A 52,312-nucleotide genomic window follows, 5' to 3' on the forward strand; every position below is an offset into this window, starting at 1 on the left:
AGTGAGCGTTTGGTTCGCTTGTCGGATAGTTCATGGCGAATTTCAGGGGCCAGGCCGAGCGCCCAACCAAGCGATCCGTCGGGAAAGTCGCTTCTGCGGCAATCAGCAAAGCCGCAATGCGCCGGTTTCCTTACGAGAGCTCCTGTCTGGTTTAGAAAGCTACCGGTTCACGCGGGATTGAAAACGCACGCCCCGATGCACCCGACACCCCCGCACACGCCCTGCTCAGACCAGCTGCCACCGCATACGCAAGCATCATGCAGCCCCCACGGCCCTACCCCAGCGACCTGTCCGACGCCCGGTGGGAACTCATCCGGCCCACCCTCGAAGCCTGGCGTCAGGCCCGCAACGGCATCCGCAAACCCACCCACGACCTGCGCGCCCTGATGAACGCCATCCTCTACGTCGACCGCACCGGCATCCCCTGGCGCTACCTGCCCCACGACTTCCCGCCCCACCAGACCGTCTACGGCTACTTCGCCCACTGGGAAGCCGACGGTATCTTCGACCAGCTCACCGGCCTCTTACGCGGCAAAGTCCGCCAGGCCGAAGGCCGCTCAAGCGAACCCAGCGCCTGCCTGATCGACAGCCAGAGCATCAAAACCTCCGCCACCGTCCACCTGACCAGCCAAGGCGTCGACCCGGCCAAGAAAATCATCGGACGCAAACGGCACATCGTCACCGACACACTCGGCCTCCTCCTGGCCGTCGCCGTCACCGCCGCCAGCGTCCACGACTCCGCCGCCGGCACCCAGCTCCTCACCGACATCGCCGCACGCCACCCCACCATCACCAAAGCCTGGGCCGACAACGGCTACAAGACGAAAGCCGTCGAACACGCAGCCCACCTCGGCATCGACCTCGAAATCGTCCAACGCGACCCCACCGCCCGCGGCTTCCACGTCCAGCCCCGCCGCTGGGTCATCGAACGCACCCTCGGCTGGCTCATGCACCACCGCCGCCGCCTCGCCCGCGACTACGAAACCCACCCCCACCGATCAGCCGCCATGATCCAACTGGCCGCCATCAACCTCATGACCCGCCGCCTCACCCACGAAGCCACCCCCAACTGGCGCGACACCTAAGCAAAATGAAACAGACAACCGAGAGCCAAACGCTCACTAAGCTGCCGGTGACGTAGACCGTGTATCGAGGAGTCGCAGACGTGGTGGGTGACGACGACATCTCCGGGTGAGATCCGGATCTGACGGCCACCGGACGCGCTGAAGAAGCGCCGCCGAAGTGGCCCGTTCGTCGTACCCCTCTTCCCCATGTCTGCCCGGGGCGGAGCTGTCTTCGCCCCCAGCCCTCTCGAGGTCGCTTCCATGTCCGACGCCGCCATCGTCTGCTCGAACCTGTCGTTCGCCTGGCCCGACGACACCCCTGTCTTCCACGACCTGTCCTTCACCGTGACCACCGGCAGCACGGGACTGGTGGCCCCCAACGGCTCCGGCAAGAGCACTCTGCTCAAGCTGATCGCCGGCGAACTGCGGCCCGCCACCGGCTCGGTGTCCGTCAGGGGCACGCTCGGTCATCTGCCGCAGAGCCTCCCCCTGACCGGTGACCTCACCGTCGCCGAGGTGCTCGGCGTCGCCGCGGTGATCCGCGCCCTGGACGCCGTCGAGTCCGGCGACGTGAGCGAGGAGCACTTCACCACCATCGGCGACGACTGGGACATCGAGGAGCGCACCCGCGCCCAGCTCGACCGTCTCGGTCTGGCCGGACTCGCCCTGGACCGCAGCCTGAGCACGCTCAGCGGCGGCCAGGTCGTCTCGCTCGGCCTCGCCGCACAACTGCTCAAGCGCCCCGACGTCCTGCTGCTCGACGAGCCGACCAACAACCTCGACCGGGACGCCCGGCACAGGCTGTACGACGTGCTGGCGGACTTCAACGGCCTACTGCTGCTGGTCGCTCACGACCGCGCCCTGCTCGACCGCATGGACGGCATCGCCGAGCTCGGCAGCACCCGACTGCGCTTCTACGGCGGCAACTTCACCGCCTACGAGGAGGCGGTGCGTGCCGAGCAGGAGGTCGCCGAGAAGAACGTCCGCAACGCCGAGCAGGAGCTGAAGCGGGAGAAGCGGGAGCTGCAGCAGGCCCGCGAACGCGCCGAGCGCCGCGCGAGCAACGCCGCCCGCAACCTCAAGAACGCCGGGCTGCCCCGCATCTTCGCCGGCAACATGAAGCGCGGCGCGCAGGAGTCCGCGGGCCGGGCGGGGCAGACGCACGCGTCCCGGGTCGGCGAGGCCGAGGCTCGCCTCGACGAGGCCGGGCGCGCGCTGCGCGAGGAGCAGCGCATCGTCCTGGACCTGCCCGACACGCAGGTACCCGCCGGACGCAACCTCTTCCTCGGCGAGGGCATGCAGGTCCGGCACGGCGGAAAGGCCGTGTTCACCGGGGGCGGCGTCGACCTCTGGGTGCGCGGGCCCGAGCGCATCGCGCTGACCGGGCCCAACGGTGCCGGCAAGACCACCCTGTTGCGGCTGATCACCGGCGAACTCGTCCCGGACAGCGGGCGGATCAAGCGTGGCGATGGCCGCATCGCCTGTCTTTCGCAGCGCCTTGACCTGCTGGACCTGGACCGCACCGTGGCGGAGAACTTCGCCGCGTTCGCGCCCGAGCGGCCCGAGGCGGAGCGCATGAACCTGCTCGCGCGCTTCCTGTTCCGCGGCCCCCGGGCACACCTGCCCGTCGGTGTGCTCTCCGGCGGCGAACGGCTGCGTGCCACCCTGGCCTGCGTCCTGTGCGCCGAACCGGCCCCGCAGCTGCTGCTGCTCGACGAGCCGACCAACAACCTCGACCTGGTCAGCGCGGGCCAGCTGGAGAGTGCGCTCAACTCGTACCGGGGCGCGTTCATGACGGTCAGCCACGACGAGCGGTTCCTCGCCGGGATCGGGGTGAACCGCTGGCTGCGGCTGGCCGACGGAACGCTCGAGGAGACGGGAGCCCCCGCGGTGTGAGCCGCCGGCGTGTGCAGCGGCCCGCGTCCGAGGCCCCGTGCCCGGCGGGCGCACCACCGATCACGTTGGACGGTTCCCTGTGCCCCAGCCCGCTCTGCTCGCCCATGACCTCGTCCGCGACCTGGGCGGCCGCCGCGTCCTCGACGGCGTTTCCCTGACCGCGTCCCCCGGCCACCGCATCGGCCTGATCGGGGAGAACGGCGCCGGCAAGTCCACCCTGCTGCGGGTGCTGGCCGGCCTGGACGAACCCGACGCCGGGAGCGTCTCGCGCCCGGCCGACCTCGGCTTCCTGCACCAGGAGATGCCGTACGACACCGGGTCGACCATCGCCGCGGTGCTGGACGAGGCACTGCGCGAGGCTCGCGAGGACCTCGCGCAGCTCGAACGGCTCAGTGAGGAACTGGCCCGCCTCCCCGAGGACGACCCCGGCCACCCGGACCTGCTCGACGCGTACGGCAGGCGGCTGGAGCAGACCCAGGACCGGGAGTCCTGGGACGCCGACCGCCGGGCGGCCCTGGTGCTGGACGGGCTGGGTCTCGGCGCGCTGGCCCACGACCGGACGCTCGGCTCGCTGTCCGGCGGGCAGCGCGGCCGGCTGGCCCTGGCGGCGCTGCTCGTGCGACGTCCGCCGGCGCTGCTGCTCGACGAGCCGACCAACCACCTCGACGACGGCGCCGCCGCCTTCCTGGAGGAACAGTTGCGCGGCCTGCCCGGGGTCGTGGTCGCCGCCAGCCACGACCGGGCCTTCCTCGACGCCGTGTGCACCGACCTGATCGACCTCGATCCGGCGGTGGACGGACCGGTCCGCCACGGCGGCAACTACAGCGCCTACGTGAGCGAGAAGCGCGCCGAGCGGGAGCGCTGGGAGCGCCGGTACGCCGAGGAGCAGGAGGAACTGGAAAGGCTGCGGCACACGGCGGGGGTGACCGCGCGCCGGGTCGCACCGGACCGGGGGCCGCGCGACAACGAGAAGATGGGCTACGGCCACCGGGCGGGCCGCGTGCAGAGCCAGGTCTCCCGCCGGGTGCGCGACGCGAGCCGGCGGCTCGACGAGCTGGAGCGCACCCGGGTCGCCGCACCGCCGACCCCGCTGCGCTTCGCGGCGCCGCAGCCGGCCGCGCGGACGCAGGACGGCCCGGAACCCTTGGTGTCCCTGCACGACGTACGGGTGCCGGGGCGGCTCGCGCTGTCCGGCCTGGAGGTGTCGGCGACCGAGCGGCTGCTGGTCACCGGCGGCAACGGGGCGGGCAAGTCGACCCTGCTCGCGGTGCTCGCCGGACGTCTCGCGGCCGAGGGCGAGGTGCGCAGGCGGCGCGGGCTGACGGTGGGGCTGCTCACGCAGGACACCGTGTTCGACCGGCCCGACCGCACGGTCCGGGACACCTACGCGCTGGTGCTGGGGCCGGAACGGGCCGAGAGGGTGCCGCTGGTCCGCCTCGGTCTGCTGGCCGAGGCGGACCTGGACAAGTCGGTCGGGCAGCTGTCGGTGGGGCAGCGCCGTCGGCTGGCACTGGCGCTGCTGATGGCGCGGCCGCCCCAGCTGCTGCTGCTCGACGAGCCCACGAACCACCTCTCGCCGCGCCTGTGCGACGAGTTGGAGGCGGCGCTGGGCAGCGGCCCGGGCGCGATCGTGGTCGCGAGCCACGACCGCTGGCTGCGCCGCCGGTGGCAGGGCCGTCAGCTGCGGCTGGAGCCGTGAGAGGGCGCAGCCGGAGGGGGACGGGACGCCGGTCCCCCGGGGTGGGCCGCGGCTGACACCGGCTGCGGCAGCGACGAGCCTTGCGCCTCCCCACAGTCACCTGTCAAGATGGTGATGTGAATCTTGACCATGTCTTCGTGTGCGGGCATCCGGCGCTCGACTTCGCGGCCACGCTGCGCGCCCGGCGCTCGACCCGGTTCGAGATGTTCGCGACGCCGGACCGGCTCACCGCCTGGTACCTGGAGTCCGGGCTCGTGGACACGATCATGCCCGGCGAGGAGGACGACGTCCGGGAGGCGATCGCGGTACGCGAGGCCGTCTACCGGCTCGTCACCAACCGCCGTCTCGGCGAGGACTTCGACCGGGAGGCCCTCGCGGTGCTCAACGCCGCCGCGCGCCAGGTCCCGGCGACGCCGCAGCTCACCCTGGCGGGCCGGCACACCGACGCGACACCCGGGCAGGCCCTGGCCACCGTCGCCCGGCAGGCCGTCGAACTGCTCAGCGGCCCGGACGTCCCGCTGCTCAAGGAGTGCGGCAACCCCGAGTGCACGCGCGTCTACATCGACCGCTCCCGGGGCATGCGGCGGCAGTGGTGCGGCATGGAGTCCTGCGGCAACAAGATCAAGGCGGCGGCCTACCGCGCCCGCAAGAAGACGGCGCCCGTCGCGGCCGGGAGCTGACCCGGCGGCGACCTGTGCGCCCGTCCGGCGAGCCCATGTGTCCGGGCACATCCGCAGGTGGTCCTCGATGTGGGCGCCTTGCGCCACCACCGCCCACGAGCGGTACCGAGGTTGCGCGGACCCGTCCCGGCTGCCGGAGCAGGCACAGGACGAGCCCGCCGCCGTCCAGGCGATGTGCCCCGGCCGGCGCGTTGAGGGCCGGTTACAGGCCCAGGTCGAGGGCGAGGCACGAGTAGTACTTCCATGAGCCCTCGGCGTCGTACGAGGCATCGCCCCTGCCCGGCGCGCCCTGAACCTCTTCGGTCATGTCCTCGAGGCGAACGCGCTCGGGGAGCCTGCCATAGCGTGCGCGCCGCGCCACTGCCGCGGCGGTGTCCGCCGCGAGTTCCTTGTTCATGACCCGTGCTCCATTTCGTCGATCGTCTTCTGGGTCACCGATCAGCACGGTGACGGATGAGAGGGTGTGCACACATGTGTCGCCGGATGGATCGGCGGGCGTCAGATGGTGACGGTCTTGTACTCGGTGTAGGTGCCGAGGCCCACCGCGCCGTACTCGCGGCCGATGCCGCTGGCCTTGAAGCCGCCGAACGGGCCGTCGAAGGCGCAGCATCAGAGGCGGTCGGCGTCGACGACGGCCTGCGCGAAGGTGGTCGGCGCCTCCTGCGGCAGGTTGTGGCCGATGTTCGCGATGGTGCGGTGGTCGTAGGGGCCGGTGAAGTGGTCGCGGTAGGCGGAGCCGTCACCGGCCGGGGTGAAGGGATCGAGGGCCGGGTCGAGGGTGATCGTGGGAACGTGGACCGGCGGCTGGGCGGCCAGCTGCGCCTCGTAGCGGCTGTAGCGGCGGTCCCCCTCGATCAGGCCGATGCGCCAGCGGTAGTTGTACAGGACGATGGCCGCGTAGTCGGGGTTCCTGAAGGCCTGGGCGGTGCGCTGGAAGGTGGCCTCGTCGAAGTCCCAGCCGGGTGAGACGAGCGTCCACACGTAGCGGCACAGGGCGATGCGTTCGTCGACGTTCTCCATCGCCTTCTTGCCGCGCTCGGTGGCGAAGTACCACTGGTACCACCAGTTGTGCTCGACGACCGCGGCGGCGGGCTCCTGCTGCGCCTTGACGTTGGTGACGAGGTAACCGCCGGTCGAGACAAGGGCCTTGACGCGCTCGGGCCACAGGGCCGCGATGATGTCGGCGGTGCGCGAGCCCCAGTCGAACCCGGCGAGCACCGCCTTCTCGATCTTGAGGGCGTCCATCAGGGCGACGATGTCGAGTGCGACGGCGGACTGCTCGGCGGTGCGGGGGGTGCGACGGGACAGGAAACGCGTGCTGCCGTGGCCGCGCAGATAGGGAACGATGACGCGGTACCCCAGGTCGGCGAGGAGCGGGGCGACGTCGACGTAGCTGTGGATGTCGTAGGGCCAGCCGTGCAGGCACAGCACGACCGGGCCGTGGGCGGGCCCGGCCTCGGCGTAACCGATGTCGAGGACGCCCGCCTTGACGTGCTTGAGCGTGCGGAACGCGGTGTGGGTGCCGGGGGTGACGGCGGGCACGGTGAGGGCGGGTGTGCCGCCCCGTGTACGCGAGGCCGTCGCGCCGCCCGCGGCGGACGCGGTGGTCTGCGGGCCGGTCAGCGAGACCGCGGCCGCGCCGGCGCCCAGGCCGACCGCCTTGGTGAACGTACGCCTGTTGATCATGAGAAACCCCTCCGTCGCGTGCTTCCGCTGGTCGCGTGTTTCCGGTGACCGGCCCCGCGGCCGGGAGATCTCCCGCTCGCACCCTCGGATGCGATGGCCGCCGCGGCTTGTGCTGCGACGACCCTCACACACGACGGCGTCACCTGTCAAACCGGTGACGACCGAAGTCACCTTGATCCGCACCCCGGTGAGTGCTCAAGGTGTTCCGGACTCAGCCGACACCCCAGGGAATGCAGGCTGCCCCCAACGGCTGTTTCCGCCCCCGGAGTTGCATGCCGCAGCTACACGCACACCGTCACCACCTTGACGGGTGACATGACGAAGCATCATGATGCCATCACCGTCTCAACCGGTGACGCACAGATCGGGCGCTCCCCGGACCTGAGACCAGACGAAACCTCGACCCGGACAGGGAGCCCCAGCCATGGCAGTCACCTACACCGCCCATGTCGACGTCGACGGAGAAGGCCGCAACGGCGGTCACGTCCGCTCCCTCGACGGCCTCCTGGAGACCCGGCTCGCCATCCCCAAGGAGCTCGGCGGCGCGGGCGACGCGACCAACCCGGAGCAGTTGCTGGCCGCCGGCTGGGCCGCCTGCTTCCTCGGCGCCCTGCGCCGCGCCGCCGCCACCCGCAAGATCCGGCTCACCAGCACGACCATCACCGCCGAGATCACGCTCACCCACGGCGACGACGGCGAGTTCTCCCTCTCCGCGGTCCTCAGCCCCGTCCTCGGCGGTGTGGATCAGGCGACCGCCGAGGAACTCGCGTACGCCGCCCACCAGATCTGCCCGTACTCCAAGGCCACGCGGGACAACATCCCCGTCACGCTCAACGCCTCCGGCGCCGCGGCCTGACCGGCCCCCTGACCGCGGGTCCCGTGCCTCTCCCCCTCCGGCGCGGGACCCGCCCCACTCACTCCGGACGGGAACGGACGAGGACATGCTCCCGATGACCCGAACCGCCCACCGCCCCACCAACCCGCCCCGGCACAACGGCAACGCATCCCCCGATTCCGGGGCCGCCGGGGAACTGCCCACGCTCACTGGCCGTGAATGGCCCACAGACACACGGGTCTGGAGCTGGGCGGTGACCGTTGTGCTGTTCGGGTACGGTCCGGCGGTTTCGAGCTTCGCCCGAGGGTGCAGGAACCCCCTTTTTTGACCGCCGACACGGCCTTCCAGGTTCGCCTTCGCCGTACTTGTGACGATCCCCCCGGGGCATTAGCCGCTACGGCGATCCAGGGTCGAAAGGGATCATGGCCTCTTCGCGGTGCACGTACGCTCGGGATGCGCGCGGCCGACCCGGGGGCGCGCCGGGCCTGTGCCCGAGGCGTTGGACGAAGGGATCGTTCCGCTGTGACGCGTGCTCATGAGGAAGAAGTCCTGGCCCGAATCGCCAAGGGGCTTGTCTACACCGAGTCGGAAGCGGCGTTCCAGGGCCCTCGGCGCCGCACCGAGCAGATCTTCGAGTACAACCACACACCACCGGGCGAAACGGAGAAGCGTCGGTCGCTGCTCGTCGCGATCTTCGGCTCGGTCGGTGAACGCACGGTGCTGCTGCCGCCGTTCCACGCCGGGTTCGGCAGTAACGTCCACATCGGCGACGACTTCTTCGGGAACGTGAACCTCACGTTCGTCGACGACGTGGACATCCGCATAGGCAACGGTGTCATGATCGCGCCCAGCGTGACACTGACCACGACGGGACACCCGGTGCATCCCTCACGACGCGCTGACTTCGGACGGTTCTCGGAACCGATCGTGATCGAGGACAAGGTGTGGATCGGCAGCAACGCGGTGGTCCTGCCCGGCGTTCGCATCGGATACGGGTCGGTCATCGGCGCCGGCAGCGTCGTCAGTCGCAGCATTCCCCCGATGACCGTCGCGGTCGGAACCCCTTGCCGGGTGGTCCGCCCCATCACGGACGAGGAGCTCAACACACGTACCGCCGGGCATTAGCGCTGGCGGCGGAGCTCCAGGACCACCGGCACCGTCGGTCGGGACGGAAAGGCACCTTGGACCTGACGGCCGGTCGGCAAGACCGGTCACCAGGCGGTGCCGACGGGCTCCCCACACCGCATCCGGACGTCCTGGTCAGGCAGCGATGCCTGGCTCTGATTTTCGGAGCGGCTCAACGCAGTCCTACGATCTTGACATGCGTGACAGAAACCCAGCAGCCGAGGAACTGCAGACCGCCCGGTTGTTGCTGCGGCGCCCAACCAAAGCCGATGTCGAAGCGATCTTCGCCATCCACCGCGATCCTGAGACGTGTTCCCACAATCCTTCCGACGCGCTCGGCCGGTTCGAGGAGGCTGAGGCCCTCTGTCAACGCTGGGACGACCAGTGGCAGCGGTACGGATACGGGTACTGGGTCGTCCGGCGTCATGGCTCTGCTCAGCAGCTCGGATTCTGCGGAATCAAGCCCATGGAATTGCACGGGGTACGAGTCCTGAACCTTTTCTACCGTTTTGCCACGTCGGCCTGGGGTCAAGGATTCGCTGGTGAAGCCGCAGCTGCGGTCACCACCTGGGCAGCCCATCAGCTGCCCGACCTCCCGCTGATCGCTCGTGTTCGACCAGCGAACGTTCCCTCCCAGCGCGTGGCGACACGCGCCGGGCTCAGCAGAGCGCCGCACCTCGACACAGAGGGGTACGACGGTTTCGACTGGATCTACGTCGCCCAACCGGCGAACTGGACCACGATCGGACCCGATCCTGAAGTAGGACTGCGAGACGCGAACGAAGCCCGCTAAGAGAGCGTTGGCACCGCTGCACGCCAAGAGCTCGGTCCCGGTGGCGTCGAAGTACAGAGTGAACAACGAGAGCCGGTCTGCTGCGACGATGATCCCAGTACGCAGTTGCTGGCCGCGGTGCCGCGCGAGGATCTCAACGGTCTCGTCGAGGCCGAAGGTCCGTCAGGCGGCGCTTCAACGTGGCGCTCGACCAGATGTGCCCCGCCCGCCAGTGTTGACACCGGCCAGCAGCGGGTGGCAAACCGGTTCGTTACGACGGTACGAGGGACGATCGCCATGACAAGGCAGCAGATCTTGTTCATCCAGGGCGGCGGCGCGGGAGCGCACGACGAATGGGACGACAAGTTGGTCGACAGCCTGAGGCGAGAGCTCGGGGACGAGCACGACGTCCGCTACCCGCGTATGCCCGACGAGGGCGACCCGAGTTACGCCCGGTGGAGCCCGGCGATCCGGCATGAGATGGCGGACCTTGAGGATGGCGCGGTCGTGGCCGGCCATTCGGTGGGCGGGACGATCCTCATCCACGCCGAGGAGCGGGAACGGCCGCCGAGTGCGCGTACGGCCCGTTCCATCACTGGGGGGACTTGTCGTCGCGTCGGCCCGCCAGCCGCAGTGTCGCAAGTGCCGCCATTCCCGCCATGATGCCGAAGGTGAGGGCGGCCGGGACGCCTTCGCCGAGTGGTGAGAACAGGTACACAGGGCCCCACACGGTGACCGTGTCGTCGATCGCCATGTGCAGCACCTGGCTCGCCAGCAGCCCCAGCACGGTTGCGCAGACCGCGCCTGCCGCCATCGCCGGCACCGTGGTCCGGGTGAGCAGCCCGGGCAGCAGCCGCAGCGCCCACCACACCACGGCCAGCATCAGCACGTCGGCGGCTCGGTACAGCAGCCAGTCGCCGAGCGGTGTGGTCGACGGGCCCGTCCAGGCGCCGAGCAGCAGCCACTGGCGCAGCAGGTCGCCCGGCTCGGACAGCAGCCCTCTGCCGCCGAACGAGGTCTGGATCCACGCCGCCACCGACTGGTACGAAAGGATCACCAGCGACAGCGCGATCACCGCGGTCCCTGCGCTCGCGGCCAGGCGGGCGGCGCGCGGCGGCACACTGTGCCGGGGAAGCGGGTCCTCACCCTTGGCGGTGATACGGGCCACGAGCACCGTGAGCGGGGCGGTCAACAGCGCTGCGAAGACCACGACCGGCCCGCTCGACGCGATCACCCCCGCCAGCTGCGGCAGGACCCGGTAGCTGCCGTGCCCCCGGGATGCGATCAGCCAGGGCGCGGATACCGTCACGGCCAGCGTTCCGGCCACCGGGCCCCAGGCCCACAGCGCGAGCAGCGTGGCCGGCGTACGGCCCTGTGTCGGCGGAATCCTGCGGACCAGAAGCAGCGCGCCGGCGACGAAGAACACGAAAACCGCCACGAATCTGATCTGCATCGCCGTGCTGTACAGACCGGCGTACTGGGTACCGCCGCTCAGGGCCCCGTCCCCGCCCGTGCTCGCCGGCCCGTCGGACAGCAGCGCCATCGGGGGGTCGTACGACCAGGGTGCGAGCCATCGCCGGAGTTCGCCCGCTGACTGCACGTCGAACACGCTCGTGGTACCGCGGAGTTGCAGTGCCTGCACGCTCGCCCCCGCCCACCACAGCAACAGTGTGATCAGCAGGCCTCCGACCAGTGCCGGTATCACCGCTCGCCGATATGTCATTGCCTTCCCCGCCCTGGCCCCGTGTTCGTGAGTGTTTCGATCAGCCGAAGAGTAGAGGGTGATGATCGATCGCGGCACGGCCGGCCGCAGGCGGACCGTGCCCTGTCGCACGTCTTTCAGACGTGTCGGGATCCGCATGAGGAAGGCGAGTGGGACGCGGCGGAGGCGGCGAGAAGCGTCGCGGCGGCGAGGCTGCCCCAGAGGGCGGCCGGGCCGTGGGGTGCGAGAGTGGTGATGACCGCCGGGGAGACAGCGAGGCCGAGGCCCGTGGAGAGCTCGAAGCGGGCGAGTGCACGTCCCAGGACATGGGCCGGGGCGAGGTGGGTGACGAGCGCGGTGGCGCTGCCGGCGTAGATGATCTCGCCGATGGTGCAGAGTACGGACACCGCGGCGACGGCGGGGGCAGCCCAGCCGTGTCCCAGTGAGGTGGCCACGAGGAAGCCGAGGTAGGACGCGGCGAGTACCACGCCGGCCAGAGCCAGCACGGTCTGCCGGGAGAAGCGGCGGGACATCAGGACGGTGACCGGGACCTGCAGGGTGACCACCAGCACCGTGTTGGCCACGAAGATGGCTGCCGACCACACCGGGGACGCGTGCACCTGTGTCACCAGGACCAGAGGCAGGGCGATCTCGGGGACGTTGAGGCAGAAGACGTAGACCACGTTGGCGGCCAGCAGCGCGCGCATCCGGGGCGCGGGCCCGTCGTCCCCGTCCTCGACCGGGGTGGCGGCCGGATGCGCGCGCAGCTGGACCGACCACGCCAGGGCCGCCGCAGTGAGATAGGCGAGCCCGGTGACGACTGCGAGCGCCTGCAACGCGGTGGTGCCGCCCGCCAGGCAGGCGGTGGCGATGAGCGCGCCCACGCCCAGCCCCGCGTTGCGCAGGGCGCGGCCTCCCGCGAGAGCGGCGTCGCGGTCGCGGCCGTGGGCGACCGTGGCCACGAGAGCCGCGTGGGCGGCCGGCCATGCCTGGTTGCCGATGCCGAGGAGGAGCGCCGCCGTCGCGAACAGCCAGACGTGCCCCGCCGGGGTGGCCAGCAGCAGCGCCACGCCCAGCACCCGCACCAGCATCGACGCTGCCACGACCGTGCTGCGTGCGCCCCGGTCCAGCCAGCGGCCCACCGCGGGCATGCACCCCAGGCCCGCGACGACGCCGACCGTCATGGCGATGCCGGTGACCGGCGCGGACAGCCTGAGCACCGTCACGCCGTAGAGCAGCAGAAAGGGCCGCAGCAGGCCGGTGCCGAGCGCGTCGACGGCCAGGGCGACGGCATAGCGGGGGCCTCCGGAGGCACGGACGAGGGCGCGGGGCCGGCTCTTGGTGGTGGTTGCCATGGCGTCAAACGGTGCGTTCGGCCGCCGGGCCGGTCACGTCGGTTGACGGACACCGTCAACCGACGCCGTCGCCGGCCGTCCGGTCGGTGATGATGCGGGGATGACGTTGAGGATCGACATCAGCGGCCTGCCGTCCGAGCAACTGCGGTTCGCCGCCTCTCCGCTGGCCGAGCTGACCGCGATGCTGCACGTGCTGGCCGAACCCGGGCACCATCCGCAGTTCGCCGGCTGGGCCGGGGACGTCTGGGCCGGGCTGCGGCCGGAGCTGGCCGAGCGGCTCAGGGAGGCGGAGTTCCTCTGGCGTTCCTCGCAGGCCGACTTCCTGATCCCCGCCCGGCCTCGGCCGACCCTCGCCGAGGAGTTGGACGACGTGGACCGGATCGACGACGAGACGTATGTGACCGCCGCGCTGGTCACCACGTGCGGCAGCAACCGGGTCCACTTCGCGGCGTCGTCGCCGCTCACCGACGCGGCGGCGCGCGAGCGGGCCCTGGACGTGGCCCAGGCCCGCGGCGCGCTGCAAGAGGCCTTCGCGGAACGGCTGCTCGCGGACCCGGCCGCTGTGCGGGCGCGGGTGCGCCAGACGCTCGAACAGTGCGCCGAGGCCTTCTTCGACGCCGCCTGGGCGGGCGTCGCGGTGCGGCTCGCCACCGACCTGCGTGTGAAGAACGACCTGCTGAAGCGCCAGGGCATCGGGGCGGCACTCGCGTCGGTCTCCGGCGCGGTCACCCTGGCACCGGACGGCGACTGCATCGTCGTGGACAAGGTGCAGGACAAGGCGACCGCCGCCCACGGCTCCGGGGTCACCTTCATCCCCAGTGTCTTCGGCCGTCCGCACCTGGTGGCGGTGCACGCGCCCGGGTGGCAGCCGGTGGTGCAGTACCCCGTGGCCGAGCCGAGTCCGTCGGAGCCGGTGTCGCTGGAGACGGTCACCCTGCGGCTGGAGGCCCTCGCCCATCCGGTACGGCTGCGGCTGCTGCGCACCCTGGCCCGCGGCCCGCACACCACCAGTGAGCTGGCCCACGCCTGGGAACTCTCCCGCCCCGAGGTCTCCCGCCACCTCGCCGTCCTACGCCGCGCGGGCCTGCTCACGGCCCGGCGGGACGGTCGCTACGTCCGCCACACCCTCAATCTGCCCGATCTGACGGCACTGGGCGCCGACCTGCTGGCGGCGGTGCTGCGCTGAGTGGCTCCGGTCTGCGAGAACGCGGGCGACCGCCGCCTTCGCGGCGCCGCCCTCACGAGCGCTTCGGCGGTCGGATCCACCCCAGGGACCGTTCGACGGCGCGCTGCCAGCATTCGTACTCGCACTCCCGCCGTTCGGCTTCCATGTCCGGCAGCCACTGGGCGGCCCGGTGCCAGTTGCGGCGCAGGACCTCCAGATCCGGCCAGTAGCCGGCCGCGAGACCGGCGGCGTAGGCCGCGCCCAGCGACACCGTCTCGGCGACCAGGGGCCGGACCACGGGAACGTCGAGCACATCGGCCAGGATCTGCATCAGCAGGTGGTCGGACGTCATGCCTCCGTCCACCTTGAGTTGCTCCAGAACGAACGGGGAGTCGGCGTTCATGGCGTCGACGACCTCGCGTGTCTGCCAGCCGGTGGCCTCCAGCGCGGCCCGGGCCAGATGGCCCTTCGTGATGTACGACGTGAGGCCGACGATGACGCCCCGTGCGTCGCTGCGCCAGTGCGGTGCGAACAGACCGGAGAACGCGGGGACGATGTAGCAGCCGCCGTTGTCCTCGACGGTGCGCGCCAGCGTCTCGATCTCGGGTGCGCTGTTGATCAGGCCGAGACGGTCGCGGAACCACTGGACCAGCGAGCCGGTGACGGCGATCGGGCCTTCCAGGGCGTAGACCGCCTGCTGGTCCGCGATCTTGTACGCGACGGTCGTGAGGAGCCCGTGGCGCGAGCGGACGACGTCGGTGCCGGTGTTCATCATCAGGAAGCTGCCGGTCCCGTAGGTGCATTTCGCCTCGCCGGGCGAGAAGCAGGTCTGTCCGAACAGGGCCGCCTGCTGGTCGCCGAGGGCGGCCGTGAGGGGAACGCCCGGGAGCACCGTGCGGGCCTCGCCGTAGCTCGCGGACGAGGGCCGGATCTCCGGCAGCATCGGGCGCGGCACGCCGAAGAAGTCCATCAGCCCTTCGTCCCAGGTCAGCGTCCGGAAGTCGATGAGCATGGTGCGGCTGGCGTTGGTGGCGTCGGTGATGTGCAGGCCGCCGTCCGTACCGCCGGTGAGGTTCCAGATCAGCCAGCTCTCCATGGTGCCGAACAACACCTCGCCGTCCCTGGCGCGCCGCTCCAGCCCGTCGACGTGGTCGAACAGCCAGCGGATACGGGGCGCGGAGAAGTAGGTCGAAGGGGGGAGGCAGCAGCGTTCGAGGAAGAACTCGTCTCCGGGCTGTTTCCTCAGGTCCTCGACGAGCGGGGCGGTGCGGGTGTCCTGCCAGACGATCGCCCTGCCGAGCGGGACGCCGGTGCGCCGGTCCCAGATCACCGTCGTCTCGCGCTGGTTGGCGATCCCGATGGCGGAGATCTGCTGCGCGTCGATCCGGGCGTTCGACAGTGCCTCGGGTACGACGCGTTGGAGATTGCGCCAGATCTCGACGGCGTCGTGCTCGACCCAGCCGGGACAGGGGAAGTACTGCTGGTGCTCCCGTTGGGCGACCGACGTCAGCCGCCCGGCGTGGTCGAACAGGATGCATCGTGTGGAGGTGGTGCCCTGGTCGATGGACATCACATACCGCTCAACCATGATCGGACCTGCCTTCCGATGGGCCGCGGAGGTGCTGGGACCTACCAGCGGGCCGCGCCCAGGTCTCTGGAGATCGCGCGTGCCGCCTCCCGCAGCACGGTGATCAGGGCCGACTGGGGCCGGCCTTTGGTGTCACAGATCCGTTCGACGGGGCCGGACACTCCGATCGCGCCCACGACGAGACCGCCGTGCCCCCGGATCGGCGCGGCGATTCCGGCTTCGCCCATGCTCAGCTCCTGGACTTCGGCGCCCCAGCCGAACTCTCGTATCCTGCCGAGGGCCCGGTTGAGCTGCTGCGGCTGAACCAGGGTGTGCCGGGTGTACGCCTCCAGTCCGGCCTCCAGCAAGGGGTCGACGGGCGTGGCCCCGAAGGCCAGCAGGACCTTGCCGAGCGAGGAGGCGTGCAGCGGCAGCAGTGCGCCCACGTCCAGGGTCTGGAGGGTGTCGTCCGGCCGGAAGACGTGGTGGATGACGAGCACCTTGCCCTCCAGGGGGGTGCCCAGGCGGACGGCTTCCCCGCTGCGGCCGGCCAGGGCGTCGGCCCAGTTGATGGAGCGGGAGCGCAGCTCGTTGACGTCGAGGTAACTGGTGCCCAGGTGCAGCAGAGCCGCCCCGAGCTGGTATTTCCCGGTCGCCGCGTCCTGCTCCACGAAGTCCACGTGTTGCAGGGTGCGCAGAATGCCGTGGGCGGTGCCCTTGGCCAGCCCCAGCGAGGACGCCACCTCCCCCAGCCCCAGCCGACGAGAGCCGCCGGCGAGCAGACGCAAGATCGCCGCTGCCCGTTCTATGGACTGGACTGGGCTGGCTACCACGAAGCGATAGTAGTCCGAAAATCTCCCCTTTTGGACTGCCGTTCGGTAATGCCGACCGCCATTCGTTGACTGGCCCCATTTCCCTCCATAGCGTGCCATGACGCCCGGCCTGTACGCGACCACGCTTCCCAGGAGGAGGACACATGGCAGCAGCGCAGCTCGACGCCGCGCCTCGCGCGGAAGTCGAACACATCTTTCCGCTCCCCCACATCCCGGGGGCCGTTCCGGCGGTGCGCCGGCGCGTGCGCGCAGCCCTCGCCGACTGGGACCTGACCGCAGACGTCGCCGAAGACGTGCTGCTGATCGCCTCGGAACTGCTCACCAACGCGATCGTCCACGCCCTGCCCCCGGCGACGCTGACGCTCTCGCGGAGTGAGGGGGACCGGTGCAGAGCCGTCCGCGTCGAAGTCACCGACAGGGGGCCCGCGACCCCGGCGGGACTGTCGGCCCATGCTGTCGACCCGGACGAGCACGGCCGGGGCCTCGGCATCGTCACCGCCCTGTCCGCTCGGTGCGGCATACGAGTGACCGCCGACGGGACCAGTCGGTGGGCCGAGGTGCGGTTCGGCCGGGGCTGAGGTCGGTCACCCTCAGGGACGGCGTGAGCCGGGCGAGTCACGCGGGCATCCCGACCAGGTCTCTCCGTGCCCTCCTGCGCGGGGACGGTCCCGGCCGCCGGGGGGACGACCGGGGCATCACTGTCATCGAGGACGCACTCGGCAACCCGGGGTCGCGCGGGTCCGGACGAGGTTCTCGGCAGTTCCCGGGCCGTCGTGCAGCGCCGCGCACAGGGCGTAGGCGCTCTGGGGTCGCGCCTACGCGGGGGGACGTTGCCGATGCGGGACAGGCAGGGCTTCGGGACCTGTGGGACGGTGTGCATACGGGTGCGCGGGCGCGGCCCTCACGCCCATCCGTTCCAGGAGGCCGGTCATGGGCGAAATGATCAGCACCGATGTCGGTGAGTTCTGGGTCGAGCGCCGAGGTGAAGGACCCGACGTCCTGCTCATCGCTGGTCTGAGCGACCCCGCCGAAGTCTGGCAGGCACAGCTCGACGGCCTCGCCGACCGCTACCGGCTCACCGCCTATGACAACCGCGGCGCCGGGCGTACACCGCTGCCCGAGGGCGCCCTGTCGGTGCCAGGGATGGCCGAGGACGCGGCCGCGGTGCTGGGCGCACTGGGCATCCCGGCCGCCCATGTCGCGGGTTTCTCAGGGGGCAGCCGCATCGCCCAGGAGCTGGCGCTCAAGGATCCCGGTCTCGTCCGCAGCCTCGTCCTCATGAGCACGTGGGCCCGTCCCGACGCCTACTTCCGGTCGGTGACCGGGTTCTGGCACTGGATGGCCGAGCGCGCCCCGAGCGAGCGCGCCATGCTGGAGGCGTTCCTGCTGTGGATCTACACACCCCGGGCGCACGCCGACGGCACGGTCGACCGGATCATCGAGGAGACGCTGGCCTTTCCGCATCCGCAGTCCGTCGAGGCCTTCCAGCGCCAGCTCGCCCCGTTCCGCACCCACGACACGCTCGACCGCCTGGGGGAGATCACCGCGCCGACCCTGGTCCTGGCCGGTGAACTGGACATGGTCGCACCGCCACGCCTCGGCCGCGAGGTCGCCGAGCGGATCCCGGATGCCAGGTTCGAAATCCTGCCCGGCGAGGCCCACCAGCCGTTCCAGGAGGTCCCCGACCTGTTCAACACACGGGTCGACGCCTTCTGGCGGCAGGTCGCGCGTCACTGAGAGGCATCGAGCCCAAGGCTCTTGCGGGTGTTCGGTGCAACTGATGAACACCCGGCTTGCGAGGGACCGGAATTGGTGGCCTCAGGGCCACCCGCAACGGCCCCGTGCGCGGCCTCGGCGGGCCCTCGGCCGCAATCCCACCGCGGCTCGAACACCAGGAGCCGACCATGTTCGGGCAGGCGCTCACACGCCCCTCCAAGCCTTCGCAAAACCGGCTCTGACCTGGTGTTTTTCGGTGATTCGCCTAGGGTGGGGAGGTCTGCGCGACATTACTCGGAGGGGGACTTCATGAGTGAGAAAGCTGTCCAGTACGACGCCACCCACATCCAGGTCCTGGAGGGGAGGGAAGCCATCCGGAAGCGGCCCGGGATGTACGTCGGCTCGACCGGCGAACGCGGCCTGCACCAGCTGGTGTTCGAGGTCACCGACCGGGCGGTGGACGAGGTCCTGGCCGGCCGCGCCGGCTCCGTCGACGTCACCCTCACGCCCGACGGTGGCGTGCGTGTCACGGACGACGGTCCGGGCGTCCCGGTCGAGGCTGCCGGGGACACCGGCAGTCCCGGTCTCGAAGCACTGCTGACCCGTACGTGCGCAGGGGCGGAACCCGGCGGCCGCCACACCACGGCCGTGCGCATCGTCGCCCTCGGGCCCGCCGTCACCAACGCCCTGTCGAGCCGACTGACGGCCGAGGTCCGGCGCTACGGAGTGCGCTGGGTCCAGGAGTACACACGCGGCGTCGCGGTCACACCGCCGACGGCCGCGGGGCCGGCGACCGGAAGCGGGACCACCATCGCCTTCCAGCCCGACGCCGGCATTTTCGAGACGACGGAGGTCTCGTACGCCGTACTGGCACAGCACTTCAGGGAACTCGCCTTCCTGAACCGCGGCCTGGACGTCACGCTGACCGACGAGCGCCCACCGGGCGAGCCGCGGTCGGAACGCTTCCGGTTCCCGGGCGGGGCAGCGGACTTCGTCGCCTTCCTCGACGCGGAGGCAGGGACTCCCCTGCACCGAGACGTCATCTGCTTCGAACGGACGGACCCGCGGATGGAGGGGACCATGGAGGTGGCCCTGCGCTGGTGCGACTCCCCCGAGGAGCGGATCCGCGGCTTCGCCAACAGCCGGGCCACTCTGGAGGGCGGCACGCATGAGGCGGGATTCCGTGCGGGGGTGACCGCCGCGGTCAACGCGTACGCGCGACAGCGGCGGCTGCTGACGGCGGCGGACCCTGATCTCACCATCGACCGCATCGGCGAGGGCCTGACAGCGGTCGTGTCGGTGAAGCTGGACTGTCCCGAGTTCCAGGGCGCCACCCGAGGCAGGCTGAGTGGCGCCGTGATACACGACTGCGTCGCGACGGCCGTCCAGGAACACCTCGGCGCGTGGCTCGAGGAACAGGAGGACGCGGCCGGGGCCGTGATCGGCCGGATCCTCCAGGGCGCCCGCCGGAGCTGAGCAGCAGCCCACCCTCGTGCGTTGCCGTCCCGGGCGAGAGCCGGGGCATCCTGCCGCTCGCCCGGGAGCGGCGGCCTGCCGTCTCCCGGTAGGGCAGTGGCGGGGGCCCGGCGATCGGCTCACCCGGCGGCGGTGGCGAACGCCACGCGCCGGCCGGCCCGGCAGGCCGGAAGGCGAGAGCGATGGTCAGGGCCGGCCACCTGCCGCCGGTCGTGCGTCCGATCACGACCGGCGGCCGACAACGGCGGCCTCAGGGCCGTACCGTCGGCCGGTCGCAGGGCGGACGACCGCGACTGGCTGTGCCCTTGCGTCACGGCGTTCCTCACCCGACCCGGATGCCCACGATGCACGTGTCGTCGTCGGTGTCCGACTTGCTGTACGTCAGCAGGCGGTCCAGCTGCTGGTCGAGTGTGCTGGGGGCCGTGCGGGCGGTGGTCAGCAGATGGGTCAGGGACTCCTCCACCGACCGGTCGCGGCGCTCGATCAGGCCGTCCGTGTACATCAACAGGGTGTCCTCGGCGGCCAGTTGGATCTCGGTCTCCTCGTACACGGCCTCGGGCACCGCTCCGAGGAGCATTCCCTTGACCAAGGGCAGGGGCGCCGCCTCCGCGTCCCGGACGAGCACAGGCGGCAGGTGGCCCGCCCTGGCCCAGCGCAGCGTCCGCCGGACCGGGTCGTACAGACCGCACACCGCCGTCGCGGTGACGGCGCCCGTCAGATGGTGCGCCACGATGTTGAGCCACGACAGCAGCTGGCCCGGGCCGGCGCCGGTCACCGCCAGGCCGCGCAGCGCGTTGCGCAGGACGACCATGCTGGTGGCGGCCTCGATGCCGTGGCCGGCCACGTCTCCCACGCACAGCAGCACGAGCCGGGACGGCAGGACGACGGCGTCGTACCAGTCGCCGCCGACCAACTGCTCGGTCTCCGCGGGCCGGTAGCGGACGGCCACCTGGAGACCGGGCACCTGCAACGGCGCCTGAGTCGGGGGCATGATGGCGTGCTGCAACTGCAGCGTCAGCCGGTTGCGTTCGGTGGCCTGCTGCTCGGTGTGCGCCAGTTGGTCGCGCGTGGCGGCGAGTGCCACCTCGGTCCAGTGCTGGGCCGAGATGTCCTGGCAGGCGCCGCGGATCCGGAGGAGCCGATCGTCGGTGTCGAGCACGGGTTCGGCGACGATCCGGATGTGGCGGGTCACCCCGTCCGGCCGCTGCAGCCGGAAGGCCGCGGCCGCCGGCCGCCGCTGGTGCAGCAGCGTGCGCAGGAAGCGACGGATGGAGACGCCGTCGTCCGGGTGTGCATGGGCGGGCAGTTCTTCCAGGGGCACCGGGGTGCTCGACTGCGGGCGCCCGTAGAGGTCGAACAGCTGCCCGTTCCAGGTGATCTCACCGGTCAGCACGTTCTCCTCGAAGCCGCCGATGCGGCCGAGACGCTGGGCGTGCTGCAGCAGGCTCGCCAGTCGCGCCGTCTCGTCCTCGATGCGCCAGATGAGGAGTACGGCGCTGCCGTGCCGGCTGATGCTGATGTCGGCGACCGCCGAGAGGGGGACCTGGTCGACGAGGGCGGTGAGGTTCATCCGGTGGGTCCTGAAGGGCTCTCCGGTGGCGTACACGCGCTCGATGCGCTGGAACAACTCGCTGTCCCCGGCGGCCATCGGGTAGGCCGCGAGAAGCAGCGCACCGTTGACGACCGCCCGCGGCCGGCCGGCCGGGTCCAGGAAACGGCTGTTCACGTGCTGGATGCGGAAGTCCACCAGGTGCCCGGCGCCGTCCAGGTGCGGCACCAGGACCAGGGCGGGATCGTGCAGCCCGTCGGCCAGGTCCATCAACTCCGCGGCGTCCGGCAGGACGCGCGGCTCCTGGCCCCCGCCGTGCAGCGACGTGTACGTCTCGAGCGTGTGGGCGCACAGCTCGGCCAGGGCCTCGACCTGGCGGAGGATCTGCGGGGGCTGCGGCCCCAGGGGGGTCGGCCAGGCGATCTCCAGCACGCCGTGGATGCGCCCTCCGGTGCCGGCGGGCAGGGCGGCCCTGCCACCGTCCGGATGGTGGTGCAGTCCGATGCTGGGCAGTCCCGTCTCCCTGAGGGCGGTGATCCACTGCCCTTCGCGCTCGGTGAGGCCCCGCCGGGCCACCGTCACCACGTCCGGTGGGACGTAACGCCAGCGCGCGGCCTCGGCCGGTGAGAAACCGGCGCTGCCCGCCAGGGTGAGCGAGCCGTCGGCACCCGCGGCCCAGATGGCCACGGCCACCGCGCCGAGGGGACGCAGCGCCTGCTCCAGCAGGGCGTCGGCGACGGCCTGGGTGTCGTCCGCGGCCAGCACGCCGCTCTCGGCCGCGCGCAGGCGTATGGCGGCCGACTCGGCCTCCGCTTCGTCGGCGGCCCTGGTCGCGGCGAGGAACGCGTCCGTCACCTCGGACATCCGGTCCCGGGCGGCCTGGTTGATGACGTCGACGGCGAGTTCCAGGGGCGTGACCTGGGCCTGCTCGGCCAGCTCGGCGAGTTGCCGGGCGGCCTGGGCGGGCCCGCACTTCAGCCGTTCGACCAGGATGCCCTTGGCGAGCTCGATCAGGGCACGCCCTTCGGCCTCCGCCTGGGCGGCCCGCACCTCCCGGCTGAGACGTTCCACGGTGGCCGCGAGTCTGCCCACCGGAGAGGCGGGCGAGACGCCCGAGAGGTCCGCGTGCGGCCCGTCGGGAGTCACCGACAGGGCATCGGCCGTCGACGACAGCCCGTCGGGATCCACCGATGGGGAGGAGGACGCCGGGTCAGCGGCGGATTCGAGCTTCGGCTCACCGCCCTGACCCGGTTCGCTCGGATGCTCGGACATGCTCACTGTGTGGATGCTCCTCGGCTGGAGAGCCCTGGGGCGCGGAAGGACAGGCGCTGCGGGGCGCCCGGCCCGCCGGTGTGCGGGACGGGCGCCGGCGTACTCATGCGGGCAGCCAGCGCCGGACGCAGGCGATGAGGTCGCGCGTGTCGACGGGCTTGGTGACGTAGTCGCTGGCGCCCGAGGCGAGGCTCTTCTCCCGGTCGCCGGGCATCGCCTTCGCCGTGACGGCGATGATGGGCAGTTCGGCGTACTGCGGCATCCTGCGGATCTCGGCCGTCGCGGTGTAGCCGTCCATCTCCGGCATCATCACGTCCATCAGCACGAGCGCGACGTCCGGGTTGTTCAGCAGCGTCTCGATGCCCTTGCGCCCGTTCTCGGCGTGCAGGACACGGAAGCCGTGGAGCTCCAGGATCCCGCTGAGCGCGAAGAGGTTGCGCGCGTCGTCGTCGACGACGAGGACGGTGCGGCCCGCCGCCTCGTCGACGAGGGGCGGCGTCGGGTGCTGCGGTTCCTCGGGCCGGACGAGGGACAGCACGTCCCCGGGTTCCTCGGCGGACAGGTGCAGGGCGATGCGCTCGCGCAGTTCGTCGAGACTGGACAGGAACTCCAGCGCCCCGCCCGCCGAGCGGGACCGCAGTGCCTCGTCGAGGGACACATCCGTGGGGTGGCTGCTGTGCACCAGCACCGGCACGCTGGCCAGCGCCGAGTCGCCCCCCAGGGCCCGGAGGAACCGGGACGCCTCGCCGTCGGGCATGCCCAGTTCCAGGACGACGCAGTGGCACGGTTCGGCCGCGAGGGCGCCGGCCGCCTCCTGCGCACCGACGGCGGTGATGATGTCGACCGCGGGCCGCTGCCCACCGTCGTCGCGGCCGTGTGTCAGGTCCGCGACGACGCTCTCCGCGACGAGGGTCAGCAGACCCCGGGGCCGCTCCTCCACGACGAGCAGCCGCCGGGGCCGCGGTCCGGGCCCGATCCGGGGCACCGGCACCGGGTGGGACGCCCCTTCGGGCAGGGGCTCGGCCGAGGCCCGGTCCGGAGTCCTGCCGTGGCTGAGCACCTCCTCGAAGTCGGGGCGGGCCACGGGCAGGAAGAGCGTGAACGTACTGCCCTGTCCGGGCGTGCTGTCCACCGTCACGGCGCCTCCGAGCAACTGGGCGATCTCCCGCGTGATGGACAGACCGAGACCGGTGCCGCCGTACTTCCGGCTCGTCGTGCCGTCCGCCTGCTGGAAGGCGCCGAAGATCGTCTCCAGGTGCTGCTCCGGGATGCCGATGCCGGTGTCCTTCACGCGGAAGGCCACCACGGCGCCGCCCCGGATCACACCCTCCGGCACCTCGCCGTCCGCCGCGGGCTCGATGCCGAGCTCCACGCCGCCCTGCTCGGTGAACTTCACGGCGTTCGACAGGAGGTTGCGCAGCACCTGGCGCAGCCGGGAGTCGTCCGTGAGCAGGTCCGCGGGTGCGCCGGCAGCGGTCGTCACCGTGAACTCCAGGCTCTTCTGCGTCGTCATCGGCCGGAAGGTGGCCTCGACGTACTCGATGAGCTGCCGCAGCGTCACCCGCTCGGGCGTGACGTCCATCTTCCCCGCCTCGACCTTCGACAGGTCGAGGATGTCGTTGATCAGCTGCAGCAGGTCCGAGCCGGCGGAGTGGATGATCTGCGCGTACTCGACCTGCTTGGGCGTGAGGTTGCGCGACGGGTTCTGGGCCAGCAACTGGGCGAGGATGAGCAGGCTGTTGAGCGGGGTGCGCAGCTCGTGGCTCATGTTCGCCAGGAACTCCGACTTGTACTTGGAGGCCAGCGACAGCTGCTGGGCACGGGTCTCCAGTTCCTGCCGCGCCTGCTCGATCTGCAGGTTCTTCGCCTCGATGTCCCGGTTCTGGGTCGCCAGCAGCGAGGCCTTCTCCTCCAGTTCCGCGTTGGAGCGCTGGAGTTCCTCCTGCTGCACCTGCAACTCCGTGGAACGGGCCTGGAGTTCGGCCGTCAGGCGCTGCGACTCGACCAGGAGCTCGTCGGTACGGGCGTTGGCCACGATGGTGTTGAGGTTGACGCCGATGGTCTCCATCAGCTGCGTGAGGAAGTCCCGGTGGATCTCGGTGAAGGCTGCGACCGACGCCAGCTCCATGACGCCGAGGACCTGGCCCTCGACCACGATGGGCAGCAGCACGAGCGCGGTCGGCACCACCTGGCCGAGCCCCGAGGAGATGGTCACGTAGCCGGGCGGCAGCTCGTCCACCGTGATGGTGCGCCGACTGCGTGCGGCCTGGCCGACCAGGGTGCGGCCGAAGGCGATGCGGGTGGGCCGGCTGCTGTCCTCCGGATAGCCGTAGGAGCCGACGAGGCGCAGTTCGGGACCGTCGTCGCCGTCCTCGGCCAGGTAGAAGGCGCCGTACTGTGCCGACACCAGGGGGACCAGCTCGTCCATGATGAGCTCGGCGACCACGGGCAGGTCGCGCTGGCCCTGCATCAGGCCGGAGATCCGGGCGAGGTTGGTCTTGAGCCAGTCCTGCTCCTGGTTGGCGCGGGTGGTCTCGCGCAGGGACTCCACCATGGAGTTGATGTTGTCCTTGAGCTCGGCGACCTCGCCGGACGCCTCCACGGTGATCGAACGCGTCAGATCGCCCTCGGCGACGGCGCTCGCGACCTCGGCGATCGCGCGGACCTGCCGGGTGAGGTTTCCCGCCAGCTCGTTCACGTTCTCCGTCAGGCGCTTCCAGGTGCCCGAGACGCCCTCCACCTCGGCCTGTCCGCCGAGGCGTCCCTCGGTGCCGACCTCACGGGCGACCCGGGTGACCTCGTCGGCGAACGCCGACAACTGGTCGACCATCGTGTTGATCGTCGTCTTCAGTTCGAGGATCTCACCGCGGGCGTCCACGTCGATCTTCTTCGACAGGTCACCCTTGGCCACCGCGGTCGTCACCAGCGCGATGTTGCGCACCTGACCGGTGAGGTTGTTGGCCATCGAGTTGACGTTGTCGGTGAGGTCCTTCCAGGTTCCCGCCACGTTCGGCACGTGCGCCTGTCCGCCGAGACGTCCCTCGGTGCCGACCTCGCGGGCGACCCGGGTGACCTCGTCGGCGAAGGCCGACAGCGTGTCGACCATCGTGTTGATGACCTCGGCCAGCGCGGCGACCTCGCCGGCGGCCTCGACGGTGATCCGCTGCGACAGGTCGCCGCGCGCCACGGCGGTGGCGACCTGGGCGATGGAGCGGACCTGGCCGGTCAGGTTCGACGCCATCACGTTGACGTTGTCGGTGAGGTCCTTCCAGGTCCCCGACACACCGCGCACCTGGGCCTGTCCGCCGAGGCGCCCTTCGGTGCCGACCTCGCGGGCGACCCGGGTGACCTCGTCGGCGAAGGCGGAGAGCTGGTCGACCATCGTGTTGATGGTGTTCTTCAGCTCCAGGATCTCGCCGCGGGCGTCGACGGTGATCTTCTGGGAGAGGTCGCCCTTGGCGACGGCGGTCGCCACCAGCGCGATGTTGCGGACCTGGCCGGTGAGGTTGCCCGCCATGAAGTTCACCGAGTCGGTGAGGTCGCGCCAGGTGCCCTTGACGCCCTTGACGTCCGCCTGTCCGCCGAGGCGTCCTTCGGTGCCGACCTCGCGGGCGACCCGGGTGACCTCGTCGGCGAAGGCGGAGAGCTGGTCGACCATCGTGTTGATGGTGCTCTTGAGCTCCAGGATCTCACCGCGGGCGTCGACGGTGATCTTCTGGGAGAGGTCGCCCTGCGCCACCGCCGTGGTCACCTGGGCGATGGAGCGGACCTGGCTCGTGAGGTTGCCCGCCATGTGGTTCACGGAGTCGGTCAGTTCGCGCCACACGCCGGCCACGCCCGGCACCTGGGCCTGTCCGCCGAGGCGCCCTTCGGTGCCGACCTCGCGGGCGACCCGGGTGACCTCGTCGGCGAACGCCGACAGCTGGTCGACCATCGTGTTGACGGTCTCCTTCAGCTGGAGGATCTCGCCGCGGGCGGGAACGTCGACCTTCTGGGAGAGGTCGCCCTTGGCCACCGCCGTGGCCACCTGGGCGATGTCGCGGACCTGGGTGGTCAGGTTGCCCGCCATGGCGTTGACCGAGTCCGTCAGGTCGGCCCAGGTGCCCGAGACACCCGGCACCTCCGCCTGCCCGCCGAGCGTCCCCTCGGTGCCGACCTCGCGGGCCACCCTGGTGACTTCGGAGGTGAACACGGACAGCTGGTCCACCATGCCGTTGAAGACCTTGGCGATGTCGCCCATGAGGCCGTCGGCGTCATCCGGCAGGCGGGTGCCGAAGTCCCCGTCCCGTACAGCTGTCAGGCCGGTCAGGAGCCGCCGCAACTCCTGATCGCCCGGCACAGCATCGACGACCCCGGTGCTGTTGCTGGTCATGCGCACCCTCGTTCCGCTCCCCAAGAGCCCTCGAGGCCGAGGACTCGGAACTCACCCGGACCCCGTCGGCGGCCCGGCTGTCGTCCGTGCATTTCCGCAGTTCACGGATCTGCGCGATGAGAAAATACGCCGCAGGTTAACCCACGTCTCGAGCGCGGAACAAAGCATGTGGCCAAGTTCGTAGCCCTGAGAATTCAAGCTGACTGGATCATGCATGCACGTGCGAAACAGGGGTACTGGGGAAGGTTTCGGCGCCGCGGGAAAGAAGAAGGACGCCTTCGGATCGCGCGTCCTGTTGCCCTTGGCCGGACTTGTCGGAATCGCACTGGACGAACCGGCGCAGACGTCGAAGTAGCTCCTTGCACCACAGATCTCGGCATGCCGCGTCAAACCGTGCACGGGGCCGTCAGGTCGTCCGTCAACTGCCCACCAGGACAACTCCAGCCGACCCTGGTTCGTGGGCGATATGTCAAGATCAGGCGTTATGAAGTGACTCCGGGAAGTGGCTTGATCTGGGACCACCTGGAGCCCGGATCGGCGACCGGACCGACTGTCACCGCTCAAGTCCCGGCTCGTCGTCAGCGGGAGCAGGCCACGGTGACGAGCGCGCAGGAAGCGATGAACAAGCAAATGTGCGCAAACAGGGCGAATAGGACGCGTCGATAGGGGGACTCTGACCCCGACCCCCACAGGATGGAGTCACCCATGATCATCAAGAAGATGCACGAGATGGGCGTCAGAAGCGAGCACGCCTACATCGCCGCCATGGCATCCGTCGGCCTCACCGTCGCCGCCTGGGCGGGTTCGCTGAAGCTGGAACCCGGTACGGGCCTCGACCGCGCGGACCGTTGGGGCCTCTTCGTCGGCGAGTGGGCGCCCACCTTCTTCGGCCTCGGCCTCGCCCTCTCCCACTACGAACAGCAAGACGGCACCCTCACCGCCGCCAATGTCCACGAACTCCGCGAGCGCCAGAAGGCCGGCTGATCCGTGTCCGCGCCACGGCCCGGCGGGCCCCCCCCCCGGGGGGGGGGGGGGGGCGGGGGGGTTGACCGCGCCCCGCCTGCGGGCGGGGTGTGGGGGGCCCGCCCCCGGCCCGGCCGACCAGCACCTCTGCTGGACGGCGGGCCGCGTGCTGTTTCCCTGCGCGAGCTTGCGCGAGCGGGCTACCAGTTGGGGGTCACGTCGGATCCGAAACCACCACCCGCCGGGCGCTTTTCGAAGTGGAGGTGGGGGCCGGTGGCGTTCCCGGTGGAGCCGACTTCTCCGATCTTCTGGCCGGCCTTGACCGACCCCCCGTGCACGGTCCGTTCGGAGAGGTGGCAGTACCAGAAGTCGAATCCGTCGGCGCGCAGCACGAGGAAGCTGCCGAAACTGGGGTCGTGTCCGCTGCGGGCTATGGAACCGCCGAGCACCGCGACACACGGCTTGCCCTGCGGAGCGGCGTAGTCCGCGCCGGTGTGATAGCCGAGGCTCCAGTGAGGCCCCTTCTTCCGGTGGGGGGTCGTGACCCCGTGGCCCGGCACAGGAGACATGACGCGGCCACCAGGAGCTTTGGGCTTCGGGACGCGCAGCCGGTCCCAAGAGGTCTTGCCGGGAATGCCGTTGGCCTCAGCACCCTTGAACCCGAGCTTGCGCTGCCAGGCGGCGTACGACTGTTGATCGACATCGGTCCACTCGGGACCAGGACCTGTCCGGTACTTGCCGCACCCTTCCGCCACCAGGCGTTTGCCCATCGCGGCAATCACTGGACTGCGTTGTCCTTTGTGGAAGAACGCCGCTCCTGGGAAAGGTGCCAGCGCAGGCATGGCCCTCTCTCCTTTCAGTAAGGGGCCGGATCCCGGTGCGGGTTCGCCTGTTGGACACGCGAGATGTCACCGTACCGGCGCCAGATGTAATTGATCGCTGCAGAAATGTTCGCCACCGGGTCGTAGATCCGGTCGGATGTGCCCGCCTGGTGGCTCTCCGCGAACGTGGCGGGAATCACCTGGGTGTAGCCGCGTGAGCAGTTGAGCCTGGCTCCGTCCGATTGCACTGGGCCCGTTGCGTTGACGTCGTCCCGGTTCACTGCGTTCGGCTTGAACGATGACTCACGGAACATGAGAGTCAGCAGGTTCGCTCCGTTGCCGACGCCCGTCACCCAGTTCCTCGGTGCACCGGTCCTGTCGCAGGCCTGCTCGGCGAACGCGCGGGCCGTAGCCTCGCCCACGGCCACTCCCGAGTTCTTCGAGAAACGCACGGAACTCTTGGCGATGGCCCCGGGATGGCGGCAGTCCACGACGAACCCGGCTCTGGCGCCGAGCGCCGCAAGTGAGGAACAGCCGGGAAACCCATCAGCGGCCGAGCCGGTGAATCCCAGCATGCGCTGCCATGCCGCGTAGGCCGATCTCGTCTGCTCGCCGAAGAATCCGGTGGGGCCCGCGGGAATACTTGTGCCGACCGCGATGAGCGCGGCTTGAATGACCTTGACCTCATCGTTGCGCTTGCCGAACCGCACATTGGAAAGAGCAACCATCGCGCCTCCCCGACCGTCGGAGGCCGGTTAAGGAGTGAGCCTGCTGGTCTGCACAGCAGCGCCCGCGCCTGGAAAAAGCGGCGGTCCATTCCAGCCGTGCGCCACCTGCCGTCACAGTCGCCCCTGTTTCCACCATGCGCCCCATGGAAGTCGCACGCAAACTCGGCTGGACGGCCCGTGCGACGAGCCGCGCCCCGGTGCCGCGCCGGACACCCTCGCTGATCTGCCCCGCCCCGGACATCTCGGCCGCCCGGGGCCTCGACTAGGCTCCGCCCCTGTGACCTTGGATGCTCCAGTGGCGTGTTCCTGTTGCGGCGCCGCATTGCCCGCCACCGACCGGATCGATGCGCGGTTCGGGTTGCCCGACGCCGTCCTGCCCACGACGGAGGCAGAGCGGCATCACATGAACGCCGGCCTGCTCCGCGTAGCGGGGCTAGGGTGCTTCGCCCGGTGCCTGCTCCCCGTACAGCTGTCGGGAGGACTGGAACTGGTCCTGGGCACCTGGATGCAGATCCCTGATGCCGATGGCGAACGTGCTCTCGCTGTCTGGGACGAGCCCGGATACGCCGACCTCGTGTTCACCGGCACGCTGGCCAACGCCATCGAACCGTGGGGCGAGGAGTTGCTGCACGCGCCCCTGACCGCCACGGTCCGCAACGCCGACGAGATCCCCTACGTACAGGCCGGCGAGCACCCGCTGCTCTCCCAGGTCCTGCACACCGTCTGGGACCGCGACCACGTGCTGCGCTGCTTCGGCCACCCGTTGCCGGTGCCGGTCCGAACTCCTCTGAACGAGCAGTGGAGTATCGAGCGCTCCCCGGGCATGGCGGCCCGCGTGGTCAACGGCACTTCGCAGTTCGCGAGCCCCGGCCGGACCGTGCACGCGGACCTGTTGACCGCCCCGCACCAAGGCACCCCTGCCGAACTGCTCACCTCGCTGACCGAGGGCGCGCCGAGCGTCGATGCGGCACACCGGATCACCGAGGAGCACCGTGGCGCCCTCCGGCACGCGTTCTGGCTCGAGTCGACCTCGCAAGGCCGCACACAGCACGAGCTCTACGGCTTCGTCATCCAGGGCGACCATGCTGTGGCTCTGGCCTGCATGTACGACGACCCGTCAGATCTTGCCTGGGCTCAGCACGTATGGCGATCGATCAACCACAGCGCCAGGTAGGCACACCGGTACAGCCGTTGGCGCGCTGAGACGGTCCGGCACCGGCCGCTCCCCCGCACGGGCGCCCGCCTCTCCCCTGGCGGGTGCGCGCGCTGACGTGCTCAGCCAACCCCGAACCCGGCCTGACACGGTCAGCCGCCGACGCCGATGCGCCACGGCGGGCTTGTCGGCGTCCACCAGCAGGGACAGCGGGCGGTCCTCGGACGCACAGCGCCCACGACCTGCGCGCCGGCCGGTTCCGCCGGGGTTACGAACCCAGTGCGTCCGCCGCGTCCCGGCCTCTGCGCAGCAGCCACCGCCAGCGTCGGCGTTCTGTGAGGAGGGTGGCAGCGGCAAGCAGGGTGACGAGGACTGCCGCCCAGGTGGGCCATGCCGACCATGCGGAGATCACGGCCGCGGCGAGCTGAAGCAGTACCAGCAGGATCGTGACCCAGCCCGGCACGGGGATGATCACCTGTGCCTTGTCGCCGGGGGTGGAGAAGACAGTGGGGAGGCCGATCAGAACCACCACGGCCAGGACCGCGAGCAACCAGGACCGTCCCGACAGTGCCCAGGGGGTGGCCACCCAGGCGATGAGCTCCGTCGAAAAGCGCAGGGCCGGCGCGATGCGGCTCTCGTGTCGTTCCAAGGCCTCTCTCCCCCGAGCAGCAGTGCCGACCACCGCCGGACGATGCTACGGCGCCGGGGGCCCGTCGGTGACGTGGGGTCAACCGGACGCACCGACTGGCCGGCTGAGACGCTCGCCCGAGTGCACGGTTCCGGCTGCTCCGCAACAGCCACAGGCTGCGGGGCGACGCGTTCGAACCGGCCGCCGTGATCGGCACGTCGAACGTCTCGGCAGCGACTTTGGTCGACGACGGCGAGCCCTTCGACCGATGCCCCGCCTCTCGCACCCGGTCCACGCTGGCCGCATGACATCAGCACCGATGACCCGCCGGAGCCTGCTCACGGGCACCGCGAGCCTTGCCGCCGCATCCTTGGTCAGCGCCTGCGCCGCCGACAACGCGCGTGCTGGTACGCCGTCGACGCACGCGGTGGCCCCGCCCCGGGGGCCCGAATCCCTCACCTACAAGGGCGTCAACTTCGACACGGACCGCGAGGTCTGGCGGACGGAGTATGTCCGCCAGGAGATCGCCGCCGTCAAGGAGCAGCTGCACTGCAACGCGATCCTGCTGCTGGGCCACGAACTCGACCGGTTGGCGGAGGCGGCGTCCATCGCGGCCACGCACGGCCTGTTCGTCTGGTTCGAACCGCGACAGTTCGACCGCGACGCGGAGCAGACCCTCGCCTTCCTCGCTTCGGTGGCGCGCGCCGCCGAACGGTTACGCACCCGTCACCCCGGCGTGGGCATGGCGGTCGGCACCGAGCTGACCATCTTCATGTCCGGCCTGGTGCCCGGCAACGACTACACCGAGCGCGCTCAGGCGCTGGGGCGCCCCGAGTCGGCCGGCTACCAGGAGCGGCTGAACGCCTTTCTGGGCCGGGCTCTGCGGACCGTACGGCCACTGTTCAAGGGGCGGGTCGCCTACAGCTCCGGAGAGTGGGAGGAGGTCGACTGGCGCGGCTTCGACGTCGTGGGGGCCAACCTCTACCGGGACGCCGACAACAAGGCCACCTACACCAAGCAGCTGCGCGCCCTGCACCGGCACGGCAAGCCCGTCGTCATCACCGAGTTCGGCTGCTGCACCTTCACAGGCGCCAGGGAGCAGGGCGGGATGGGCTTCACGGCGGTCGACTGGGAGCGGGAGCCGCCGGTGGTCAAGGACGGCCATGTGCGCGACGAGCGGGAACAGGCCGACGAGATCGGCGCACTGCTGGACCTGTACGCCGCCGAACGGGTGCACGGCGCGTTCGTCTACAACTTCATCGCACCCGACTCGCCTTACTCTCCGCAGCGCCGCTACGACCTGGACATCGCCAGCTTCGCGCTGGCCAAGACCTTCCCCACCGGGACGCGGCGCGGTTACGCGGAGACCGGTCAGTGGGAACCCAAGCGGTCCTTCCACACGGTGGCCCGCCGATTCCGGTGAAGACCACCTGCCGCTCCCGCTGCCCAGGGAACGCGGGCGCCCAGGAGCGTTCGGCGGCCCTGATCCGTCCGGCCCTGTCTGCCCCCGGTCGTCACGCGTCCCCGGGGGTGGTGCGTTCCTCCCCCGAATACCGGACGGCGGATGACATCGGGCCGTGGACCGGGGAAGGGCCGCTACGACCTCCCCAGGTGTCACGGCCCTTCCCCGGTCGGCTTCACACGGCTACCCAGAGATCCGCGTCTCATCCACTTCGATCCGACGTCTCCGACTGCGCCTTCTGGATGGCGTCCTGCCTGCTCGTGACCAGCCCGGTTTCTGCAATATGCGGTATATATCTGTTATTGCGATTTTTTGTGCAGGGCGTTCGCGGACGGGATGGAGTTGGGGCCGTGGCGTTCGCGGAGTCGGCCGGTGGCGGTGAGTCCGTGCCCTCTCCCGAGTCGGCCCCGGAGTCCGGGCGACGGTCCTGGGCACCGCTGCTGGCGGTGTGCGCCGGGTATTTCATGGTGATCCTGGATGTGACGGTCATCAACGTCGCCGTGCCGGTGATCGGCCGGGAGCTGTCGGCCTCGCTCACCGGCATCCAGTGGATCACCGACGGGTACACCCTGGTCTTCGCCGGGTTCCTGCTGACCGGTGGCGCGCTGGGCGACCGGCTGGGCAACCGTCGGGTCTTCTGCTCGGGCGTGGCGGTGTTCACCGTGTCCTCGGCCGCGTGCGCGCTCGCGCCGAGCGCGCAGTTCCTGGTGGCGGCCCGGCTGGTGGAGGGGCTCGGCGCGGCGCTGATCGTGCCCGGTTCCCTGGCCCTGCTGCAGCAGGCCTACCCGGCGCCTGCCGCCCGCTCGCGGGCCTTCGGGCTGTGGGGTTCGATGGCGGGCATCGCGGCCTCCGCGGGGCCGCTGCTGGGTGGGCTGCTCGTCTCCACGGTGGGTTGGCGCTGGGTGTTCCTCATCAACCTGCCCGTCGGTGCGGCGTGCCTGGTCCTGACGCTGCGGTATGTGGCACGTTCGCCCCGGCGCGCCGAGCGGGCCCTGGACTGGCCGGCGCAGTGCGCGGTCGTGGCGGCGGTGGCGCTGCTGACCGCGGCGCTCAACGAGGCCGGACGGCGGGGCTGGGCTGATCCGGCTGTTCTCGCCGGGCTGGGCCTGGCCGTGCTGGCCGCCGTGGCGTTCGCGGTGCGCGAGCGGCTGGCCCGGTCTCCTGCCCTTCCGCTGAGCCTGCTGCGCTCGCGTGCGATGAGCGGCGGAGCGGTCATCGGCCTGCTGTTCAATTTCGGCTTCTACGGCATGGTGTTCACCGCCAGCCTGGAATTCCAGCACCAGCGCGGCTTCAGCGCCCTCGGCACCGGGCTGGCGCTGTTCCCGGCGGTGGCGATGACCATGTTCGCTTCCGTCCTGTCCGGGCGGCTGACCCGCCGCACCGGTGACCGGCCACTGGTGGTCTCCGGCATGTTGCTGGCCTGCCTGGGGCTGGCCGGCTGGGTCGCGGCGGGGGACGACCCCGCCTACCCGCTGCTGGTGGCCCCGATGATGGCCGCGGGGTTCGGTACCTCCTTCGCCCTCACCGGCGGAACCGCCACCGTGATGGGCGCCGCACCCGCGGCGTACTCAGGGGCTGCCTCCGCCCTGTTCAACACCACCCGGCAGATCGGCAGCGCCACCGGCGTGGCGCTCGGCGGCAGCCTGCTCGCCACAGCCACCGACTACAGCACCGGGTTGCGTACCAGCATGGCCATCGGCGCGCTCGCCTACCTGCTGGCCGCAGCCCTCGCCTGGCTGTGCGTGCCGGCGAAGTCCGCAGGGACGTAGGACGTCTTGCGGCGGCCGGCAGGAGTCGCCCCGCTCGCCGATGAATAATCGGTTGCCTGTGGGCGATGGTGGTGGATGCAATGTCCGGCATGATCACCCGGGTGCGCCCGTCACGGCGAGACGAGATGAAGGCGTGCTCCCGGGCCTTGCCACTCTGCGATCCGGGCAGACTGCCGCCGAATCGCCGCACGGGAGATGCCCACGTATGAATACGCCGACATCGCCACCGGGAGCGGAGCGGACTGACGGATCGTCCGTCCGGATCGGCGCTCTCGTTCCGCTGACCCGGCCCGGCTGGGTCGAGGCGGGCCAACACCTGCTCGCCGGGCTAGAGCTGGCCGTTCGCGAAGTCAACGACGCCGGCGGGATCGTCGGAAGACCGCTCGAGCTGGTGGTCCGGGACACCGCGGCGGATCCACGGAGGGCCGCGGCGGCCGTGGACGAATTGGCTCGCCTGGGCGTGGCTGCCCTGGCAGGGGAGTATCACAGCGTCGTCGCTCGCGCAGCGGCCGCCAGGGCCGACGCCCTCGGCCTGCCGTTCCTCTGCTCGTCAGCGGTTCTCGACGCGCTCACCGAACAGCCGACGGAATGGGTCGCGCGCCTCTCCCCGCCACAGTCCCGAGGCTGGCGGGTCTACGCGGACTTCCTCCTCGGCGCGGGCCACCGCCGCATCGCCGTAGCAGCCCAGCCGAGTGTCTACTGGGCGACGGGGACCCGCATCCTGCGGGACCGCCTCGCTGCACGCGGCGGCACCGTCACCGAGCTCGACATGAGCGCGCTCACCCCCGCGGCCGTGTGCGACGCACTCGTCGACCGTCGCGCGACAGCCCTCCTTCTTCTGGTCGGCCACCCGGAGCCGGCGGTGTCGATCGTCAAGTCTGTCCGCCGCGACCGGCGGCTCGCCGAGGTTCTGATGGGTGCTCCAGCCGGGCAACCGGAGTTCACCGAATGGGCGACACTGCTGGGCGACGACGGCGCCGCGATCCCGTTCCTGCGCTATCTGCCCGAGCGCCTCGGCCCACTCGGCGCACGAGTCGGGACGGCCCTGCGCGAACGGCTGGCCGAAGCGCCCTCCTTCGTCGCCTTCGAGGGCTACGACACGGTCACCGTCCTCGCCGACGTGCTGCGCTCTCACGGCGCGGACCGGGCGCGCACAGCCGCATCCTGGCCGCGCGTCGCGGTCGAAGGCACTCGCGGGCGGATCCGGTTCTCCCGCACACCAGGCATCAGCGTTTGGCAATGGAATGGTGCGCCGATCCAGGTCGTCGATCGAGATCCGGCGGAACCCGATCGCTTTCGGATCCTTCACACCGGCTGAGAGAACACGGAGAGATGTGACCGCAGCCCGGCGTGGTCCGTGCGGGTTCGGCCGAGGGCGCTCCGCTGCGATGCCTGCGCGACGGCGACCGCGTGTTCCTCACCTACTCCACGACGGGCCGTGGCAACGAGCGGGTCAACAGCTCACTGGTCTGCTCGACATGACGCCCTACGACCGCGGCGAGGCCTGGGAGGACAACCCCGAAGGCCGGCCCGAGGGGCGCGGCCCGTGCTGTCCCGGCGCTCGGACGCGGACGGGAACGTTATCTGGGGCCTGACCAGCCGCCCCGTGCCGCAGTGGACCCGCCCCGGCGCGACCCCCGTGGAGACCCTCGGCCGACAGGGCCACCACCACTGACCCGCCTTCGTCGACGGCGTCGGCAAAGGGGGAGCACTTCTGCCCCGGTTCGACATCCCCGACGCCGTGGTGCGTCGCGTCGACGCCCTTTGGGTCCCGTTACGGCCAGGTCCTGGACTGAGCTTCGAAGACCTCGGGAGCGCTGTGCACGGGAATGACGCACACCAGGTGCCCGCCGGGCGCCCGAAGAACGCGGCACTCCAGCCACTGCGCTGTTTGCGTGGCGCCCAGGGCGATCAGACGGGCGGTCTCGGCTTCGACGTCGTCGGTCTCGATGTCGAGGTGGAAGCGGGGCAGGTCATCGACGGCCTGGACAACGGCGACCACTCCCGGCAGAGCCTCGTGGAGCACGGTGAACTGCGGCTCCGAGGGCACTGGTTTCGCGGTCGCTCCAAGGGCTGCGGCCCAGAAGGACGCGGCGCGGTCGGCCTCGGCTTCCGGTGTGTCGATCAGAACGGCGTAGACGCGGCTTCGATGCATGCCCCGGACCGTATCGACCCGGCCGTGTCGTCACCGACCCGGGTGCCCGACCAGTCGTGGGTGTCAGGCGCCTGCGGAAATGGGTGCTGGACCCGATGGTGATGGTGCGAGGGCGCGTGTGACGGTGGCATGGACCCCTTACCTGCCGGTCCCCGGGAGGAGGAGCCATGGTGCAGCCCGGCACCGGTCCACTGCACGATCTCGAGACACGGACGCAGCGCGGCGATCCTCGTTTCGCCCGCGGTCTGGGAACGGGGCACCCGCGCCGGCCTCGCGAACACCGACGACGGCGCGGGCCGGCCTGGACGCTGCTGGCCCTCTCTGCGGCGATGCTGATCACGGGCATGGTGCTGCCACAGGGCCTGCTGCTCGCGGTCGGCCTGGTCACGGCGGGGATGGCGACGCAGCTGCTCGCACCCCCGCACGACCCGGACCGCCCCGGCCTTCCCTTACACGCTCGTACATCCCGTCCCCGCAGTGATCACCAGGCCTGACAGGCCCAGGAACAAAGGAGGACCCATCCACTTCCGTCCGTTGCGACAGCCTGTGCCCCCACACCTGCGGAAGGTGGTGACCCGTGGGACATGCTGACACCCTGCTCGCCATGGGCGGCGCCTTCCTGGCAGCCGCCGTCTTCGCCCGCCTCGGCGGCCGGATCGGCCTGCCGACCATCCCGCTGTTCATGCTCGCCGGCATCCTGCTCGGCCCTCACACCCCCGGCGTGGTCCTCGTCCAGGACGCGCACGAATTCGAGATGCTCTCCGCGCTCGGCCTGGTGCTGCTGCTGTTCTATCTGGGTCTGGAGTTCCACCTCGACGACCTGAAGAGCGGCGGCAGGCGTCTACTGGCCGCCGGCGGGATCTACCTCCTGTTGAACGTCGGCGTAGGGCTGGGCTTCGGATTCGCCCTGGGCTGGGGGGCGCGGGAAGCCTTGGTCCTCTCCGGAGTCCTGGGCATCTCCTCCTCCGCGATCGTCACCAAGATCCTCGTCGACCTCGGGCGCATCTCCCGCCCCGAGACGCGTCTCATCCTCGGCGTCACCGTCGTGGAGGACATCTTCCTCGCCCTGTATCTCGCCGCGCTGCAGCCCGTCATCAGCGGCGCCCAGGGTGTCATGGAAACGATCCTCCAGGCGGCCAAGGCGTTCGCCTTCCTGATGGTGCTGGCCGCCGCGGCCCGCTACGGCACCCGTCTGATCGGGCGGCTGATCGCGGTGCGTGACAACGAACTGCTGGTCATCAGTTTCCTCGGCGCCGCGATCCTCATCGCCGGTGTCTCCGAGGTCCTGGGGGTCGTCGACGCCATCGGCGCCTTCATGGTCGGTCTGATCCTCGCCGGCACGCCCTCCGGGCTGCGGATCCGCACGCTGGTGCATCCGCTGCGCGACGCCTTCGCTGCGATCTTCTTCTTCGCCTTCGGCCTGGCCATCAACCCGGCGGACATCACCTCTGTCGCCGTGCCGGTCGCCATCGCCGCAGCGCTGACCGTCAGCATGAACGTGGCCGCGGGACTGCTCGTCGCGCGTCTGTACCGCTACGGCCCCCAGCCTGCCGCGAACATCGCCACCACGCTCCTGGGACGTGGCGAGTTCGCGCTGATCCTGGCCGCCATGGCCGCCGGCGCCAGCCTCGACGGTCGCCTCGCCCCGTTCATCGCCGGCTATGTCCTCGTCCTCGCCGTTCTCAGCCCCATAGCGGCCGGGCGGTCCGACCTGCTCGCCCGCGCCCTCCGGGCCACCACCGGCCGCCTGGTCGGCGGCCGGGCCCCAACCGCCGTCCCGCACACCGACCCGGCACCGGAGTCACCCGACACCACCGCATCCCGGTCCACCGGCGCCCCCACCCCGTCGGGCTCATCCGCTCAGTGCGCGAGGACGGAGTGACCCGGCACAGCGCGACTGACGGGTGAGCGTCGCTCCGTCTGCGGCCGGAAGCGAATCGGGTCAGTCCGTGGAGGCAGAACGGGCCCGGTGGCTGTGCTGCGGCCGCCGGGCCCATGCCGTGTGTCAGGGGCAGGCGCGATCCCCGTCAGAGCCGACGGTACGGCCGGCGGGTCGCGTTGTGGTGGTGGAGCTCGATCGCCACGGGGGCGGCGGTGAGGACGGAGGAGTACGTGCCGACGGTCAGGCCGATGAGCAGGGCCAGGGCGAAGTCGGTGAGCGAGGAGCCGCCGAGCACGGCGAGGGCGGTGAGGATGAACGCGGCGCCGATTCCTGTGTTGACGGTGCGGGGCAGGGTCTGCAGGATCGCCTGGTTCGTGATGCCGGGCAGCGGCGCCCCGGGGGTGCGTCGGACGAGTTCCCGGACACGGTCGAAGAGGACCACGGAGTCGTTGACCGAGTAGCCGATGACGGTGAGGAGGGCCGCCAGGAACACCCCGTCGACGGGTTTGCCGAGCCAGGCGAAGACCCCGACGAGGATGACCACGTCGTGGGCGAGGGCGACGACCGCGGCGGTGCCGAACACCCAGCGGAAGCGCGCCGCGAGATAGACGAGCTGGGCGCCGAGGGCCACGGCGAGCGCGATCAGGGCGCCCCGGCGCAGTTCCTCGCCGAGGCTGGGGCCGACGAGTTCGTCGCGGACCTTGTCGGCCCGGCCCGCGAGGTCGCGCACGGTGCCGGTGACCTCGGCCTCCTCGGCGTTGGTCAGCGGCTCGGTGCGCACCGTCAGGCCGGTGTCGCCGGAGGACTGCACGACGGCGCGCGGGAATCCGGCGTCGGCGAGTGCGGTGCGGACCCGGTCGGGGTCGACGGGGGCGGTGGTGGCGTACTCGATGAGGCGGCCGCCGGTGAACTCCACACCGAGGTCGACGCCGCGCACCGCGATGCCCGAGCCGGCCAGGACGAGTACGGCGGCGGACGCGGCCAGCCAGCGGCGCGGCCGGCGCATCAGCTGGGGGTTGCGGCGGGTGAGGCGGTCGCGGACGGCGCCCGTCGTCGCGATACCGGTGAGGCCGGGGCGTCGGCGCAGGCTGGGACGGTTCGCGGCGAACTCGGCGAGCACGCGGGTGATCACCAGGGCGCTGAACATGGAGGCGAGCACGCCGATGCCGAGGGTGACGCCGAAGCCCCGCACGGGTCCGGAGGCGAGGAAGAACAGCAGGGCGGCCGCGATGAGCGTGGTGATGTTGGAGTCGGCGATCGCGCTGAAGGCGTTGCGGAACCCCGCCGCCAGCGCCGAGCGGGTACTGGGGCGGCGGCGGGCCGCGTATTCCTCGCGGGCCCGTTCGAAGACCAGCACGTTGGCGTCGACGGCCATGCCGATCGCCAGGACGAAACCGGCCAGGCCCGGCAGGGTCAGCGTGGCGCCGAGCGCGGCCAGGGCGGCGTAGGAGACGAGGCCGTAGCAGGCCAGGGCGACGGCGGCCAGCAGGCCCGTCAGCCGGTAGACGACGATGATGAACAGCGAGGTCAGCGCGGTGCCGATGACCGCGGCCCAGGCGCTCGCGGTGATGGCCCGCGCGCCCAGGGTCGGGCCGACGGTCCGCTGCTCCACGGTCTCGACGGGCACGGGCAGGGCACCGCCGTTGATGAGCAGGGAGAGTTCGCGGGCTTCCTGCGCGCCGAAGGAGCCCGTGATCTGCGTCGCGCCGTCACGGATGCCGGTCCGGCAGGCGACGGACGGGTCGACCTGCGGTGAGGAGATGACCTTGTCGTCGAGGACGATGGCCACCCGCCGCGCCGGGTCCCCCGCCGGGTGACAGGCGGCCTCGCCGGTCAGCCGGGCCCAGCCGTCGCGGCCGGCGCCCTCGAAGTCGACAGTGACGTGCCATCCGGCGCCGCCCTGCTGATCGAACCCGGCGGCGGCCTCCTTGACGTGCTCGCCGGTCAGGGACGCGGCCCCGAGGCGCAGCAGCGCGCCGGACTCGTCGGGCAGGACGTGTTCCCGGGGCCGCTTCGGCAGCGGCCCCGAGGTGCCGTCGGCGCTGTCGGCGGTGCCGAGCACGGGGCGGAAGGTGAGCTGCGCGGTACGGCCCAGGACGTCGGCCGCCTTCTTCGGGTCCTGCACACCGGGCAGTTCGACGATGATCCGGTTCTCACCGGAGCGGACAAGGGTGGGTTCGGCGACACCGAGGCCGTCGATACGGCCGCGCAACACCTCCAGGGTGCGGTCGGTGGCCTCGCTGCCGGCGTCGGTCGAGGGGGTGGAACGGGTCTCCAGTACAAGCTGCGTACCGCCGCGCAGGTCGAGTCCGAGGCGGACCGGCACGGTCAGGGCGATGTACAGGGACACGGCGAGCACGGCGAGGGCGAGCAGCGCCCTCGCGCGCGAAGAACGGTTCAACGGGGGCCTCCGGCGGACGCACCGCGGCGGCGGCCGGCGAAGGGCCGCGGGTAGCGGTGCGAGGTGGGATGTGAACAGGAAGGGGTGTCAGGTGCCGGAGAACGCGGGGGGTGCCCGCCCACGGTCATGGGCCGCGTGAGGCTCTGAGGAAGGCAGGTGCCAGGTCGGCGCCGGGGGCCACGGGCGCTGGGACACGGTGGCGTCCGTCCCCTGTCCGCAGGTGACGAGACAGCCGCGCGGGGCGGGGTGCTCGCTGTGCGACTCCTGGCGGGTTGCCGCCCGGACGGTGCAGGCGGTGTCGCAGCCCTCGTCGGCGCGCGGCCCGGTGTCCCAGTGCCGGCCGGCTGCTGACGCGGCGCCGGTTGCCGGAGCGGCGGTACCGGGCGGCTCGCCCGTCGCGCCGGGCGGCGGGCCGGCGATGCCGAGTGCGGCCAGGAGCACCAGCACGACGGCCGTCAGCACCGCGACGGCGGGAGGCGGGGTGCTGCCGGTGCCGGGGGCCGTGCGCGCAACGGGGTGCATGCGTCGTCCCCCCTTTCGTCGTGGTGTGCGGTGCGGGCCTCAGCCCGGGTTTCGGCCGGGGAGTGGGCGGCCGGAACGCCGGGTGGTCGTCGGGCCGGGAGATCAGGGTTCGATCAGGCCGGCGCGGATGGCGTAGCGGGTGAGTTCCAGACGGTCACGCAGGCCGAGTTTCTGCAGCAGGTTGGCGCGGTGCCGCTGGACGGTCTTGATGCTGATGAACAGCAGGGCGGCGATCTCCTTGGAGGAGTGCCCCTCGGCCACCAGCTTGAGGACCTCCTCCTCGCGGGGGGTGAGGATCTGGTCGGGGGTTTCCTGGCCGTGCCGGGCCCGGTCGAGGTAGTTGCGGATCAGCGCGGTGACCGCACCGGGATACAGGAAGGGCTCGTCCCGCATCGCGGCCCGGCAGGCGGCGACCAGGTCCCGGTCGGCGACGGACTTCAGCACGTATCCGCTCGCGCCGGCCTTCAGGGCCTGGAAGAAGTACTGCTCGTTGTCGTGCATCGTGAGCATCAGGATCCGCAGGCCCGGCTTGAGGGCGGCCAGTTCGCGGGCGGCCTGCAGACCGGTCAGGCGCGGCATGGCGATGTCGAGAACGGCCAGGTCGACCTCGTGGGTGCGGGCCAGGTCGATGGCCTCGGCGCCGTCCCCGGCCTCGGCGACCACTTCGAGGTCGGGTTCCTGGTCGAGGATGAGCCGCACCCCGCGGCGGACCAGCGCGTGGTCGTCGGCGAGCAGGATGCGGATCGTGCTCGTTTCCGTCAGGGAGGTCGTGGTCGTGTCGGGCATGGTCAGGGCTGCTTCCTCGATACGGGCGCGGTGAGCTGGACCCGGGTGCCGGTGTGGGGTGCCGGGGTGATCTCAAGGCTGCCGCCGATGAGGAGGGTCCGCTCGCGCATGCCGCGGATGCCGGCGCCTTCGCGGGGGGCCTTGATGCCGCTGCCGTCGTCGGTGACCGTCAGCACCACGCCGTCGTCGGTGTGGCGCAGGGCGACCGTGACCCGTTCGGCGTCCGCGTGCCGGGCCACGTTGGTCAGCGACTCCTGGGCGACGCGGTAGAGGACCAGTTCCGTCTCCGCCTCCAGGGTCGGCAGGTGGGCGTCGAAGCGGCGGGTGACCTGCAGCCCGGTGTGGGTGGCGAAGTCCTCGGTGAGCGAGGTCAGCGCGCTGACCAGGCCCAGGTCGTCCAGTACGCCGGGCCGCAGCCGGCGTACCAGGCGGCGGACCTCGTCCAGGCTCTCCCGGGTGATCTCCTGCACCTCGTGCAGTTCCTCGCGCAGCGGCGCCGGTGCGTCGTCCGCGGCTCGCTTGAGGCCCAGCAGGATCGCGGTCATGCTCTGGCCGACCTCGTCGTGCAACTCCTGCGCGATGCGGCGGCGTTCGGCTTCCTGGGCCAGCAGGGCCCGGGCGCTGCTCGTGGCCCTTTCCTGTTCCAGCCGCTCCAGCATGGCGTTGAACGTACGGATCACCTCGGCGACCTCGCCGCCGCCGGAGGCGGGCAGGCGCTGGCCGGGGCGCAGCAGGTCCACGGTGGTCATCAGCCTGGTGAGCCGGTCCAGTGGGGCCAGGCCGAGCCGCAGCAGCGCGGCGTTGGCGACCAGCATGACGGCCAGACCGCCGACCAGGATGATCGCCTCGGTGAGCAGAACCGGCACGGAGACGGTCACCGGCGCCCACAGCAACAGGCCCGTGGCCGTGCCCAGCACCACGGCGTTGAGGGCGAAGATCCGCCAGAACAAGGACACCGGCTCCACGCCTCCCCTTCCACGACATCGGTTCACGCCCACCGTCGGGCGGCGCGCCGCCGCACCGGGTTCGCGACCCCGGGGTGCTTGCGTGCACCTGGGGCCAGCCTGCCCCCTTCCCGAGTGCCCCGTCGATGGGCGCCAGCCCCCATTTCCCCGGGTGTGCGCCACCCATGGCGCAGCCGCATGGATCCCTTGCCCGGGCGTAAATGGGGCCTGCGCCCGATAGGTGTCAGCCGCCGTCCCGGCCAGGGTGGAAGACACACGACCACCCCCCAGCCGGCGGGTGGCACGGCACCGCCGCGGCCCGCCCCGCGCGACCGCGCACCTGCCGTATGTCGTCGAGAAAGGGATCGATCATGTCGCTCGATGTCACCCGGGCCGAGCCCCACCCGCACGAGGCCCGACAGCGCCTGGAACACGCCCGCACCTCCCGCCTGGCGCAGCTGCAGGCCCTCAACGAGGCCGGGCACAGCGCGGACGATCATCTGCTGTCCGCGCAGAGGACCGCGATGGAGCGGGTCCTGAAGGAGATCGAGGAGGCCTTCGCCCGTGTCATGGACGGCACCTACGGAACATGTCTGGGCTGCGGCAAGCCCGTCCCCGCGGAGCGGCTGGAGATCCTGCCCTACACGCGTTACTGCGTCGGCTGCCAGCGCCGCGTCGCCTGACTGCCGCCGACCTTGTCCTCCCACGCCCTGCCCGAAGAGGGGTGAAGTGGTGAACCACCAGGCCATCGCCGAGAGCACGACGCACCTGTCGGCCGAGGACCTTGCCGCGCTGCGCGAGAACCTGCACGAGCAGCGCCTGTTCCGCCAGGAGCAACTGCGCCAGCTCGCCGGACCCGTCGCCTCCCGCGCAGAGGACCGGCTCCAGCAGGAGGCCGCCGCGCAGGTCGAGGTCCGCGTCAAGCTCGCGGCCTCCGCCCGCATGGTCCTCGCAGACGTCGAAGCAGCCCTCGCCCGCATGAACAAGGGCTCGTACGGCACCTGCCACCTGTGCCGGCGCCCCATCGACCGGGAACGGCTGACGATCGTTCCGCAGGCCCGTCACTGCGCCCGCTGCCACAAGGCCACGGAGGCAATCCATTGACCGGCACACCCCACCCGCGCACCGCCGCCGCCCGGCACCGGCCCTGGCCGATGTGCCGGCGCTGCTGCGGCATCGCCCTGGACATGGGCAGCGCCCGCACCCGCGTGTGGGTCGCCGGCAGGGGCGTCGTCATCGACGTGCCCACCGTGACCTTCGCCGGCACCGACGCGGTGCACCCCATCCAGCGCGGCACCATCGTCGACATCCCCGGGTGCGCCCGGATGTTGCAGCGGCTGCTCGGTCACCGACTGCCCCGGCTCCCCCGCCCCATGGTCATCGTCACGGCTCCCGTCCTGGACGGCCTCGCCTACCGCACCCGGGCACGCGCCGCGGTCGACGTGCTGCGGCCGCACAGCGTGCTGACCGTACCCAGCGCCCGGGGCATCGCCCTGTCGGCCAGCGCGGACATGACACACCCCCTGATGGTGGTGGACATCGGCGCCCATCTCACCGAGGTGGTCCTGCTGTCCGACGGCGCCGTCACCGACGCTCGCCGCACCGCCCTGGGCACCGGCGACCTCGGCGAAACCACTTCACCCGAACAGATCGCCGAGGCCGTGGCCTCGATGCTGACCGCGATGCTCCGCCAGGACCGCACCTCGCTCACCGTCGACGCCCTGCAGCGCGGCATCCTCCTGGCCGGCGGGGGCGCCCTGCGTCCCGAGATCACCTACCACCTCACCGGCCGGCTGCACACGCCCCTGCGCGTGGCCCCGGCCCCGCACACCTCGGCCGTCCGCGGCGCCGCCCAGCTCCTGGAAGCCGCCCACACCCACCCTTCGGCCTCCGGTCCCTTCCCGTCGGCTGCCCAGCCCCGCTAGGGCCCGTCCCCGCATCCGGTCGCCACCCGGCATCGCTGCGTCCACCGCCGAAAGGAGGACACATGCCCGGCCGCACACCTCCACCGCCGCCCCCGCGGGAGCTGCCCCGGCTCATGCTGTGGCGGCTGCGGCGCAACCCTTTGCGCCGCCGCAGCGATCTGGTCCAGGGGTGGGTGGGCCTCACGTTGGTGCTGGCCGTGCCGGCAGCCACTCCTCTCGCCGTGTGCCTGGTCGGCGACGCCGCCCACCACCACTACACCCGTACCGCCCAGCACCAGGCCGCCACCCGCCGGCCCACAACCGCCGTCCTCCTCGAGGACGCCCCCCCGCCACCCCGAACCCGGCTCCGCGGAGGCCAGGGAAACCCGCTACCCGACCAAGGTCCGCTTCACCGACCCCAACGGGCACAGCCACACCGCCAGGACCGATGTCCGGCCCGCTCTGCCCAAGGGCAGCGCCATCCGCGTCTGGGCCGGCACCGACGGAAAGATCACGGATCCGCCCCTGAGCCCCGGCCAGATCCGCACCCGTACCAGGGGAGCAGCCGTCATCGCCGCCCTCGGGGTCCATGCCACCGCAGCCGCCGCCTACGGCGCCGTCGGCCGCGTCATCCAGCGCCGCAACCTCGCCGCATGGGACGCCGCCTGGGCCGAGACAGCGCCTCGGTGGACCCCATCGCCGTAACGCGGTGTGCGTCTGCTGACGGTGCGTCCTCGGTCTCTGCGTCCCCCCACGGCTCGGGCGGCGCCTTCCGGTCGCGGGCGGGGTCGCGGTGCCAGAGGATGAAGGCGCGGGCGGCGAGGCGGTGGGCGTCGCAGGGCGAGCGGAGCTCGATCCGCTCGCCGGTCATGAGCAGGCCGGCCGTCGCATCGTCGGCTCGATCGTGATCCGCCCGGTGGAGGCGGGGCGGTGGCCGGTGACGGGTGGCGCCGTGGCCGGCAGGGACCTCGGGAGGCATCTCCTTGTACTACGACCGGGCGATCCTACGGATGCCGAAGCTCTGCGCGGGCCGTGCGTGGCGTCTTCGGCCACCCGCGCCACCGAGCCGTCATGATCCGCCGTCAGCCGTCTGCTGATCACGAAGAGGTGAGGCGCATGGCCAGGCCCCGCATGGGTGAGGGGATATTCCGCCGCAAACCCATTGAGCACATCGAGGAGACGGAACTCGTCGAGGGCACACGGCTCGAACGGTCGCTGGGGCTGTGGCAGCTCACCGCGATCGGTGTGGGCGGCATCATCGGCGCGGGCATCTTCACCCTCGCGGGCACCGTGGCACACGGCACGGCGGGGCCGGCCGTGCTCGTCTCCTTCCTCATCGCCGGCGTCGCCAGCGCCGCGGCCGCACTCTCGTACGCCGAGTTCGCGGGGCTCATCCCGAAGGCGGGTTCGGCGTACACGTACGGCTACGCGGTGCTCGGCGAGTTCGTGGGCTGGTGCATCGGCTGGGACCTGCTGCTGGAGTACACGGCCATCGTGGCGGTGGTGGCGATCGGGATCTCCGGCTACTTCGGCTTCCTCGTCGGCGAAACGGGGGCCGACCTGCCGAACTGGATGCTGGGCGCGCCCGGAACCGGCGACGGGCACCGCATCGACCTGTTCGCCGCGCTGCTGTGCCTGCTCATCGCGTACCTGCTGAACCTGGGCATCAAGAACGCGGCCCGCTTCGAGACCACGGTGGTGGTGCTGAAGGTGCTGGTCGTGCTGCTGGTCATCGCAGTCGGCGTCTTCCACATCAACACCGACAACTACAGCCCGTTCTTCCCGTACGGCATCAGCGGCGCCTTCACCGGTGCGGCGACCGTGTTCTTCGCGGTCTTCGGGTACGACGCGATGTCGACGGCGGCCGAGGAGTCGAAGGACGCGCAGCGGCACATGCCGAAGGCGATCCTCTACTCGCTGGCGATCTCGATGGTGCTGTACGTGGCCGCCTGCCTGGTGCTCACGGGCATGCAGAACTACAAGGACATCGACCCGGAGAGCGGGTTCTCGACGGCGTTCAAGTCGGTGGGGCTGAGCGGACTCGCGGATGTGATCGCGGTGGGTGCCATCATCGGCATCCTGACGGTCATGTTCACGTTCATGCTGGGCGTGACCCGGGTGTGGTTCGCGATGTCCCGCGACGGGCTGCTGCCCGAGTGGTTCGCCAGGACGCATCCGACGCGGCACGTCCCGACCCGCGTCACCTGGATCGTCGGGTTCGCCTCGGCGGCCATCGCCGGCTTCCTGCCGATCGGCGAAGCGGCCGAGCTGACCAACATCGGCATCCTGCTGGCGTTCGTGGTGGTGTGCACGGCGGTGATCGTGCTGCGGTACCGGCAGCCGGAGCTGCCGCGGTCGTTCCGGACGCCGTGGATGCCGTTCGTGCCGGCGGTGGGTGTCGTCTTCTCGCTCTGGCTGATCACGTTCCTGCAGTGGCAGACCTGGGTGCGGTTCGCCGTGTGGTTCGCGGTCGGGCTCGTGATCTACTTCGGGTACTCGTACCGCCGGTCGGAGATGGCCCGCCGTTAGAGGGTGCGTTCGCCGCTTCCCGCATGCCTGTCCCCGACGGTGCTCATGGAGGGTGACAGCGCCCGCCGTTGACGCGCTGTGAGCCCGCCCCACACCCCGTCCGTTTCGCCATGTCGCAGCGCCCACCTGCGGCACTCACGCAGGACGGGGCAGCGGCGGCAGACCCGCTTGGCTTGCTCGACCTGAAGAAGAGACGAACCGTCTTCGCTGACGGGAAAGAACAGTTCAGGATCTTCAAAGCGGCAGGCCGCCATCTCGCGCCAGTTCACAGCACCCTCCACTTGCCGACATGACGGGAGCGCGGTGCAGCGTGAGACGGCGGCACCGATGAGTCGCGTTCGTGGTTGCCCCGGCAAGGTGCCGTCCAAAATAGGAAGAATTTAGAAATTTGTCCAGATGCTTACCTTTCAGGTGCACCGGCATACGATGCACCTGTCGGCACTGGTGACCGGCTCGTCGCCCCACCGACCCGGCGAAAGGCCGGTCGCAGGACGTCAGCGCAGTGCGGCCTGCCCCGCCTGGACGGCACGCAGGGCACGCTCGACCGTCTCCTCGTTCTCACCGACCGGAGCCACGTAGCCGATGACATCGCGCGCGGCGTCCTCCCCGAGCATCCGGGTGATCACCCACGTGGCGAGATACTGCGACGCCAGGCAGCCGCCCGCCGTGGCGATGTTCCCCTCCGCATGGAACGGCGCGTCCAGCACGCCGACGCCGCAGGCTTCGACAAAGGGCCGGGTCTTGATGTCCGTGCAGGCCGGCATGCCCTCCAGCAACCCGAGCCGGGCGAGCACCAGTGCGCCGGAGCACTGCGCACCGATCAGCTGTCGCGAAGGGTCGAGCAGCAGCCTGGAGATCAGCCGGTCGTCGGCGACCACCTCTCGCGCCTTCACGCCGCTGCCGATCAGCACCACGTCGGCCTCGGTCGCGAACTCCATCGGGCGCTGTCCACTCACCTCGACACCGTTCATCGACGTCACCACCGGCGTCGGCGTCGTGACGAAGGCCTCCAGACCGTCCTTGCGGCACCGGTTGATCAGCGCCGAAGCGATGAAACTGTCCAGCTCGTTGAACCCGTCGAAGGTGACCACGGCTACCTGCATCACAACCCCTTCCCGTACGGCACAGAACCCGACCCGCAGTGTTCCTCAAGCGCCGCCGCCGGATCGAGAGCCAATCAGCGGCCGGTGGCACGCCTGCCGCCCGCCGTGGCATCCCGGGCGTTCAAGCAGCCCCACCGCTCCCCCGGTCGCCGCGGACCTTCACTGCTTCACTGCGCCGATCGGGGCTGTTCGGCGTTGAGGGCAGCGGGCCGTGCGGCATGTTGAAGATCACCGGGCCCCGAGATGTTTATAAGGTTAAATGGCTTTCCCGGTCCCGGGTGCATTCTCTGCGATGCACATCTCGGGCAACGGTCCCAAAGTTCGGCATTGCCGTTCGCAGGTAAATCGGCCGCCCGGCTTTGCGTGCGCGAGCTCCAAGCCGAACGGGCGACGAAGCATCGCCTTTCAGGTTCAGGGAGGAAACGAGATGGGTCCGTACTACGGTGCCGCCGGGGCGGTCAGCCCGCCCCTGGCCGGCGTGGGCGTCCTCGCCGGTCTGGGGCTCCAGGCGCTGGTGTGGACCGTGGCCGTGCTCACCCTCGTCTTCGCCGCTCTCGCCCTGGTGAAACTGGTGCCGCCCCCACACGCCTTCCCCGGCCTGCCGCACCCCGGCCGGACCGGGCGCCGGACATAACCGCCCGCGCCCCAAAAAAAGCGGTGACGCGACCACCTTCGACCCAGCCCCCGAAATCACTATCTTCGGATAATCACGCCGATGCTGTTTCGGCGGGGCGATGCGATTTTCTGGTTGAGGAATGTTGGCACAAGGCCTTTACACCGACGCCCCATTCGGACGATTATGACTTCTAGTAGCCGATCGTATACGCGCCGTCATGTGGTTGGGCTGGGCGCGCGGCTGACCCTGCTGACCGCCCCGATCGCGGTGATCCGCTGTGACTCGTGGCTTCTTGCCGGACGTTCGGCGAACCCCTCAGCCAGCCCGCCAGCAGCACCTGCATCCCTCAGGGGAACGGAGAGCATCATGGCCACCAGCTACTGGCTCAACGTCCTGGACTATGGCGCCACCGGGAACAACACCACCGACGACACCACCGCGATCCAGTCGGCGATCAACGCGGTGGGGTCCTCCGGCGGGACGGTCGTCTTCCCCGCCGGCACCTACAAGATCACTTCGCCCCTGGTGGCGGACTCCAACCTCATCCTGGCCGGAGTCAGCGACGGCGCCTCGGTGATCAGGCAGACCAGCACCACCGCCGACACCCTCACCGGAACCGACCTCACCCGGCTGACCCTCCAGGACCTCACCCTGCAGGGCCCGTCCAGCGGCACCGGGAACGGCATCAACCTCACTCGCACCACCAACCCCGCGACCGTCTCCCTGTCCTTCTCCCGCATGACGGTGAAGAACTTCGGCGGCACCGGGATCAGGCTGTCCAACCCGATCGTGTCCACCTTCACCGACGTGACCTCGGCCAACAACGGCAACCACGGTTGGGACATCTACGGCGTCTCCGGCGGAGCCGCCGGCACCAGCTGTTCCTTCATCGGCTGCTACGCCGACATCATCACCAACGCGGGCTTCCGCGTCGACACCATGGCCTACTGCTCCTTCGTCAGCTGCGCCGCCGACCACTGTGGCATCGGCTACGAGGTCGTCGGCGTGGGCAGCCAGGGAATCAACTTCACCGGCTGCGGCGCGGAGTCCGCGGTGAACCGGGGAACCGGCTACGACGGCTACAGCTGGAAGATCGACGGCGCGATCGGCGTCGGGCTGTTCAACGCCTTCACCTTCAACAGCCCCAACACCAGCATCTGGGTCACCGGCGCCGCACGCGGCGTCAGCGTCTTCGGGTTCGCCGAGAACACCCCCGCCGGCTCCGCCCCCAACTCGGTCAAGGTCGACTCCGGCTGCTCGGCCACGCTCGGCGACTTCAGCAACGTCTCACCGCTGTCCCTGTCCGGCACCACCAACATCACCAACGACACCGCGGGCGGCACCGTGGCCAGCGGCTTCGTCTACGGCGCCGGCGACGCCTACTACGAGGGCAACGTCTCCACCACCGCGGCCCCCACCCAGGCCCAGCACCTCACCCGCAAGGACTACGTCGACACCCGCGTCCGCCCCGCCCCCGTCACCCTCACCGACGCCCCCACCATCGCCACCAACGCCGCACTCGGCAACCACTTCCGCGTCACCCTCCAAGGCAACCGCACCCTCGGCACACCCACCAACCCCACCGACGGACAACGCATCACCTGGGAAGTCATCCAGGACGCCACCGGCAACCGCACACTGACCCGCAGCTCCGCCTTCGTCGTGGGCTCCACCATCCCCAACACCACGCTCACCACCACCGCGAACAAGCGCGACTTCCTCACCGCGATCTACAACGCGTCCACCACCAAGTGGTACGTGATCGACTTCGTCAAGGGCTACTGAAACGACTCCACGGTGCCGGAGCACCCACCCTCCCGGCCCACAGCGCCCCGGGACGAAGCCACCCATGCACAGCACACCCACGCGCGCCTCACCGCACCACGCATTCGCCCTGCCTAGCCTGCTCCCGGTGCACGCCAGGGAACCCGGCGGCCGCACAACAGCACGCCCTGCGGCCGCCGATCCCCCGGCCCGGGCGAGGTCGTTCCGCCTGCACGGCGAAAGTGAGCGGAGGGAAGAGAAGCCGATGAAACTGGTGGTGCTGATCCCGGCCCACAACGAGGCCGCGAGGATCACGGGGGCACTGCGCTCCCTGCGCGGCCAGAGCCGACCGCCGGACACGGTCGTCGTCATCAGCGACAACAGCGTCGACGACACCGTCCTTGTCGCCCGGTCGCAGTCCGTCCAGGTGATGGAGTCCGTCGACAACCACGAAAAGAAGGCCGGCGCCCTCAACCAGGCACTGGAACGCCTACTGCCCTCGCTGGACGACCGGGACGCCGTGGTGGTGATGGACGCCGACTCCGTCATCGCCGAGGACTTCCTCGCCGTCGCCGAACAGCAGCTGAACACCGACAGCACACTGGGCGCGGTCGGCGGCGTCTTCTACGGCGACCCCGGCGGCGGCCTCCTCGGCCAGCTGCAGCGCAACGAGTACGTCCGCTACAGCCGCGACATCGCCCGCCGCCGCGGCCGGGTCATGGTCCTCACCGGAACCGCCTCCGCGATCCGGGTACGCGCGCTGCGCGACGTGGCGGCCGCTCGCGGCACCCGCCTGCCCGGCACACCGGGCAAGGTCTACGACACCCTCGCCCTCACCGAGGACAACGAGCTCACCCTCGCCCTGAAGACCCTCGGCTGGGGACTCACCTCCCCGCCCTCCTGCCACGTCACCACGGAAATCATGCACAGCTGGCGCGACCTGTGGCGCCAGCGGATGCGCTGGCAACGCGGCGCACTGGACAACCTCCGACACTACGGACTCACCCGCGTCACCCTCCACTACTGGGCGCAGCAGGCGGGCATGGCCGTCGGGGTGATCGCCATGGCCCTGTATCTCCTCCTCACGGCGATCACCGCGGTCGTCGGCGGATGGCAACCGCACCCCTTGTGGACCGCGGTCGGCGTCGTCTTCGTCCTCGAACGGACCATCACCGTCTGGTGCGGCGGCTGGCGTGCCCGGGCGCTCGCCCTCCCCCTCGCCGTCGAACTGGCCTACGACCTTTTCATCCAGGCCGTCTTCGTACGCTGCGTCGCCGACTTCCTCACCCGACGCCCGACCCGCTGGCACCACCCGGGAGAACCCCGGGCCGGCCTGACGACCGGGTGAGGACGCTTTCGGGAGGGGCCCCCGGGCCCGCGGGGCGCCCGGGCCGGGGGCGCCCGGGGGGTCGGGGGGG

The 52,312-nt window shown here is 70.8% G+C and carries 44 protein-coding genes and 4 pseudogenes; 28 read left to right on the top strand and 20 right to left on the bottom strand.

The annotated features are described in order from the left end of the window. Nucleotides 1–257 precede the first annotated feature (257 nt). From ACPT94_RS26700 to ACPT94_RS26715, 4 genes are all read left to right on the top strand, one after another. Nucleotides 258–1,085, top strand: coding sequence for an IS5 family transposase (locus ACPT94_RS26700; protein WP_425247006.1), 828 nt, complete (start codon nt 258–260; stop codon nt 1,083–1,085). A 240-nt stretch (nt 1,086–1,325) separates the two neighbouring features. Further along, nucleotides 1,326–2,960 (top strand): ABC-F family ATP-binding cassette domain-containing protein, encoded by a 1,635-nt coding sequence (locus ACPT94_RS26705; RefSeq protein WP_425247007.1) that lies wholly within the window; start codon nt 1,326–1,328, stop codon nt 2,958–2,960. 79 nt (nt 2,961–3,039) lie between these two features. Further along, nucleotides 3,040–4,659: an ABC-F family ATP-binding cassette domain-containing protein gene (locus ACPT94_RS26710; protein WP_425247008.1), complete on the top strand. Its 1,620-nt coding sequence runs from the start codon at nt 3,040–3,042 to the stop codon at nt 4,657–4,659. 116 nt (nt 4,660–4,775) lie between these two features. Then, a complete protein-coding gene (locus tag ACPT94_RS26715) occupies nt 4,776–5,339 on the top strand; it encodes a CGNR zinc finger domain-containing protein (RefSeq protein WP_360332901.1) in 564 nt (187 codons plus the stop codon). Between the two features lie 202 nt (nt 5,340–5,541). Here the strand turns inward: ACPT94_RS26715 and ACPT94_RS26720 are convergent, their stop codons facing one another. The 3 genes and pseudogenes from ACPT94_RS26720 to ACPT94_RS26730 form a co-directional block, all read right to left on the bottom strand. Further along, a complete protein-coding gene (locus ACPT94_RS26720; protein ID WP_360332898.1) occupies nt 5,542–5,736 on the bottom strand; it encodes a hypothetical protein in 195 nt (64 codons plus the stop codon). A gap of 101 nt (nt 5,737–5,837) precedes the next feature. Continuing rightward, nucleotides 5,838–5,942 (bottom strand): annotated as a pseudogene (locus tag ACPT94_RS26725) (aldehyde dehydrogenase family protein); the annotation flags it as partial. 6 nt (nt 5,943–5,948) lie between these two features. Further along, nucleotides 5,949–7,025 (bottom strand): alpha/beta fold hydrolase, encoded by a 1,077-nt coding sequence (locus ACPT94_RS26730; protein WP_425247009.1) that lies wholly within the window; start codon nt 7,023–7,025, stop codon nt 5,949–5,951. A 424-nt stretch (nt 7,026–7,449) separates the two neighbouring features. Between ACPT94_RS26730 and ACPT94_RS26735 the strand changes: the two genes are divergently transcribed. The 3 genes from ACPT94_RS26735 (at nt 7,450) to ACPT94_RS26745 (ending at nt 9,778) form a co-directional block, all read left to right on the top strand. Further along, the gene (locus ACPT94_RS26735; protein WP_360332892.1) at nt 7,450–7,881 is read left to right on the top strand and encodes an organic hydroperoxide resistance protein; all 432 of its coding nucleotides are present in this window, start codon (nt 7,450–7,452) and stop codon (nt 7,879–7,881) included. A 501-nt stretch (nt 7,882–8,382) separates the two neighbouring features. Further along, nucleotides 8,383–8,985: a sugar O-acetyltransferase gene (locus tag ACPT94_RS26740; protein ID WP_425247054.1), complete on the top strand. Its 603-nt coding sequence runs from the start codon at nt 8,383–8,385 to the stop codon at nt 8,983–8,985. A 196-nt stretch (nt 8,986–9,181) separates the two neighbouring features. Next, on the top strand, nt 9,182–9,778 hold the full coding sequence (locus ACPT94_RS26745; RefSeq protein WP_360332887.1) for a GNAT family N-acetyltransferase: 597 nt from the start codon (nt 9,182–9,184) through the stop codon (nt 9,776–9,778). Between the two features lie 571 nt (nt 9,779–10,349). Here the strand turns inward: ACPT94_RS26745 and ACPT94_RS26750 are convergent. Together ACPT94_RS26750 and ACPT94_RS26755 are read right to left on the bottom strand one after the other, a co-directional pair. Beyond that, a complete protein-coding gene (locus ACPT94_RS26750) occupies nt 10,350–11,480 on the bottom strand; it encodes a hypothetical protein (RefSeq protein ID WP_360332884.1) in 1,131 nt (376 codons plus the stop codon). Between the two features lie 116 nt (nt 11,481–11,596). Then, a complete protein-coding gene (locus tag ACPT94_RS26755; RefSeq protein WP_425247010.1) occupies nt 11,597–12,814 on the bottom strand; it encodes an MFS transporter in 1,218 nt (405 codons plus the stop codon). 100 nt (nt 12,815–12,914) lie between these two features. On the opposite strand from ACPT94_RS26755, the gene ACPT94_RS26760 reads away from it, so the two are divergent. Then, nucleotides 12,915–14,000 carry a DUF5937 family protein gene (locus tag ACPT94_RS26760; protein ID WP_425247011.1) on the top strand — a complete coding sequence of 362 codons (1,086 nt, stop codon included), beginning with the start codon at nt 12,915–12,917 and terminating at the stop codon, nt 13,998–14,000. Between the two features lie 52 nt (nt 14,001–14,052). Here ACPT94_RS26760 and glpK read toward each other — a convergent pair whose 3' ends face one another. Both glpK and ACPT94_RS26770 read right to left on the bottom strand, forming a co-directional pair. Beyond that, complete coding sequence (glpK, locus tag ACPT94_RS26765; protein ID WP_360332876.1) at nt 14,053–15,567, bottom strand: glycerol kinase GlpK; 1,515 nt, start codon at nt 15,565–15,567, stop codon at nt 14,053–14,055. A 41-nt stretch (nt 15,568–15,608) separates the two neighbouring features. Then, complete coding sequence (locus ACPT94_RS26770) at nt 15,609–16,379, bottom strand: IclR family transcriptional regulator (RefSeq protein WP_425247012.1); 771 nt, start codon at nt 16,377–16,379, stop codon at nt 15,609–15,611. A 143-nt stretch (nt 16,380–16,522) separates the two neighbouring features. On the opposite strand from ACPT94_RS26770, the gene ACPT94_RS26775 reads away from it, so the two are divergent. The 3 genes from ACPT94_RS26775 to ACPT94_RS26785 all read left to right on the top strand — a co-directional run bounded on the left by ACPT94_RS26775 (nt 16,523) and on the right by ACPT94_RS26785 (nt 19,571). Further along, the gene (locus ACPT94_RS26775; protein ID WP_360332870.1) at nt 16,523–16,957 is read left to right on the top strand and encodes an ATP-binding protein; all 435 of its coding nucleotides are present in this window, start codon (nt 16,523–16,525) and stop codon (nt 16,955–16,957) included. 352 nt (nt 16,958–17,309) lie between these two features. Beyond that, on the top strand, nt 17,310–18,116 hold the full coding sequence (locus ACPT94_RS26780; RefSeq protein WP_425247013.1) for an alpha/beta fold hydrolase: 807 nt from the start codon (nt 17,310–17,312) through the stop codon (nt 18,114–18,116). A 288-nt stretch (nt 18,117–18,404) separates the two neighbouring features. Then, on the top strand, nt 18,405–19,571 hold the full coding sequence (locus ACPT94_RS26785; protein ID WP_360332864.1) for an ATP-binding protein: 1,167 nt from the start codon (nt 18,405–18,407) through the stop codon (nt 19,569–19,571). A 322-nt stretch (nt 19,572–19,893) separates the two neighbouring features. On the opposite strand, the gene ACPT94_RS26790 is transcribed toward ACPT94_RS26785, so the two are convergent. Both ACPT94_RS26790 and ACPT94_RS26795 read right to left on the bottom strand, forming a co-directional pair. Further along, complete coding sequence (locus ACPT94_RS26790; RefSeq protein ID WP_425247014.1) at nt 19,894–22,398, bottom strand: SpoIIE family protein phosphatase; 2,505 nt, start codon at nt 22,396–22,398, stop codon at nt 19,894–19,896. A gap of 97 nt (nt 22,399–22,495) precedes the next feature. Beyond that, nucleotides 22,496–26,764 carry a HAMP domain-containing protein gene (locus ACPT94_RS26795; protein ID WP_425247015.1) on the bottom strand — a complete coding sequence of 1,423 codons (4,269 nt, stop codon included), beginning with the start codon at nt 26,762–26,764 and terminating at the stop codon, nt 22,496–22,498. A gap of 705 nt (nt 26,765–27,469) precedes the next feature. On the opposite strand from ACPT94_RS26795, the gene ACPT94_RS26800 reads away from it, so the two are divergent. Further along, nucleotides 27,470–27,748, top strand: a complete 279-nt coding sequence (locus ACPT94_RS26800) for a hypothetical protein (protein WP_360332855.1) — start codon at nt 27,470–27,472, stop codon at nt 27,746–27,748. A 179-nt stretch (nt 27,749–27,927) separates the two neighbouring features. Here the strand turns inward: ACPT94_RS26800 and ACPT94_RS26805 are convergent, their stop codons facing one another. From ACPT94_RS26805 to ACPT94_RS26815, 3 genes and pseudogenes are all read right to left on the bottom strand, one after another. Beyond that, on the bottom strand, nt 27,928–28,296 hold the full coding sequence (locus ACPT94_RS26805) for a M23 family metallopeptidase (protein ID WP_425247055.1): 369 nt from the start codon (nt 28,294–28,296) through the stop codon (nt 27,928–27,930). Between the two features lie 27 nt (nt 28,297–28,323). Further along, a pseudogene (locus tag ACPT94_RS26810) lies at nt 28,324–28,566 on the bottom strand (peptidoglycan-binding protein); the annotation flags it as partial. Nucleotides 28,567–28,583: 17 nt separating this feature from the next. After that, complete coding sequence (locus ACPT94_RS26815) at nt 28,584–29,276, bottom strand: transglycosylase SLT domain-containing protein (protein ID WP_360332852.1); 693 nt, start codon at nt 29,274–29,276, stop codon at nt 28,584–28,586. Between the two features lie 143 nt (nt 29,277–29,419). On the opposite strand from ACPT94_RS26815, the gene ACPT94_RS26820 reads away from it, so the two are divergent. After that, entirely contained in the window at nt 29,420–29,542 is a 123-nt protein-coding gene (locus ACPT94_RS26820) for a hypothetical protein (protein WP_360332849.1), read from the top strand. 29 nt (nt 29,543–29,571) lie between these two features. Continuing rightward, a complete protein-coding gene (locus tag ACPT94_RS26825) occupies nt 29,572–30,450 on the top strand; it encodes a DUF2199 domain-containing protein (RefSeq protein WP_425247016.1) in 879 nt (292 codons plus the stop codon). Nucleotides 30,451–30,697: 247 nt separating this feature from the next. Here ACPT94_RS26825 and ACPT94_RS26830 read toward each other — a convergent pair whose 3' ends face one another. Further along, nucleotides 30,698–31,078, bottom strand: coding sequence for a hypothetical protein (locus tag ACPT94_RS26830; protein ID WP_360332843.1), 381 nt, complete (start codon nt 31,076–31,078; stop codon nt 30,698–30,700). A gap of 283 nt (nt 31,079–31,361) precedes the next feature. Between ACPT94_RS26830 and ACPT94_RS26835 the strand changes: the two genes are divergently transcribed. The 4 genes and pseudogenes from ACPT94_RS26835 to ACPT94_RS26850 form a co-directional block, all read left to right on the top strand. Continuing rightward, on the top strand, nt 31,362–32,480 hold the full coding sequence (locus ACPT94_RS26835) for a glycoside hydrolase family 113 protein (RefSeq protein ID WP_425247017.1): 1,119 nt from the start codon (nt 31,362–31,364) through the stop codon (nt 32,478–32,480). Nucleotides 32,481–32,869: 389 nt separating this feature from the next. Continuing rightward, nucleotides 32,870–34,288: an MFS transporter gene (locus ACPT94_RS26840; RefSeq protein WP_425247018.1), complete on the top strand. Its 1,419-nt coding sequence runs from the start codon at nt 32,870–32,872 to the stop codon at nt 34,286–34,288. Nucleotides 34,289–34,493: 205 nt separating this feature from the next. After that, on the top strand, nt 34,494–35,606 hold the full coding sequence (locus ACPT94_RS26845; RefSeq protein ID WP_360332838.1) for an ABC transporter substrate-binding protein: 1,113 nt from the start codon (nt 34,494–34,496) through the stop codon (nt 35,604–35,606). A gap of 74 nt (nt 35,607–35,680) precedes the next feature. Then, nucleotides 35,681–35,963 (top strand): annotated as a pseudogene (locus tag ACPT94_RS26850) (DUF899 family protein); the annotation flags it as partial. 99 nt (nt 35,964–36,062) lie between these two features. Here the strand turns inward: ACPT94_RS26850 and ACPT94_RS26855 are convergent. Further along, complete coding sequence (locus ACPT94_RS26855) at nt 36,063–36,443, bottom strand: VOC family protein (RefSeq protein WP_360332835.1); 381 nt, start codon at nt 36,441–36,443, stop codon at nt 36,063–36,065. Nucleotides 36,444–36,610: 167 nt separating this feature from the next. On the opposite strand from ACPT94_RS26855, the gene ACPT94_RS26860 reads away from it, so the two are divergent. Further along, complete coding sequence (locus ACPT94_RS26860; RefSeq protein ID WP_360332832.1) at nt 36,611–36,937, top strand: DUF3040 domain-containing protein; 327 nt, start codon at nt 36,611–36,613, stop codon at nt 36,935–36,937. A gap of 83 nt (nt 36,938–37,020) precedes the next feature. Continuing rightward, the gene (locus tag ACPT94_RS26865) at nt 37,021–38,325 is read left to right on the top strand and encodes a cation:proton antiporter (protein ID WP_360332829.1); all 1,305 of its coding nucleotides are present in this window, start codon (nt 37,021–37,023) and stop codon (nt 38,323–38,325) included. A 145-nt stretch (nt 38,326–38,470) separates the two neighbouring features. Here the strand turns inward: ACPT94_RS26865 and secD are convergent, their stop codons facing one another. The 4 genes from secD to ACPT94_RS26885 all read right to left on the bottom strand — a co-directional run bounded on the left by secD (nt 38,471) and on the right by ACPT94_RS26885 (nt 42,990). Then, nucleotides 38,471–40,726, bottom strand: coding sequence for a protein translocase subunit SecD (gene secD / locus ACPT94_RS26870; RefSeq protein ID WP_425247019.1), 2,256 nt, complete (start codon nt 40,724–40,726; stop codon nt 38,471–38,473). A gap of 87 nt (nt 40,727–40,813) precedes the next feature. Continuing rightward, nucleotides 40,814–41,248, bottom strand: coding sequence for a hypothetical protein (locus ACPT94_RS26875; RefSeq protein ID WP_425247020.1), 435 nt, complete (start codon nt 41,246–41,248; stop codon nt 40,814–40,816). A 102-nt stretch (nt 41,249–41,350) separates the two neighbouring features. After that, entirely contained in the window at nt 41,351–42,034 is a 684-nt protein-coding gene (locus tag ACPT94_RS26880) for a response regulator (protein WP_425247021.1), read from the bottom strand. 2 nt (nt 42,035–42,036) lie between these two features. Beyond that, complete coding sequence (locus ACPT94_RS26885) at nt 42,037–42,990, bottom strand: sensor histidine kinase (RefSeq protein WP_360332817.1); 954 nt, start codon at nt 42,988–42,990, stop codon at nt 42,037–42,039. A 359-nt stretch (nt 42,991–43,349) separates the two neighbouring features. On the opposite strand from ACPT94_RS26885, the gene ACPT94_RS26890 reads away from it, so the two are divergent. The 5 genes and pseudogenes from ACPT94_RS26890 (at nt 43,350) to ACPT94_RS26910 (ending at nt 47,411) form a co-directional block, all read left to right on the top strand. Further along, entirely contained in the window at nt 43,350–43,661 is a 312-nt protein-coding gene (locus ACPT94_RS26890; protein ID WP_360332814.1) for a TraR/DksA family transcriptional regulator, read from the top strand. A gap of 46 nt (nt 43,662–43,707) precedes the next feature. Next, on the top strand, nt 43,708–44,082 hold the full coding sequence (locus tag ACPT94_RS26895; protein ID WP_360332811.1) for a TraR/DksA family transcriptional regulator: 375 nt from the start codon (nt 43,708–43,710) through the stop codon (nt 44,080–44,082). A 50-nt stretch (nt 44,083–44,132) separates the two neighbouring features. Further along, nucleotides 44,133–44,903 carry a rod shape-determining protein gene (locus ACPT94_RS26900; RefSeq protein ID WP_425247056.1) on the top strand — a complete coding sequence of 257 codons (771 nt, stop codon included), beginning with the start codon at nt 44,133–44,135 and terminating at the stop codon, nt 44,901–44,903. A 62-nt stretch (nt 44,904–44,965) separates the two neighbouring features. After that, nucleotides 44,966–45,587, top strand: a pseudogene (locus tag ACPT94_RS26905) (Rv1733c family protein). Nucleotides 45,588–45,998: 411 nt separating this feature from the next. Continuing rightward, complete coding sequence (locus ACPT94_RS26910) at nt 45,999–47,411, top strand: amino acid permease (protein ID WP_360332805.1); 1,413 nt, start codon at nt 45,999–46,001, stop codon at nt 47,409–47,411. Here the strand turns inward: ACPT94_RS26910 and ACPT94_RS26915 are convergent. Further along, the gene (locus ACPT94_RS26915; RefSeq protein WP_360332802.1) at nt 47,408–47,680 is read right to left on the bottom strand and encodes a WhiB family transcriptional regulator; all 273 of its coding nucleotides are present in this window, start codon (nt 47,678–47,680) and stop codon (nt 47,408–47,410) included. The two genes, ACPT94_RS26910 and ACPT94_RS26915, sit on opposite strands and share 4 nt — an antisense overlap. 225 nt (nt 47,681–47,905) lie before the next feature. Continuing rightward, nucleotides 47,906–48,514, bottom strand: coding sequence for a DJ-1/PfpI family protein (locus ACPT94_RS26920; protein ID WP_360332799.1), 609 nt, complete (start codon nt 48,512–48,514; stop codon nt 47,906–47,908). Between the two features lie 427 nt (nt 48,515–48,941). On the opposite strand from ACPT94_RS26920, the gene ACPT94_RS26925 reads away from it, so the two are divergent. The 3 genes from ACPT94_RS26925 (at nt 48,942) to ACPT94_RS26935 (ending at nt 52,242) form a co-directional block, all read left to right on the top strand. Further along, nucleotides 48,942–49,148 carry a hypothetical protein gene (locus ACPT94_RS26925; RefSeq protein ID WP_360332796.1) on the top strand — a complete coding sequence of 69 codons (207 nt, stop codon included), beginning with the start codon at nt 48,942–48,944 and terminating at the stop codon, nt 49,146–49,148. A gap of 348 nt (nt 49,149–49,496) precedes the next feature. Next, nucleotides 49,497–50,915 (top strand): glycosyl hydrolase family 28-related protein, encoded by a 1,419-nt coding sequence (locus tag ACPT94_RS26930; RefSeq protein WP_360332793.1) that lies wholly within the window; start codon nt 49,497–49,499, stop codon nt 50,913–50,915. A gap of 244 nt (nt 50,916–51,159) precedes the next feature. Then, nucleotides 51,160–52,242, top strand: coding sequence for a glycosyltransferase family 2 protein (locus ACPT94_RS26935; protein WP_360332790.1), 1,083 nt, complete (start codon nt 51,160–51,162; stop codon nt 52,240–52,242). The last annotated feature ends 70 nt before the right edge of the window (nt 52,243–52,312 follow it).

The organism is Streptomyces aurantiaciflavus, assembly GCF_049808595.1.
Lineage (GTDB): Bacteria > Actinomycetota > Actinomycetes > Streptomycetales > Streptomycetaceae > Streptomyces.

Excerpts from the sequence above, each read along its gene's own strand:
- ACPT94_RS26700 (WP_425247006.1), top strand. The coding sequence starts at position 258 with ATGCAGCCCCCACGGCCCTACCCCAGCGACCTGTCCGACGCCCGGTGG.
- ACPT94_RS26705 (WP_425247007.1), top strand. The coding sequence starts at position 1,326 with ATGTCCGACGCCGCCATCGTCTGCTCGAACCTGTCGTTCGCCTGGCCC.
- ACPT94_RS26720 (WP_360332898.1), bottom strand. The coding sequence starts at position 5,736 with ATGAACAAGGAACTCGCGGCGGACACCGCCGCGGCAGTGGCGCGGCGC.
- ACPT94_RS26730 (WP_425247009.1), bottom strand. The coding sequence starts at position 7,025 with ATGATCAACAGGCGTACGTTCACCAAGGCGGTCGGCCTGGGCGCCGGC.
- ACPT94_RS26735 (WP_360332892.1), top strand. The coding sequence starts at position 7,450 with ATGGCAGTCACCTACACCGCCCATGTCGACGTCGACGGAGAAGGCCGC.
- ACPT94_RS26745 (WP_360332887.1), top strand. The coding sequence starts at position 9,182 with ATGCGTGACAGAAACCCAGCAGCCGAGGAACTGCAGACCGCCCGGTTG.
- ACPT94_RS26750 (WP_360332884.1), bottom strand. The coding sequence starts at position 11,480 with ATGACATATCGGCGAGCGGTGATACCGGCACTGGTCGGAGGCCTGCTG.
- ACPT94_RS26755 (WP_425247010.1), bottom strand. The coding sequence starts at position 12,814 with ATGGCAACCACCACCAAGAGCCGGCCCCGCGCCCTCGTCCGTGCCTCC.
- ACPT94_RS26760 (WP_425247011.1), top strand. The coding sequence starts at position 12,915 with ATGACGTTGAGGATCGACATCAGCGGCCTGCCGTCCGAGCAACTGCGG.
- glpK (WP_360332876.1), bottom strand. The coding sequence starts at position 15,567 with ATGGTTGAGCGGTATGTGATGTCCATCGACCAGGGCACCACCTCCACA.
- ACPT94_RS26775 (WP_360332870.1), top strand. The coding sequence starts at position 16,523 with ATGGCAGCAGCGCAGCTCGACGCCGCGCCTCGCGCGGAAGTCGAACAC.
- ACPT94_RS26780 (WP_425247013.1), top strand. The coding sequence starts at position 17,310 with ATGGGCGAAATGATCAGCACCGATGTCGGTGAGTTCTGGGTCGAGCGC.
- ACPT94_RS26785 (WP_360332864.1), top strand. The coding sequence starts at position 18,405 with ATGAGTGAGAAAGCTGTCCAGTACGACGCCACCCACATCCAGGTCCTG.
- ACPT94_RS26795 (WP_425247015.1), bottom strand. The coding sequence starts at position 26,764 with ATGACCAGCAACAGCACCGGGGTCGTCGATGCTGTGCCGGGCGATCAG.
- ACPT94_RS26800 (WP_360332855.1), top strand. The coding sequence starts at position 27,470 with ATGATCATCAAGAAGATGCACGAGATGGGCGTCAGAAGCGAGCACGCC.
- ACPT94_RS26805 (WP_425247055.1), bottom strand. The coding sequence starts at position 28,296 with ATGTCTCCTGTGCCGGGCCACGGGGTCACGACCCCCCACCGGAAGAAG.
- ACPT94_RS26815 (WP_360332852.1), bottom strand. The coding sequence starts at position 29,276 with ATGGTTGCTCTTTCCAATGTGCGGTTCGGCAAGCGCAACGATGAGGTC.
- ACPT94_RS26820 (WP_360332849.1), top strand. The coding sequence starts at position 29,420 with ATGGAAGTCGCACGCAAACTCGGCTGGACGGCCCGTGCGACGAGCCGC.
- ACPT94_RS26835 (WP_425247017.1), top strand. The coding sequence starts at position 31,362 with ATGACATCAGCACCGATGACCCGCCGGAGCCTGCTCACGGGCACCGCG.
- ACPT94_RS26845 (WP_360332838.1), top strand. The coding sequence starts at position 34,494 with ATGAATACGCCGACATCGCCACCGGGAGCGGAGCGGACTGACGGATCG.
- ACPT94_RS26855 (WP_360332835.1), bottom strand. The coding sequence starts at position 36,443 with ATGCATCGAAGCCGCGTCTACGCCGTTCTGATCGACACACCGGAAGCC.
- ACPT94_RS26860 (WP_360332832.1), top strand. The coding sequence starts at position 36,611 with ATGGTGCAGCCCGGCACCGGTCCACTGCACGATCTCGAGACACGGACG.
- ACPT94_RS26875 (WP_425247020.1), bottom strand. The coding sequence starts at position 41,248 with ATGCACCCCGTTGCGCGCACGGCCCCCGGCACCGGCAGCACCCCGCCT.
- ACPT94_RS26880 (WP_425247021.1), bottom strand. The coding sequence starts at position 42,034 with ATGCCCGACACGACCACGACCTCCCTGACGGAAACGAGCACGATCCGC.
- ACPT94_RS26890 (WP_360332814.1), top strand. The coding sequence starts at position 43,350 with ATGTCGCTCGATGTCACCCGGGCCGAGCCCCACCCGCACGAGGCCCGA.
- ACPT94_RS26900 (WP_425247056.1), top strand. The coding sequence starts at position 44,133 with ATGTGCCGGCGCTGCTGCGGCATCGCCCTGGACATGGGCAGCGCCCGC.
- ACPT94_RS26910 (WP_360332805.1), top strand. The coding sequence starts at position 45,999 with ATGGCCAGGCCCCGCATGGGTGAGGGGATATTCCGCCGCAAACCCATT.
- ACPT94_RS26920 (WP_360332799.1), bottom strand. The coding sequence starts at position 48,514 with ATGCAGGTAGCCGTGGTCACCTTCGACGGGTTCAACGAGCTGGACAGT.
- ACPT94_RS26925 (WP_360332796.1), top strand. The coding sequence starts at position 48,942 with ATGGGTCCGTACTACGGTGCCGCCGGGGCGGTCAGCCCGCCCCTGGCC.
- ACPT94_RS26930 (WP_360332793.1), top strand. The coding sequence starts at position 49,497 with ATGGCCACCAGCTACTGGCTCAACGTCCTGGACTATGGCGCCACCGGG.
- ACPT94_RS26935 (WP_360332790.1), top strand. The coding sequence starts at position 51,160 with ATGAAACTGGTGGTGCTGATCCCGGCCCACAACGAGGCCGCGAGGATC.